The organism is Filifactor sp. (assembly GCF_057248345.1).
In genome coordinates, this window is record NZ_DBHIIC010000008.1 from 1 (window position 1) to 45656 (window position 45656).

Sequence of the window (45656 nt, forward strand, 5' to 3'; positions counted from 1 at the left end):
TAGGACTTTTAGATGATAATGAGGAATTAGTTCAATTTGATATTGCAATTTAAGAGAAAAAAATATTGTTATATTTTGAAAATATATTTAATTGATATTGATTATCGGTATCGGTTGTGGTATATTGAAAGAGGATCAACATTGAACGGTCTATAGAGAGTACTTTTATCTGTCTAATCTGTTCTGTGATGATTCCTCTATCACAATAAATCTGCTTTACAATAAGTTTTCTTATTATTTACAGATTTATTCTAACAAAAATTATAATACATTAGGAGGATTATTATGTTAAAAAAATTATTACTATTATGTGTAAGTTGTATATTAGCCGTTTCATTGACAGGTTGTCATAACAAGACTTCAGAAACACCAGGAGGAGACCATGCAGGAGAAAATACACCTACTCTACAAGTAGTAGCAACTTCTACCATGTTAAGAGATTTGGCTGAACAAATCGGAAAAGAAAAGGCAACAGTAACCGGAATTATGGCACCCGGTGTTGACCCTCACCTATACAAACCGACTGCCGGAGATATCGAAAAAATAGAAGGTGCACAAATGGTTGTATATAACGGTCTGCACTTTGAAGGTCAAATGGTAGATGTATTGGAAGGACTCAATGGAAAAGTAGTAGTCAACGCAAGCGCAGGACTTGCAAAAGAAGATGTGCTTCCTTTTGCGGATGATCCGATTGGTGATCCACATATTTGGAACAGTTCCAAAAACTGGGAGTCTGCTGCAGAACAAGTAGCAAAGGGCTATATTGAACTTGATCCGAAAAACAAAGAATTCTATGAACAAAACTTAGAATCCTATAAAAAAGAATTAGCGGAACTAAAAACATACATTGATGAACGAGTTGCAGAAATACCTGAAGAATCTCGTGTATTGGTAACTGCTCATGATGCATTCAGTTATTTTGCAAGAGATTACGGTTTTGAAGTGAAGGGAATTCAAGGAATTTCTACAGAATCGGAAGCATCTACAAAAGATATTTCCGACTTGGCAGAATTTATTGCTTCACACCATATCAAAGCCATATTCTCCGAGTCTTCCGTTCCACAAAAAAATATTAATGCTCTAAAAGAAGCAGTGGAATCAAAGGGACAATCAATTGTCATAGGAGGACAGTTATTCTCAGACTCTCTTGGTGATGAAGGAACTCCTGAGGGAACTTATATCGGTATGATGAAATACAATATTGACACTGTAGTAAATGCATTAAAGTAAAGAAGGTATTTTTATGTCTGATCAGATAGCAATTAAGGTAGAAGATTTAACAATTGCATATAATCACACACCTGTTCTGTGGGATATTGACTTGACGGTTCAAAGAGGAGTTTTGATGGCAATCGTCGGTCCCAACGGTGCAGGAAAATCTACATTGATTAAATCCATGTTGGGATTTTTGAAACCGGTGAGCGGCAATGTACTGTTTTTTGGAAAACCGTACTCTGCTGTCAGAAAAAGAATTGCCTATGTTCCACAAAAAGGAAGTGTGGATTGGGATTTCCCGACAGATGTCTTCGATGTTGTGATGATGGGACGGTATGGAGAACTCGGTATTTTGAAACGACCAAAAAAAGAGGACTTTGATAAAGTGGAACAAGCATTGGAAGAAGTCGGTATGCTTTCGTTTGCTCACAGACAAATCAGTCAGTTGTCAGGTGGACAACAACAGAGAGTGTTCTTGGCACGAGCATTGGTTCAAAATGCCGATATCTACATGATGGATGAACCGTTTCAAGGTGTAGATGCTAAAACAGAAAAATCCATTGTCAGTGTCCTTCAAAAACTGCGTGATTTAGGAAAAACGGTTATTGTCGTACACCATGACTTACAAACAGTCAAATCCTATTTCGATGAAGTGACTCTCTTAAATATTAAGGTAGTTGCATCCGGACCTGTTCAAGAAGTATTTACAGAAAAGAATATTCAACAGACTTACCGAATCATCTCTCAAAAGGAGGCAGAACTATGATTCAAACATTACTGGAAATGATTCAAAATGACTTTACCTTTCGTGTTGTTTCATTCGGTTCTCTAATACTCGGTATGATTAGTGGTGCTTTAGGCTGCTTCGCCGTTCTTCGAAAACAAAGCTTGATTGGCGATGCGATTTCTCACTGCACACTTCCGGGAATTGCGATTGCATTCCTCATTACAAATTCAAAAAATATAGAAGTGTTGCTTTTCGGTGCTCTGCTCTCCGGATTGCTCAGTATGTACCTTATCACGACCATCGCTTCACATTCCAAATTGAAGTTTGATGCGTCTCTTGCATTGGTACTGTCTGTGCTATTTGGAATCGGAATTGTTTTTTTGACCTATATCCAAAAAAATTCCGGTTCTCATCAAGCCGGACTGGAAAAGTTTATCTTCGGACAAGCGTCTTCTCTTCTGAAAAGAGATGTTCGCATTATGATGATAACAGGAATTGTGCTGTTTTTTATGATGATTGTATTTTGGAAAGAATTTAAGTTAGTGACATTTGACCCTGTGTTTGCACAAACAATCGGAATTCCAAGTACATTTTTCGGTGGATTTCTATCTCTGTTAATGGTACTTGGCATTGTAATCGGACTGCAAACAGTCGGCGTCATCTTGATGAGCGCTCTTTTGATTTCGCCTGCATCTGCAGCAAGACAATGGACAGATAAACTCTCCGTTATGGTCGTTCTCTCCTCGTTATTCGGAGGAATGTCAGGTGTGCTCGGCACGATGGTAAGTTCCTATATTCCCGGCATTCCAACCGGTCCCACTATTGTTGCCTTTATGAGCACCATTGTTTTGGGAAGTTTGCTCTTTGCTCCACGAGGAATCATTCGAAAATGGATGATGCAACGAAAAAATCATGCTGTACTCTATCAACAACTAGAGGCAAATTCCTATAAAAATTTGGAGGTGAAAGAATATGACATTATTTAGCCCACAGACACAGATTCTATTGATTGGGATTGTCGTATCTCTCTCCTGTACTCTCGTCGGATGTTTCTTACTCTTACGAAATATGTCCATGATGACTGATGCCATTAGCCATACCATTTTACTTGGAATTGTGATTGGCTTCTTTTTGACAAAAGATTTGTCTTCACCGGTGCTCATCATTAGCGCCGGACTGATTGGTGTACTGACTGTATATTTGGTTGAGGCAATGCATTCTACCAAGTTGGTATCGGAAGATTCTGCAATCGGAATTGTATTCCCATTGTTGTTTAGTATTGCAATTATCATTATTTCAAAATATGCACGCAACACTCACCTCGATGTCAGTTGTGTAATGCTTGGAGATATTACCTTTGCACCCTACAAAAAACTGATTATCGGAAACTTGGATTTGGGTGCAAGAGCAATCTATAGTTCAGGTGTAGTGCTCGTCATCAACCTTGCATTTTTGATACTGTTTTTCAAAGAATTAAAGGTCAGTACCTTTGATCCCGCACTTGCGTTTGTACTTGGAATGATGCCGTCTTTGATACACTATCTGTTGATGACACTCGTATCTGTAACAGTTGTTGCATCCTTTGAAGCAGTGGGTTCCATACTTGTTATCGCATTTATGATAGGTTCCCCGGCAACCGCATACCTTCTGACAGAGGATTTGAAAAAAATGATTGGATTCAGCTCCATCATCGGTATCCTAAATAGCTTTTTGGGATATGAAATCGCAGCTTACTTCGATGTATCCATTCCGGGAAGTATCGCTCTGATGACAGGAATCACTTTCTTATGTGTCTTTCTGTTTTCTCCAAAAAACGGTTTAGTCTTCCAACGGATAACGCTTAGGGACAACAAGCAAACTTTTACCAAAGATACTTTCCTCCTTCATGTATACAACCATCATGGTGTAACAGAAGAAGTTTCTGCTGAAACCATCGGAAACCATCTTTATTGGTCATCCGAACAAGTCAATACTGTCAGTTCCTCCCTTTTAGAGCATGGCTTTATTACAATGAAAGATGGTTGTTTTGTCATTACCTCAAAAGGCGAAGAGCGTCTTCGAAAAAACTATGCCTTTATTTTAGAAGGATAATTTCATTGCTTTGATTCGACAAGATACTCAAATCGGACTGTTACAAGTGTTCCTTGATTCATCGAACATCTCCTCCCTCGTTAACATTGTCCTATTTGAAACAGCTGAAATGGAGTATCGAACTGTGAAACCATGAACAGTAACTCCTATACTATGATATAGAGTAAGTGAATACGAAACTCCAGTTGAAAATATTAGATGTATAAATAAAAGATAGGAGCATAAAAAAAGCAGATTTTTATACTAAAACACATTCTAATGGTTTATCTGTTTTCCGGAAAATTAAGTATTTCAGATACTTGACAAAGTTATGGGCAGTCCCTGTAAAAGTGTAAATAAACTGATTCATGAAACAATTAAAAGTATCCCTTGCAGAGATTGGATTGATTCAATCGTTTCATCAGTTTTTAGAATTATGCTGATTATAATCAGCGATTCGTATCAGATAACAGTATCTCAAATGAATCTATAACAAATTAAAAAATAATCCCTGTTTACAGATGTAATAGTTCAAATATTCACTGTAAACAGGGGTTACTTTTTGCAATATTTGTTACTCTATATTCAAAACGATAAACTCTGCTATCATATTTTCCCAATTGTTCTATATAGTCCTTATTCCAATACTTTCTCCAAAAGTACCAGTCTTACTCTTGGAATTCCTTGAAAAACACAATCTATTTCTCCAACCTCCGAATATCCTAGGCTCTTGTAAAATTCTCGTGCCGACCAATTCTTCATCTGAGTATCCATCCGAAGTGCACTGCAACCCCGATTTCTTGCATATTCTTCATAAAAAGCAACCATCTGTTTCCCATATCCACTTCTTTTCTTCAAGGGATCGACTACCAAAGTATGCAGTACCATAATCTTTTCATCAGACGCCTCTTTTTTCCAAGAAACCTGTCTATATTCTTCTAATTGAATATGATTCAAAATGGATGTTGCAACCACCACACCATCCTCTACTCCCACAAACAAATCTCCTCGTTTCAAGGCTTGCTCCGCCGTTGCACGGACAGGATATACTCCTCTCTCCCATCCAATCACCACTCTGTTTTCCTCTTCTTCAAGGTGAATCCTATGATAAATTTGTTCAACTTCATCAATGTCTTGCTCCACTGCCTTTCGAATCTCCATCCGTTTCACACTCCTCAACAATAACTCCTTTATTTTAACATCTCTCTTATTTTAATATCTCTTTTGTTATAAAATCTTCCTATTTCAAAATAAAAAATCATACCTTGTAACCATCTGTTTTTCGGTATGATTTTCTATTTGTCATTATATTTTCCTTACAGAGGGTACTTCTCCTGTTAATGATATTTTTCCTTACATTTAGAAATAATCTTTTTCCAGTATCAAAAAATTATTTACGTTTTATATTTCTGACAATTTGTAGGCCGTCTCTTAACAATCCCTATATTCCGAATGCAAAGTATCTGGTTGCACAAACACCGCAAAAGAAAAGCAATGTTCCTACAAATGTCACATAATCTGTATGGTCTAACATTATCTCATTCATTCTGGTACGGCCTTCCCCACCACGATAACATCTTGCTTCCATTGCCATCGCAAGTTCATCTGCACGACGAAATGCGCTGATAAATAACGGTACCAACAAAGGTATCAAGCTCTTTGCTCTCTCCATCAATTTTTTACTCTCAAAATCTGCACCTCTTGCCATCTGTGCTTTCATAATCTTATCTGTTTCTTCTAATAAAGTTGGAATAAAACGAAGTGCAATCGTCATCATCATTGCAATTTCATGTGCAGGAAGTCCGATTTTTTTGAAAGGGTTCAGTAATTTTTCAATTCCGTCTGTCAACTCAATCGGCTTTGTTGTCAAAGTCAGTAGAGAAGTTCCGGCAACGAGCAAAGTCAACCGAATGACCATAAACAGTCCAAGCCACGTTCCTTCTCGTGTAATTTTCAAAAAACCGAAACGGTACCATATCTCTCCTTGACCCAACAATGCATTAATTAAAAAAGTAAGCAACAATAACGGCCACATCGGTTTGATTCCCTTTATGGTATATGCAAAAGGGATTTTAGACGCTTTGATAATCAAGCACAAAAATGCAAGGATAAACAGATATGGATAGAATTTATTGATAAAAAACAATGCAATCATAAACAAGAATGATAGTAAAATTTTTACACGAGGATCTAAACGATGTATGAAAGAATCGCCCGGATAATATTGTCCTAATGTGATGTCCTTTAACATTGTTTTTTCCTCCATTCTTTTAAAATTGCTTCCTTCATCTCTTCCAAAGTCAAAATATCTTCTGAAATCTTCCAACCTCGTTCTCTCAATTTGTTAGACAGTTCCACGACCTTAGGTACTCCCAAACCGATTGCTTCCATTTTCTGTTGATGTGCAAAGATTTGTCTTGGCGTCCCGTCAAAAGCAACCTCTCCTCGATTCATTACAATCAGACGATTTACCAACCTTGACACATCATCCATGGAATGAGATACCAATATGATTGTAGTACCATAAGTTTGTTGTACTACTCTAATCTGATTTAAGATTTCATCTCTTCCCTTAGGATCAAGTCCTGCTGTCGGTTCATCCAAAATCAAAATATCCGGTTTCATTGCCAGCACCCCCGCAATCGCAACACGACGCTTTTGACCACCGGACAATTCAAACGGCGACTTATCCTTCAGCGCTTCATAATTCAAACCTACCATTTTCATTGCATCTTTCACTCGTTTGGTAATTTCTTCTGCAGATAAGTTCAATTTGGAAGGGCCAAACGCAATATCCCTTTCAATCGTTTCTTCAAATAACTGATATTCAGGATATTGAAATACTAAACCCACTTTTTTACGAATGTCTGTCAAAGTGACGTCAGATGACGTCAAATCCATTCCATCAATATAAATCTTGCCGGAAGTTGCTTTCAACAATCCGTTCAAATGTTGAATCAAGGTGCTTTTTCCTGAACCTGTATGTCCAATCAAACCGATAAACTCTCCATTGCTCACCTCAAAATTGACATTTTTGAGTGCTACACTTTCAAACGGAGTGCCCGGACTATAGATATGTGACAATTGTTCTACTTTAATTGACATAACGCACCTACCATTTCTTCAATAGACAATGTATCTGTCGGAATGTTCATTCCTTCTTTATTCAATAAATATGCAAGCTCTGTCATGTGTGGAACATCTAATCCCAAAGATTTCATCTCCTCTACTCTCGGAAAGATCTCTCGTGGTGTTCCCTGCATCACAATTTTGCCATGATCCATCACATAGACTCTGTCAGCATGAATCGCCTCTTCCATAAAATGTGTGATGTGAACAATCGTAATATTCTCATCTTTGTTCAAATGATGAATCGTTTCCATTACTTCTTTTCTTCCATTTGGATCCAACATCGCAGTCGGTTCATCCAAAATAATACATTTTGGTTTCATTGCTATAATTCCACCGATTGCAATTCTTTGTTTCTGTCCACCTGAAAGATTGTGAGGAGCTCTTCTTCGAAACTCCGTCATTCCTACACGTTCTAAGGCATCATCCACTCTTCTTCTGATTTCTGTCTTTTCAATTCCCAAGTTTTCAGGCCCGAATGCCATATCTTCTTCTACGATACTCGCAACAATTTGGTTGTCCGGATTTTGAAAAACCATTCCTGCATTTTGTCGAATATCCCACAGATGATTCTCATCTTTGGTATTGTATCCCAAGACAACCACATCACCCTCTGTTGGCAACAATATTGCATTCATATGCTTGGATAATGTACTTTTTCCGGAACCGTTATGACCGATAATGACAATGAATTCTCCCGGATGAATTTCCAAACTTGCCTCATCCACTGCACGATTCACTTCATTTTCTAATGACCTATATTCAAACACCAAATCCCGTACTTGAATGATAGGATCGGTATCATGCTTTCTTTCTACTCTTGCTTCCAATAGACTCCTCTTTTCTATTTTTGTATTACCGTTTTTATTGTAAAAATAAATCAAAAAGTATTTTACAATCAAATATCATCATATCATACTCCATCGAACATGAACAGACAATTTCACTCCATCAAACCTATCTTTTTTCGTTTTAACTATTCTCGTCTTTCTATCTGTCGAACTGTCTTTATCCACAATATTGATTTGTAAGCTACGTTTTTCATTATACCACAAATCTCAACTATAATTCTCACATACTTTCATGAAAAATGTCGAATTTTTAAAAATGAATCATCGGAAAATTTCCACTCAATTCCCTTTAATAAAAATAAACAAATACTATCATACTGTCCATCTCTTTTTCGAATCGTATTCATTTTTTATTTCCTATTCTTCTTTTTCTTTTTTATCTGCTATAATAGGAGATAATTCAGTAAAAAGATAGGAGTATGAATATGAAAAAAGTATGTATGATATATACCGGTGGAACCATCGGAATGAAAAAAACGGAAAACGGGTATTATCCCGAACCAAATTTTTTAGAACGCTCACTGAAACAAATCCATGAGCTCTCTTATCACGAAGTTCCTGAATTTGATTTGATTGAATACTCTCCACTACTCGATTCCTCCAATGTTCAAATGGAACAGTGGACTAAGATTGCGAAAGATATTTTTGAACATTATGACGACTATTGTGGTTTTGTTATCTTGCATGGTACGGACACCATGGCTTATACTGCAGCAGCACTCTCTTTTATGTTACAAGGTTTGAGCAAACCGATTGTATTAACAGGTTCTCAAATCCCTCTTGAAGAAATTAGAAGTGATGCGCGAGATAATATCATTTCTTCACTGATGATTGCAGGAGAAGGACAAATCTCTGAAGTCTGTGTTTTTTTTGCCAACAAATTATTTCGTGGAAACCGTTGTGTCAAAATCAGCTCTGATGAGAAAGGCGCCTTTTCTTCTCCAAACTACCCTGTTCTGGCGGAATCAGGTATCACTATTCGCTATTTCAATCGTAACATCGACATTCCAAAGGGTGCAGAGCTGATCTACACTCCTATCAAAAAACAAAATATTCTCGTGCTAAAAGCAGTTCCGGGAATTTCCTACGACAGTTTTACAAACTTGATTACAGAATACTTAGATGCTCTTGTCATAGAAGCCTTCGGTTCCGGCAATATTCCTAATAGAAGTCATGAATTAACAAAACTGTTGCAGGCTGCGGAACAAAACAACACTGCTATTGTTATTTGTACTCAATGTTTGCGTGGTACAACCTCTATTGGCGAATACGAAACCAGTTCCCAACTCAAAGATGCCGATGCCATCTGTGCTTATGATATGACCGTTGAATCTACTGTAGCCAAACTGTATTATTTGCTAAGTAAAGGGTATAATCGAAAACAACTCAAAAAATGGATGGAGATCAATATTGCCGGAGAACTCTCTCGATAATATCGAAATCACACCTTCCTGTCACCAAAAGACACCACTACCGCAATTATTTCTATAGGCACAGTATCTCTCCAACCGAAAATAATTATCCTATTAGAATCATCAATCCCACGATTATCACTCTATCCTCACTCATCTGACCATACATTTTTTCTATCATAAGAGGAAGTATCAGCCGGCGCTTTTACTTCCTCTTTGCAAGTTATATTTTGTTTTATCAACTACCATTGATACAAAAAGAAACACAAATATACAGAAGGAAACAAAAAAAGATTCCCCTATCAAATATGGGAATCTTTTTTAATAAGTTTTATTCAATTCATTTTGCTTTTCTTTCAGTTGAGCAAATTTCGTTTCTCTTACAAAAAATATAGTCCATTCATACAAGTGATTTTACTACATGACAACTATCACGTTATCTCAAAAAGATTTCATTTCATCTTATCTCAGTCTTATGCAAAGAATTTTGCAATATAGCCTTGGACAAAAATATACAGTACAACCACAGGTAGGATATAGCTGACATAGACTCTTGACCAAAGAGGAAACTGAATTCCTTTTCCTGTATTGACTTCTTCGAGGAAGTTTTTCCATCCCCAACCATATCTGCTTGTGCAAAACGCCAAATAGATCAAAGAACCTAATGGTAAAATATTATTGCTTACAAGGAAATCTTCCAAATCCAAAATACTGCTACCCTCTCCAAGAGGCATGATATGGCTCCATACATTGAATCCCAAAATACATGGAACGGATAGTATCATAATAATAAATGCATTGATGAAAGCTGCTTTTTTTCTTGTTGTTCCAAACAATTCCAAGTTCGATGCGATAATGTTTTCAAATACGGCAAGTACTGTCGAAAATGCAGCAAAACTCATAAACAAGAAGAATAGTGAACCCCACAATCTTCCACCTGCCATCGCATTAAACACATTCGGTAAAGTAATAAAAATCAATGCAGGACCGGAATCTGCCGGAATTCCAAATGCAGAAGTAGATGGAAAAATAATCAATCCTGCCATCACTGCCACAAACGTATCTAACAAGGTAATACTCATCGCCTCGCCAATCAAACGATGATCCTTATCAATATAACTTCCAAAAATAGCAATTGCACCCATTCCGATACTCAATGTAAAAAATGCCTGTCCCATCGCAGCAAAAACAACTTCATTGATTCCAATTTGCACCATTTTATGAAAATTAGGATTTAAATAAAAATGTAGTCCTGCTGATGAATGTGGTAAGCTGATTGCCCTTGCCACCAAGATAAATAAGATGAACAACAGACTCAACATCATCACTTTCGTAATTTTTTCCACTCCGTTTTGTAATCCGAAAGAACAAATTAAAAATCCCAACGCAACTACGACAATCATCCAAAAAACCATAATTCCGGGTTGCTGAATTAAGGCACCGAACATTTCTCCCACTTGTTCCGGTGTTTTCCCTATAAAGTCACCTTTCATCATCTTGAAAAAGTAATACAGCATCCAACCGGATATTGTGGTGTAAAACATCATCAATAAGTAATTCCCAAGTGTTGCAATATAACCAAAGATATGCCATTTCGTTCCTTTTGGTTCCAACACATGAAAAGATGTAATCGCACTCTTTTGGCTTGCTCTTCCAACAGAAAGTTCCATCGCCATAATCGGTAATCCTAAAATCCCTAAAAACAACAGATAGATCAGTACAAACGCTCCTCCACCATATTTACCTACCACATATGGAAATCGCCAAACATTTCCTAATCCGATTGCACAACCTGCTGATAATAGAATGAATCCCAGTCTTGATGAAAACTTCTCTCTCTGTTCCATTAAAAAGCCCTCCTTTAATACGATTTACACCATTTGTAAAAAATAAGTGTATTTTGCTATTGTGCCACAAGAATATAAAAAAATCAATCATTCAATAAACAATTCTGAAAATTTTATTTTTCCTATCTTTTTCTATTCATTTTTTATTTATTTTCTTTGTTACGATGTTACAATAGAAATAAATCATCAATAGGAAAGGAAGCCCACTATGAAAACCAAAATTTCAATATTGCTAAAATTAGGACTTCTTCTTTTTGGAATTTCTTTTTTTACTATAGAAGGTGCTATCATTTTTTCAGGTTTTTCATCACCTCCAACCGAACAGATTGACTATGTCATTGTTTTGGGAGCAAGACTCTACGGAACAACTCCATCTCCTGCACTAAAGAATCGACTGAACTCGGCAATCACATACCTTGATACCAACCCAAACACCACAGTAATTGTAACAGGCGGTCAAGGTAGGGACGAGGACTGTACCGAAGCACAGGCAAGCTATGACTATCTTGTTGCTCATGGTATTTCCAAACAACAAATTTTGATGGAAACCTCCTCTACCACCACATTTGAAAACATCCAAAATGCAACTGAAATCATACAAAATCAAACAGATAATCCTTCTGTCAACGTTTTGATTTCTACTAATCGATTTCATTGTCTTCGTGCAAAAATACTTGCAAAACGATGTGGCCTCAAACCATACTCTCTTCCTTCCAAAACACCTCCCAGCATTGCCTTTCAATGCTACGTCAGAGAATATTTTGCTATCATCAAATCATTCTTTCTAGATGTTGTGACAACGTAATTCTTTTTATAAAAAATCCTCTTATCCGTAAATATGTAACGAATAAGAGGATTTATTTTGTCATTTGTTACTGTCGATATTCAAAAGAATACCCTTTCATTCTAACGATATTGTGGAGGAATGTTTGAACGATTCGGTCTCATCATCATACTTCCCTTCAATTCTTGGTATTTCAAAATACTATTGCTTTTGTCTTCATAGTAAACAGCGTACATTTCTCCAACCTTCATCGTAAGAGGTTGCCATGCATACAATTTTTTAGATACCTTACCTGCTTTGATAATTACCTTTGTTTTTCCAATTTTCAGCTTGTTCGTTGGTCTTACCACAGAAAGAACCTTTCCTTCAATATAAAACTTCTTTCTTTTATAAGATAAATAAGTCCGATACAACATATATCCCAACACACATGCAAGAATGGTCCAAATTGCTTTTGCCCAAATCGCCTTATATAAGAAAATAGCTACTACTGATAATACAAAAAGAGCAACAACTCCACCGATTCTCAAAAAGACTTTCGTTTGTTCTGTCATACTTTCACCACCTTAACTCAAATAATATATAGAATAGTACGATTATATCAAAAAAACAAAAACTTTGGTAGACTTTCCCTTTATTTTGTAAAATCTATCCAATGTTTTTGTTCTCGATTGTGTTTCTTAAAATTCTTGTACTATAAACCGGGAGTTCTACTTATCCAACTGCAAACTCTTTCGAATCTCTTTGCGCAGTTCAGGATAGCCCGGCCAATCGTACAAAAATTGTACCTTCTTATCTCGAATTGTATTTCCGGTCGGTTTTTTCTCCATCACAAATACGCGAAATGTTTCTGCAATATCCTCTGCAGGATTGGTTGCTGCATAATCCGATACAAACGCATCTTGATTTCTAACATAAAAAGAATACTTAGTCGGGAATTCTTCCAATACATAGTCTTTCCAAAATGTTTGATAAAATTGGTTCAGTAAAGAGTCTTTCTTCGTCACCATACCGATTTCACAATAATTTTTGATATCGTAGTCTTCTGTATAATCTACCTGTGTCTGATTCAATGTCAAATAGTGACAATATTCATGTATCAAAGTCCCGTAAAAATCATTATCCATGTCGTTGCTGTCAATCTGCATCAACCATCTTGTACCGCTTCCATCTCCGTCAGGACTCTCAATGACAGATGCCATTGTAGAGAACTCCCCATCCGTACACAACAAAAGATAATCGAATTTTTTTAAATCATTATTTCTAACTACCTTTGGAATGGTCGTCAAAATGACATTCTCTTTCTCCTTTGAAAGAGATTCTTCTTGTGTCGACTGAGTTTCCTTTTTGAAAATTTGAAACCAGTTTCTTTTTTGTGTTGTGTTTTCCCACAATAACGGTTCCTCTTGGATACTTTCACCTTGCACGCGATAAACTTTTTCTGTCTTTTGGTCCGGATACTCTACCAACAAAAGCAGTAACAAGTTTCCGTTCACATCTTTCAACTTCTCCAATCGTTCTTTGGCAAAGTCGTATGCTTCATCATCCCCTGCATCGTTATAGCGATCTATTTTTCGCTTAATCAACGCAACTTCATTCTCCTTCATTACAGTTTTCAAATAAGCATAAATTCTATCCTCATTATTTCCTTCTATCGGCTCGGAATCCGTTTCATCTTCATCCTCTATATCATAGTATTTTTCGGTCAGTCCCGTAATCCACTGATCAAACTCTTTTCGAAGATAAGCCTCCCTTGCATTGGGTTCAATGATGTTATCTTTCTCTCTTTCTTTCACATACTCCTGTATTTCTGCTACTGTAATAACCTGTTTTTCCTTTTCTGCATCAGAAATATGGTCATTCATCTGTCCCAAGTTATATTCAATTTTTTGTTTCGCCAACTTTAATTCTTCAGGAGAGTATTCTTTTACTCTATTGGTATCATGACACCCCGTCAGCAACATAACCCCTAAAAGTAGAGAAGCTACCACCCTATTCCATTTTTTCAAATTTACTCACTCCTATATTAAGCTTTTTTCTCTAAGGATACAACAAACGGACTTATACTGTGAACAGAAAATCAACACCAAAATAGATTCCTCTTTCCGAATGATTTGATTTATCTCATCGGCAAATGTTAAACTCTCTTTCTATCTTCAATCTGTTTATTGTTTCAAGTTGAATGATACCCCATTCCTGTTTCAAGAAACAAAATTTTATACCCTTTCCTTTTCTTGCTTATTGGAATATACATACTTGCATAACCTGTTGTTCACTTTTCGAATGAATGGTAGTGCCAATCGAAACATTCCTAATTTAAATGTTGACAACTCATCTGTGAAGTTGATACATGCCGTTTGTTTTAATTTCGGATTGAGTTTTACAATTTCGCTTCCGTCTACAATACCATATCGAAACTCCGCATTCATATATTTTACCGTATCGTGTTTTTTTCCCTTATTTAACAAGAAAGTATGAGAAAAATCAAACTGCGCCTCAAACTCTTCAAAGGAATCTGTCAAAATTTCCAAAAATTGTTTCACTTCCTCTTCCGAAAAATACATCAACACCCCTTCCGAGATAATTAAAATAGGTTCTTCACTCTTTGCTATCTCCGTTGTCCATGTGGAATCCAAAGCTGATTTCGGGATGTCCGTCACTCTGTCATTTGGTGGAAACAAGCTTTTTCGTGCTTCAATTACTTCCGGAAAATCTAAATTATACCATTTTATTTTTCCGTTATCAATGCGTTCAAATCTGGTATCCAATCCACAACCGACAGAAACCACAGTGCAATTCGGATGTTCCGTAATAAATTTTTTTGCTTCTCTGTCCATCACTCGAATTCGTGCTAAAGTACCAAAATAAGAGCCTTTTGAGCTGTCAAATTTATCAAAATCATAATCAATTTTCTTCATGATTTCAAGCGACAATTTATCATTCAAGATAGGTTTGTCACTCATGGCATCCTTCGCACGAATGTACAATGTTATAAAAAGTGTTTCTGCAACTCCATCTAATGTTACTTTCATTTGATTTCCTCCTGATATTGAACTGCTTCTTATGATTCAAATAACCTTATCATGACTGTATTTCTGATACTTTTCGTTCACAGTCACTCTTATTTTAAACCTTTTATTAAACAATATCAATAATTATTATCATAAAATAATTTGTATCATTATATTTCATATGCTTTCTTTGACCATCCTTCTTTTTTCAGGTAGTGTCGAGCTTTTGTTTGAATGGTTTTGAAAATCTTATAAAAATCTGAATCCCAATAAAAATTCAGAAGGTATCGTATGAAAAAATTTGGAGTTATAGTTGTATGGATGGAATTTAAACCTTGAAAAACGAGCATTGCTCTTATTCCCCATAATGAGTGTTACGTTGATTTTATAAAATCTGATAAATAAGAAGAAAGAGAAAATTATAGAAGTTTGTTAGAATTAGTGGTCAAAGATATGGACTATGTCTCATATCCATGACCACTCAACACTACAATATCCTGTGAATTCAATCGTAGTAACTATGCAGATGGCACAAACGAAAAACTTCAAAAGGTTGTTACCTTCATTAACAATAGACCAAGAAAAAATTAAGAGTCAAAACTCGATTAGAAATTTTTCCTAAGTTTTTTAAATCATTAAAAAACTGTCGCCTTTAACTTGACAATCTATCATTCATAAAGTTAATTTTTTTTATAGAATATAGGTACAGAATTAATCATGATTGAAGAGATTACGCATATTAGAAGAATTCTATTGACATGAGGCATAACATCAATGTCAGTACTCCAGCTGACAGTAGGAAGTTTTGTCGCATCATAATAGAAAGCACATACAGTAAGCGCTGTTAATGATAAACTGATAAAGCCTAATCTTTTGTTATATTTTTTCTGAAAGAAATATACATTATTAAATACTGCAAAAATGATAGCTGCGAACCCTAATACGATACCAAAAACTCCTCCCATAATCATCATCCTTTCACTAGTTTTTATTAAAATATTATAAAACCTATACTACCTTTATAATAGTATCAAATTTATTCAATCTCAAGTTTACTTTTCATTTTTTAATAAATTTATATAACTCTTTTTTGGTGTCTAAGAGTTATATAAACTATTTTAAATATCCTATCATAGAGAAGTTACGTCATAAAGATTACTATGTAATTCAAACAAAGCAACGAGCAACCTAATAAAGCAAACAATTCCATCTCTTTTTTCAATAAATTTAAGATTTTTTTCATTAGGTAATAGAGTTGTTTTTCGTTTTTCCTTCAATTTCATCTACCTCTGTAATCATCCGTATGTGGTCTTAAATCTGTTATGGCCCTTTGAACGAAACTTTCTATTACAGTTATCGAAAATAGATAAAAGTTCTATGTTATCAGTTGAACAATATTGTCTTTTTTCGACAGATAACATAGAACCTGCTCACAGCACTAAAAAATTGGCATAAGTGAATCTCACCCATACCAATTTTTGACAGTTTATTTTACTGATTAAACAACAAACTAATCTCGTTTGTAATCACATTTTTCATGGAATCTTTCTTCATAAGCTTTCGCCAACTCTTCACGGAAGTCAGGATGTGCAATGTTGATTAAAGCTCTTGCTCTTTCATTCAAAGATTTCGCACCTAATTTTGCAATTCCATACTCTGTAATGATATAGTCAACATCGTTGATAGAAGTTGTAACAGAAGATGCTTCTGTAATCACAGGAACAATTTTTGACATTTTTCCTTTTACTGTAGAAGGCATAGCAATAATGTTTCTTCCACCTTTACTCCAAGCTGCCCCTCTTACGAAGTCAACTTGTCCACCAACTCCACTGAACTGTTTCGGTCCGATAGATCCGGAAACAACTTGTCCTGTAAGGTCTACTTGGATACAAGAGTTGATACATACCATATTGTCATTTTGGCTGATGACACGAGGATCGTTTACATAATCAACCGGATACATTTCAAAGAATGGATTGTCATCTACATAATCATACAAATCTTTTGTTCCCATCAAGAAAGTAACAACAGTTCTTCTGTTGTGGAAGTTCTTTTTCTTGTTTGTGATAACGCCTGCTTTCATCAAATCCATTACCCCGTCAGAAATCATTTCAGAGTGAATTCCCAAATCTTTTTTATCTTTCATAAATTGAAGTGCAGCATCAGGAATCGCACCAATTCCAAGTTGTAAACAGTCTCCATCGTTTACTAAAGACGCGATATATTCTCCGATTTTTGATTCTACTTCTCCAATTTGAGGTTTTGGCAACTCAACCAATGGCGCATCATGTTCTACTAAGAAGTCCACATCGGAAATATGAATAAAACTGTCTCCAAGTGTTCTTGGCATATATTTATTTACTTGTCCAATTACAATTTTAGCATTTTCTGCAATTGTTTTTGTGAAGTCTACGGAGATACCGAAACTACAGAATCCATGTTTATCAGGTGCTGACAATGTTACCATTGCAACATCTACAGGCAACTCTTCACGATAAGCACGAGGCACTTCATAGAAGAAACGAGGAATAAACTCTCCATCTCCTCTTTCAACCGCTTTTCTTGTAGATGCTCCCAAGAACATTGCATATGTTCTAAAGTGCTCTGCTAATCCTTCTGCAGCATAAGGAGCTTTTCCTGGAACCAAACCGGAAACCTTTACATTCTTATAATTATCTTTCAAACGAACCATTTCTTCCAATAGATAAGTCGGTTCAGCCAAAGCGTGTCCCAATGCAACATGGTCTCCACTTTTTACATGAGAAAGAGCTTCTTCTGCGCTTACCAATTTCTCTTGGTAAATTTTTTTCCAATCCATCTTTGATAACCTCCAAATTTTTTTATTTTTCTATATAAAATACGGAACTATTATATCATATTCTATTCTTTGTATCTACTGCATAATTCCTCTTGATTATGCTATTACCCTTTTTTATGAAAAATAATCTCAATTCATACCATAGTTCTATCTCTTTTACAGTTAGTAGGTTTTATAAAAAAACACTTTTCGTCAGACTGTTCCTTCCAACCGAAAAGTGTTTTTATGATAGTTTTAATGATTGTTTATATTATACTGCTCATTACATTCTTCCTTGATTTATAGTGAAATACTTGGATGTTCCGCTGTGACAAAGAATGTCTCTGCAGTTGCAGACAGATATTTTTCAGCATACTCTGCAATCATTGCAACAGCTTGTTTCAAATCATCTTCTCGACCATCTTCAATGTTTTCCATAATGAGAAAGGCATTGGTCGTGTTATCGGTAATCATGGTACGCTCTCCATCTCTCCAATTGAAGCAACGACACACTGCACCTTTTTCATCACGATAACATAACTCTCCTTCTAATGTAGGGGAAGATTCTGTCTCTCCGATTAAATAAAACTCATCTCCTCCCGTTGTAATTCCAAGCAACAAATCTCCAACAAAAGTATCCAAATCTTCTGCTCCACAAGGAAATCCGAACTGTAATGATGCCGAATTATAAATATCTACCAACGGATTGATAGAACCTACCGGATTTTCTTTTTCTACTCTCTTCAATAGAGCCTCAATACTACAACGAGCTCCTTTTTTTGTTTTAAACTTCTGATATGCACTTCTCCAATTTGCAACGATTGGATTTTCATTAAATTTAGCTTTCACCAAAAATTTTTCAGCTTCACGATTGCTTCTTGACAAAAGTGCCTTCAATTCTTGTGGAACTTCTCCCTGATTATTGATTCCTTTCAAAAGTACTACCCCTAATGTTGCATTTGGAAATAAATTCCAAAAAGATTCTTCGGCAATAAACTGACTCATCTTTCTTTCCTCCTTGTATCACAATAGCATAAATACACACCCTAAATTCCTACTTCTATTATTATATCATAATAATGACTTTCTTTTTTAGTTTCTTTATTTTACTTTATTTTGTTGATTTGTCGTTGTCACATAATATAACCATACTATTTTTTTCCTATATCTTGTGTTTTATATTTTTTTGCAAATAAATGTACTTCTACGAATTCTTTGTAATCACTCACTTTCTTTTTTCAAAAAAAACCGTCTTTTTTGCAAAAAAACTCTGTAACTCTCTATTTCTAAAGCATAGACACTGTTTTCTATATATAGTGTGTAATATTGCAATATTTTTGTTTTTATAAGTATATATTGTATTGTATTTGTTTCATTACTGTAGTATACTATACTACAGTAATGAAACAAGCACTATTATAGAATGGTGTTTTTATATAACATTTAGAATTTTAGATAATATGAGTACAAAAATAGGAAAATAAAGAATGAATGAGGTCTAAATATGGTATTACACGTAATCAAACGGGATGGAGCCAAGGTTCCTTTCGACAAAGAAAAAATCATCATTGCTATCAACAAAGCAATGCATAGCAGTACAGGTATCTATGAAGAAGGACTTGCAGAAATAATTGCAACGGAGATTGAGGAGTTTGCTCGCTCTTTGAAAAGGGACTTGACTATTTACGGGATTGAAGATCAGGTCTACTACAAGCTAATTCAATATGATAATCCTGCGACTGCAAGAGCTTACGAAAATTATAAGGCTGTCCAAGCCTTCAAAAGAAAAGTAAATACCATAGACGAAGATGTTGTCGGAATCCTAAACCGTAGTAATATCAATGTTTTAGACGAAAATTCCAACAAAGATGCAAAAATTGTATCTACACAGAGAGATTTGATTGCCGGCGAAGTATCCAAAGACATCGCCCGTCGTTTAATCATTCCGACCGACATCGTTCAGGCACACGACAGCGGTGCCATTCATTTTCATGATATGGACTACATCATTCAACCGATGTTTAACTGTTGTTTAATCAACTTGGAAGATATGTTGATGAACGGAACCGTTATTAACGGCAAAAAAATCGACTCTCCAAAGTCTTTCCGAGTGGCGTGTACTGTTACTACCCAAATTATTGCTCAAGTGGCAAGCGGACAATATGGAGGTCAAAGTATCAACGGAATCGATCGCATTTTAGCTCCCTTTGTTAGAAAGTCTTACCTCAAATATTATGATAGCGTTGTCGAAGAACAAAAAGAAATCTACGGAATTGAACCTGATTTGCAAAAGGCTGAGGAAATTGCTTGGAAACGCACTCGAAGAGAAATCAAAGACGGTATCCAAACCATTCAGTATCAAATTAACACTTTGATGACAACAAACGGACAAGCTCCTTTTGTGACACTGTTTATGTACTTCCAAGAAGGATATGAATTTGAAAAAGAGGCTGCCTATATTCAGGAAGAAATTTTGTTACAACGGTATGAAGGAATCAAAAATGAACAGGATGTCTATGTGACACCTGCTTTCCCTAAACTGATTTACGTACTGGATGAACACAATGTGCATTCTGACAGCAAGTATTACTATTTAACGAAACTTGCTGCAAAATGTACTGCAAAGAGAATGTATCCGGACTATATTTCTGCAAAAAAAATGCGTGAAAACTATGAAGGCAATGTATTCAGTCCTATGGGATGTCGCTCTTTCTTAGCTCCTTGGAAAAATGAGAAGGGAGAGTATGTATTTGACGGTCGTTTCAATATGGGAGTTGTTTCATTGAACCTTCCTCAAATTGGAATTTTGGCGAACGGTTCAGAAGAAAAATTCTTCGATATTCTAGAAAAACGACTTGAGTTGGCAAAAAAAGCACTTCTTCTTCGTTTCGATCTTTTGAAGAATGTTACAAGCGACTGTTCTCCAATTCACTGGCAATACGGTGCCATTGCAAGATTAAAACCACACGAAAAAATAGATAAATTTATGGATAATGGCTATGCGACCTTGTCTTTGGGATATATCGGTGTTTATGAAGCAACCAAACTGATCAAAGGTGTTTCTCATACCGATCCTGTCGGTACGGCATTTGCACTCAAACTGATGGACATCTTGAAAGATTCCGTTGCAGAATGGAAAGCAGAAACCGGTATCGGGTTTGCACTGTATGGAACTCCTGCCGAAAATTTGACCAATCGTTTCTGTTCGATTGATCGTGCAAGGTTTGGAGAAATCAAAGACATTACCGACAAAGGCTACTACACAAACAGTTATCATGTCGATGTAAGAGAATGTATTTCCATATTCGATAAATTCAGTTTTGAGTCTGAATTCCAAAAACGCTCCACCGGAGGATGTATCTCCTATGCGGAAATTCCAAATCTAAATCACAATTTGGAAGCTGTTGAAATGATGATTCAATATATCTACGACCATATCACTTATGCAGAGTTTAATACCAAGTCAGATTATTGCCATGTTTGCGGATACGATGGCGAAATGAAAGTAGATGATAACAATCAATGGTTCTGTCCTCAATGTGGTAATACAGAACGTACCAAACTAACTGTTATTCGTAGAACTTGCGGATATTTGGGCGAAAATTTCTGGAATGAAGGACGAACCAAAGAAATCAAGGATCGTGTGTTGCATATCTAATGAACTATGCACAAATTAGGCAGTTTGATGTTGCCAACGGAGAAGGTATCCGCACCAGCTTTTTTGTGACAGGGTGCACACACTGTTGCGAAGGATGTTTCAATGAAGTATACCAAGATTTCAAGTATGGACAGCCATGGACAGAGAATGAGACGGAACTTATTCTTTCTCATCTCTCTCATCCAATGGTAAAGGGTCTTACTATTTTGGGAGGAGAGCCGTTTCAAAATGTAGAAGGATTGCTTCCTGTCTTGCAAAAAATAAAACAAGAGTCTCCCAAGACCATATGGATTTATTCCGGATATACCTTTGAACAGCTTTGTTCCGATGTAGACAAAAAAGAGCTGCTCAGCTTATGTGATGTTCTTGTAGACGGTCCGTTTATCTTAGAAAAAAGAGATTTGACTTTGCGTTTTCGTGGTTCTTCCAATCAACGAATTCTCGATATCCAAAAATCTCTTATATCAAATCAACCTGTTGAATATGTACTCGCAGAATGAAACAATTTTCATTCTGCTTTTTTTATGTCGGAAATGGAACATTCATGACATCATACATATCAAAATAAAGATGGAAACAATCTAATATAGTTTTGTATTCATTTTTATGGTAAAATGATATACAAGATAGTCAAAGATGTTAATAGATAAAAGAGTAATAAGATATCATAACAGAACGTAAGATTCGACAAAATAATATCATCATCTCTCATCACCTACTAACAATATCCAATGAAAATAGAACGAAATAACTTGTCAAAATCAAAAGGAGGAAGGTTTCATTGATTGATATCCAAACAGGAAACATTATTTTTCCCAAGCTAAATAAAACCATATCACCTCTCTTACACAATACTGATTTTATTGCTGATTTTCCAAAGAACCATATTCTACAAATCAGAGATATGGAAAACGGATATATCTGGTACGATATGAGAGAAGTGATTTATGATAAAAAAATTCCCATCTATCTATGTTTTAATCCGCAAAAAGTTCTTGAATTTGTGAATCTTTATCCACAGAGTTTTGATGTAAATGCCATCCGTCACTGGGAAGAATGGTCTCCTGAAGAAGTAGAGAAAGACAAAAAGTATTGTGATAAGTGGCTTATGAAATATTGTAATCTACAAAACGAAGAAAACTTTTTTTCATGGGGTACTATTTCGTCCTATTTTGATCCACGCTCATGCAGTAGTGGTATTTCGATTCACTATACAACAAAATAGAACGAATCTATCCCTTATCATTTGACTGAGAAAGTAGTAACCACTCTAAAAAAAGTAAACATCCTTAAAAATAAAAGACTCTAAAAATAAAACGCTCTGTAGAGAAAGTCGAACTATCCCAAGTCCCTTTTCATCCACAGAGCGTTAATCTTATCTTGATAACAATATCTATCTTTGTGACTATACCTATCTTTGTGACTATACCTATCTTTGTGACTATACCTATCTTCACTGCACCAACATTCCATTTCCTGTTTTTTGATACGGATTTTCTTGTACTCATGCTCAAAATCCGTCAGCAATCCGATATAGATGAAAATCAAAGGAAATGTGCATGGTGCAAAAAACGATAAGATTCCTGCAATAAACACACTGCTTATCAAAACTTGTTGCCCAATCATTTTCTGTTACACTTTTCTCAATATTTCATTTTTTATAGTAGTTTTCGTTACCATTTCTCTTTTGTTTATTTTTTCCTATCCACTTTTTATTATCCATTTTATTATCCATTAGAAACAAAAAGAATAAAACCAAAACACGAAATACCGAAATATAGTTTGATGATCTTTCTACCAAACTCAATATCTATTTTAACTTTAATTTTGTTATGTACTCATTATAAAAATATCTGACAGAAAAGATAATAGAATATGATTTCCAAAAACTTAAATATCATTAGTATTCAAAAACTTACTGAATCAATAATCTTCTATCAATAAACCTTTATTATGCAACACTGAATTTAGAAATCCTTTTCTTCTCCATCTCTTTGTGAATAACAACCTTCTTTTATTGAATCGCACCATTTTGCTATTATAAAACAAACTGTCAAAAAAATTCCTTTTCTTTCATTCACTCTTCTTCTATTTCAAAACAGTTCTATGATTTCTGTTTTAACAATATCTACACAAAACCCACACTTTCTCTATGAAAACAAACTTAATTTTGATACAATGAGATTGGTTATGTGGATACTAATTTCTTATTATCCATTCCCAATTTAGCAAACATATTTTAACCATAGTAGATTCCATCTGCTTTTTAAAGATAAGAAACCTGTCAAGCTATATATAAAGTGAGAATAAAAAAAAGAACAACTCTCTTAATATCATTGCTTTGTCACCATTCAGAACAGTTGGATTCTCATTCCTATCAGGAGGCTTTTATGAAAAAAATTGCTCTATTTGGTAGTACCGGCTCAATCGGTACTCAAACGACTTCCGTTGTAGATGAATTTTCTGACCGACTGGAACTTTGTACTTTATCAGCACATTCCAATACAACGTTATTACTTGAGCAAATCAAAAAATATCACCCACAATTCGTTTTTGTTACAAATCAACAAAGTTTTGAATGGATACAAAAAGAATGTGAACATATCTCTGTTGAGGTATTATACGGTTGGGACAGTCTTTCCGATGTTCTATCGTCTTGCAGAATTGATGTTGCTATCGGAGCAATCAGTGGATTTGCAGGGATTTTGCCAACTCTAATCTGTATTGAACATGACCTTACCATCGGACTTGCCAACAAAGAAACTCTAGTTGCAGGTGGCGACTTAGTCAAAAAAGCATTGCAACAACATCCAACCGCTCGAATCATTCCGGTTGACAGCGAACATTCAGCAATATTCCAATGTTTAGAAGAAAATCAAATCATAGATAAAATACTGTTAACTGCATCTGGTGGGCCGTTTCATACCTTTACCGAAGACCAGTTAAAACATATCAAACCGAAAGATGCTCTCAAACATCCAAATTGGTCCATGGGACAAAAAATAACAATTGACTCTGCCACTTTGATGAACAAGGGACTTGAAGTGATTGAGGCACAAAGATTATTCCAAGTGGATTATGATGATATCCAAGTTTTGGTACATCCACAAAGTATCGTACATTCCATGGTACAGTATCAAGATGGCAGCATTTTAGCGCAGTTGGGACAAGCTGATATGAGAGTGCCGATTCAATACTCTATCTTCTATCCGCAACGAATGAACAACTCCTTCACACGGTTTGATTTTGGAGACTTTTTGACTTTGACCTTCCAAAAACCGAATACCGAACTGTTTCCTGCGCTTCCTCTTGCATTTGAAGCCGGAAAAATCGGAAAATCCATGCCATGCGTACTGAATGCGGCAAACGAAATTGCAGTCCATGCATTTTTAAAAGAACAAATTGAATTTTTGGATATCGTTGCAATCGTAAAAGAAATGATGAATCAATTCCCAATTAGCGAAATTACTTCATTGGAAGAATTGTTCGAATTAGATCACAAAGTTCGTTCTCATACCACAAACTACATCAAAACAAGGTAGTGCTATGCGAAAAAGACCATTTCAAAAAGCAACTTGTTTTCTTATCATCATCGTAATCATAATAGGATTGTTCATTTATCGAACTTCACATTATGAAACAACCTACAGTGTATGGATAGGACTTCATCCAAATGACATGGATTCTTTAGAGCCTTATCATACCGTTGTAATCGATGCAAGCTACTTCTCCAAAGAACAGATTGAAATCCTACACAAACAAGGAAAAACGGTATACAGTTATCTGAATATCGGTTCTTTGAAAAATTTCCGTCCCTATTATAAGGAGTTTCAAACCATCACACTTGGACCTTATGAAAATTGGCAGGAAGAATCTTGGATTGATGTTTCCAATCAAGAATGGCAAGAATATCTCACTCAAGTGCTTGCTAAGAATCTTGTAGAAAAGGGTATTGACGGTTTCTTTTTGGATAATACGGATGTATGGTACTTCTATCCCAAAGAAAACATCTATACCGGACTGATCTTCATCTTGCAACAACTGAAACAGGAATATCAACTTCCTATCATAATCAACGGTGGAAATACATTTGTATCGGCTCTTATCGATTCGAACAAAACCAATCTCATCAATGGTGTCAACCAAGAAACTGTCTTTACTTCCATTGATTTTCAGAATCAAAGTTTTGGAAGACAAGAAAAAGAACAGACAGAATATTTGTGGGGCTATTTGATGAAATGCAAAAAAGCAGGATTGTCTGTATCCCTTTTGGAGTACGGAGAAGATGAGTTACTTGAACAAGAAATAAAAAAGAAATGTAAACAGGCGGGATTTGAATATTATATTTCTCCGTCATTGGAATTAAAATAAAATTCTACAAAAAATTCACCTTGTATCGAATAGAATCAATCGCAATTTCTCAAAAAATATCTGAATCTGCTTAATAGAAACGTGCTACTCACAAATACTCTAACAGAAAATCACATTAAATAAATGCGTCAACTGTTTCATACTCAGAGCCTGCTATTACAACATTTGTTCAGATAGAGGTTGAATCACATGATAAGATAATAAATTTGGTACAAACTACTGTTTCTACGGGTATATCATATTAGAGGATCCCTAATAAAAACAAAATTAGAATGTAGAATTAGAATGAATAAACTAACAACCTCCAATTCATAAACTGAGGAGGATTATTACAAAACACCATACGTTTTGTAGTAGGTATCGTAACTATTTGCAATCAAAATTCGTAGACAACCTTTCTTCTATCCTTGCTAAAGAAGGTTTCCTGTCTACCAAAGGAGTATCTATATGTTACTGGAAAAAATACAATCGCCGGAGGATATTAAGTCACTTAGCACTGATGAATTAAAAGAATTGGCATACGAAATTCGTGCACGTTTGATTCAAGTCACTTCCAAAACAGGAGGCCATGTTGCTCCCAACCTTGGAACTGTCGAGTTGACACTTGCACTACACTATGTATTCCAATCTCCGGAAGATAAACTGGTATGGGATGTCGGACATCAGGCGTATGTCCACAAATTGTTAACCGGTCGAAACAAAGACTTTGATTCTTTAAGACAGTTTCATGGTGTTTCAGGATTTCCAAAGCGCTCAGAAAGTGAACATGACTGTTTCGGCGTCGGACATGCAAGCACTTCCATTTCTGCTGCAACAGGGTTTGCCATCTCTCGCGACCAAAAAAAGGAAGATAATGAAGTTATTGCGATTATCGGAGACGGCTCATTGACAGGTGGAATGGCATACGAAGCGCTTGACCATGCGGGACATCTCGGTCTCAATATGACCGTTATCCTGAATGACAACGACATGAGTATTGATAAAAATGTAGGGAGTATGTCAGAATACTTGACTCGTGTACGTTCCGGCTCTAACTACAAAAAAACAAAAAGTGAATTGGAAGTTTTTTTGAAAAAAATTCCTGTACTAGGTTCTAAGATGTTTGCTGTTGCCGACTTCTTCAAAGACTCTTTACGAAACATTGTGGTACCCGGTTCATTCTTTGAAGAATTGGGTTTCAAATATTTCGGTCCAATCAACGGACACAACCTCCCACAATTGATTTCTGTACTGGAAAACAGCAAAAACTTCAAATGTCCGGTATTGATTCACTGTATTACAACCAAGGGAAAAGGGTTCCTCCCTGCTGAAGAAAGACCTGATAAATTCCATGGTACAGGTTCTTATGATCCAAAAACCGGTCAATCCGTTTCTTCAACATCTGCACCGACCTACACTGATATTTTTGCAAAAACGATGATAGCACTTGGCAAACAAGATGAACGCATTTCCGGAATTACTGCAGCTATGCCGTCCGGAACAGGAATCGGTGCTTTTGCAAAAGAGTTTCCCAATCGTTCCTACGATGTTGGAATCGCAGAAGAGCATGCCGTTACCATGGCAAGCGCGATGGCACTTGACGGGCAAATACCGGTTGTTGCCATCTATTCTACATTTCTACAACGTGGTTTCGACCAAATCATTCACGATGTAGCGCTCCAAAATGCGCCTGTTATTTTTGCACTGGATCGTGGAGGTATCGTTGGAGAAGACGGTCCGACCCATCACGGAGTATTTGATTTATCTTACCTTCGTATGATTCCAAACATGGTTGTTGTGGCACCGAAAGACGAAAATGAACTTCAAAATATGCTCTATTCTGCAACAAAATACAATGCTCCAACTGCAATTCGTTACCCTCGTGGAAAAGGATTGGGTGTTGCACTCGATGAAACTTTCCAATATCTAGAAGTTGGTAAATCTGAAGTGTTGAAAGAAGGAACTGATATCCTTATGATTGCTGTCGGAACAATGGTACATCCTGCAACTAATGTTGCAAGTACATTGGAACAAAAAGGATATTCTGTCGGTATAATCAACGCAAGATTCATCAAACCGCTTGACGAAACCACACTGCTTTCACAAATCATCAAAGCAAAGCATATCGTAACTTTGGAAGAAAATGTCCTTGCAGGAGGATTCGGAAGTGCTGTTAGTGAATTGCTCAAAACAAACGGTCATACAGACTGCTCCATGCTGTCTATCGGAATTCCGGATGAATTTGTACCACATGGAAACACTGATATTCTAAAAAAAGAGTTACAATTGGATGAAGACGGTATCTTACAACAGATTTCTTCTTTTCTTGGAGAATAAGTAAGCTAAAAATAAATACATTCAATGAATATCCTATCACGAAATCATTGGAGATTTCGTTAAGACAATTTCTCCAAACATCTATAGAGCTTCAAAAGATAGTTTATTCACAACAACAATTCAAGAACATGAATGGAGGGAAACTATGAAATTTCATGACATGCCGTATCAAAGACCTGATATGGACAAAACCATCGCTTTTTTCAAAAAAGTGAAACAACAACTTGAACACGCTTCTTCCGGAGCGGAACAAATTAACATCATCTATGACTATATTGCATATAAAAAGAAATTGGACACTACCATCAGTTTGGCAAGTGTTCGCCATACCATCGATACAACAGATCAATTCTATGAACAAGAGAATACTTTTATGGACGAAAATACCCCGATTATCACCAATTTGGCAGTAGAGGTATCACGCTGTATCTATCACTCGCCTTTTCGAAAGGAATTGGAAGAAGAATTCGGTACTCACTATTTCAAATTATTGGAGTGTAATTTGGTACTGAACGAAAAAGCAATTCCGTTTATGCAAAAAGAAAACGAATTGGTATCCAAGTATAGTAAAATCATTGCTACTTCTCAAATTGAATTTGAGGGAAAAATCTATACCTTGACACAAATGACACCTTTGTTGCAAGATACTGACCGTAACCGTCGATTCCTTGCTTACAAGGCAAGAAACAAATTTTTGGAAGAACATCAGGACGAATTTGATGCCATCTATGACGAATTGGTCAAAGTGCGTACGGAAATGGCTGTTGCCTTAGGATACAAAAACTATGTAGACCTTCAGTACAAATTACTGAACAGAACAGACTACAATCATGAAGATGTTTCAATCTATCGTGAAAAAATCTTAAAAACCTTCACTCCATTTTCAGTAGAACTTCGAAAAGAACAGGCAAAACGATTGGGAATTGATGATTTCAAATTCTACGATATTGCTTGTGAATTCCAAGATGGAAATCCAAACCCAATCGGAGATGAAACTTTTATTATTGAAAAAGCAAAGGAAATGTATGAGGATTTAAGTCCGGAAACAGGAACATTTTTCAATTTTATGATTGAAAACGAACTGATGGACTTGCTGGCAAAACCGGGAAAAAGAGCAGGTGGATACTGTACAAGTTTTGATGAATACAAGTCTCCATTCATCTTCTCCAATTTCAACGGAACCAAAGGAGATATTGATGTTATCACTCACGAAGCGGGACACGCATTCCAAAACTTTATGTCACAGGACATGAAACTTCCGGAATACATTTGGCCGACCTATGAAGCTTGTGAAATCCACTCCATGAGCATGGAATTTTTGACATGGCCTTATATGGAACTGTTCTTTGGAAACAATGTCAATAAATTCAAATATACCGCATTGAAAAGTGCAATCTCGTTCCTTCCTTATGGTGCAACGATTGACCATTTTCAACATTTTGTATACGAAAATCCGACTGCCACTCCTGAGGAACGAAGAAATAAATACCACGAAATTGAATTGATGTATCGTCCTGACTTAGACTATGCAGATGAATTCTTAGACGGAGGAACTTACTGGTTCCTACAAGCTCACGTATTTAGCACACCGTTCTACTATATTGACTACACCTTGGCTCAGGTGTGTGCATTCCAATATTTGATTAAGTACCTTGAACACCCGAAACAGACACTGCAAGAGTATATTACGCTATGTAAAACAGGAGGCTCTCAATCTTTCTTCGATTTGATTGAAACAGGAAAACTGAAAAATCCAATGACCACTTCTGTTATGGAAGATATTGTTCCAATCTTGGATCAGATTATTCACTCTATCGAAATCTAACAATATTATCGAAATCAAGTAATATCAATGTAGAAAAGGAGAGGATTGAAATGAACAAACCTTTGAAAAAAGCAATTCTGATTACTTTGATGAGCACCATCACACTATCTTGTTTTTCAGCTTGTTTTCCGACACCTGGAAAATCTCGAAATAATGAGGTAAACGGAATCCAATTACAAGCTGAGGTCAGTAAAGATGAACGAATTCCAATTATACGAACTATGACATTGGAAGACTACCAGTCAAAAGATGAAGCAGAAAAAGAAAAACTGCATGATTCTCTTTTTGGAAGAGTTGAAGGAGATATTCCTTGTGTCGATCTGCTCTACGATAATACCATTCGATTTCAAGTGATGAAAGATAAAACGGCAATTGCTACAGAAGAGCCTATCAAAGTAGAGATTATACCTCAACTTACCTATGAGGATGAAGATAAGACACCGATTGTCATTACCAAAACAATGCAAGCAGATACAAACAATACCTACACCCTACCGTTGAAACGCTATCGTACACAGTACGAAACCTATTTTGTGGATATGTATCTCTACAAATTGTACTACTCTGTGGACGGTGTAGACTATATTTCTCTCTTGGCAAGTTCGATGAGCAATCTTCCGGATGACAAGACACCGTTTGATAGTGAGCCTCTTGAAGTACCGATAGCGCCTGAGACAGAGTAGTGCCACAATATTTTTGAAAACGATTCAGATAGAATGAATGCGTCCTTTCAAGGTTGCAACAATTTCGATAGTATCAAAAAATATGATGTTGAGAACATAAAAACAATCTTAATCAAAAAAACCTTCTGTTACATGGAGTATGCCTCATCAATAGTATTCCTTGTAATATGGAGGTTTTTTCTTTTTATCAACCAAGGTGATCTCATCCTCTACTTCCTAAACTATCGTTGTTTTAACAAAAGTAGAACATAATAAAACTCTCTTCAATCAGATAAGAGAGTTTTATTATGTAGCTTAATGTGAATTTTTAGTGTGTTTCATCTTATGTTATTTTTCCTATTGCTCTATTCTTGCTATTTCTATATTCTTACTATCGTTATATTTTTCTTTTCCTCACCCTTACTTTCGCAATGTGAATGGAAAGTATAAGCATTGAATCAATCAGTCAAATATCTAACATTCCACAATAAGATTTTTTGATATACCGATAAGAATCAATATCTGATTACCCTCTTCAATAAGATATTCGTTTTAGGAAACAGTTTGCTATCTTATGACTGAATGGCGAATGTAATTTCCGCCTCACAGACTACTTTTTCTCCTACCTTTGCAATTGCCGTTCCCACTCCGATTGCTCCACGTTCTTTGGTAAGCTCGCAGAAAAGCTCCAATACATCTCCCGGTTTTACCATTCCTCTAAACTTCGCTTGTTTAATTCCTCCAAAAAAAGCAATCTTTCCTCTGTTTTCTTCTCTGGAAAGAAGTGCGACAGCACCTACTTGTGCCAATGCTTCAACAATCAAAACTCCCGGCATCACATGTTCTACCGGAAAATGTCCACAAAAAAACAGTTCATTGACACTGACGCATTTGATTCCTTTCGCCCATTTTCCTTCTTCGCCGTCTACTATTTTGTCGACTAACAAAAAAGGATAACGGTGTGGCAAAATTTCCTGTATTTCATTTGAATTGTACTTCATTTCTATGTCTTCCTTTCCTATTGTATGATACAAAAGGAGATGGTTCTTATCTCCCTCTCCCTTATGATAACCTGATATTATTCTGCATATTTTTTGAACAATAAAGTTGCGTTATGTCCTCCAAATCCCAAAGAATTGCTCAACGCATACTGTATCTCTTTTTCTCGTCCGACATTTGGAACAATATCCAAGTCACACTCCGAATCTTTTTCTTTGTAATGGATGGTCGGTGTAACATATCCTTCCTGTAAGCTCTTGGCAGTAACAATTGCTTCTACTCCTCCACTTGCTCCCAAAAGGTGTCCTACCATCGATTTGGTTGAGCTGACCATCAAATCATACGCCCTCTCTTGAAACACTTGTTTAATTGCCTTTGTTTCTCCGGCATCGTTTAACGGAGTTGATGTTCCATGTGCGTTGATATAGTCGACTTGTTCAAACGAAACATTTCCATCTTCCAATGCAAGTTTCATACATCTTGCCGCTCCTTCTCCATCTTCGCTCGGTGCTGTGATGTGAAATGCATCACAAGTTGTTCCGTATCCTACAATTTCAGCATAAATTTTTGCATTCCTTTGTTTTGCATGTTCATATTCTTCTAATAAAAGAATTCCGGCACCTTCTCCCATAACGAATCCGTTTCGTTCACGGTCAAACGGAATCGACGCTCTTGTGATATCATCTGCAAAACTCAATGCTTTCATAGCAGAGAATCCTCCGATTCCAAGTTCGGTAATACTGGCTTCCGAACCACCTGCCAACATCACTTCCTGATATCCGTCACGAATTCTTCGAAATGCCATTCCAATAGAATCTGTCGCCGAAGCACACGCTGTTACAATACAGTGGCAAGAACCTTGAAATCCTGTTTCAATTGCAATACTTCCGGCTGTAATATTGGTGATTGCCATTGGAATAAAAAATGGTGAAATGCGATGAAATCCTTTTGTCATGCCGGTAGTATGCTCTTTTTCTATCGTTTCCAATCCTCCGATACCGGAAGATACAATCACTCCACAACGAGTTTTATCCAATGATTCCAACTGTAAATTACTGTCCTGTATCGCTTCTCTTGCTGCAACAATCCCAAACTTTGTTACTCTGTCCATTCTTCGACAAACTTTTTTATCAAAATAATCTTCTTCCTGAAAATGTACAGCCTCTCCGGCAAATTTTGCCTTCTGTCCATCATACTGAAATCGTGTGATCTCAGAAATTCCGCATTGTCCTCTTTTCACTCCCGCCCATAGGGATGTAACATCGTTCCCCAAAGGAGAAACTGCTCCCATTCCGGTGATTACAACTCTTCTTTTCACAAATACCTCCTACATACTCATTCCACCGTCAACACTGATGACTTGCCCTGTAATATATCTGTTCTCTTCTACGGATAAAAATTCTACTGCTCTTGCAATGTCGTCCGGAGTTGCCATACATCCTACCACAATTTGGTTCAAAATGGATTCTTTCACTTTGTCGGAAAGTTTATCTGTCATCTCGGTATCTACAAATCCCGGTGCAACAGCATTAACTAATACACCTTTTTTTCCAAGTTCTTTTGCAAGAGATTTTGTCAATCCAATCATGCCCGCCTTAGAAGCGGAATAATTCGCCTGTCCTGCATTTCCTGTAATTCCTACAATACTTGTAATATTGACAATTCTTCCATATCTCTTCTTCAACATAATCTGCGCCGCATACTTACTCATAAAAAATGCACCTTTTAAGTTGGTATCAATTACTTGATTGAAGTCCTCCTCTTTCATTCGAATAAACATACCGTCCTTTGTAACTCCTGCATTGTTGATCAATACATCAACTGTTCCAAATTCTTTGATGACTTCTTCGACCACTTCTTTACAAGTTTCTTCTGAAGAAATATCTCCTTGTATCAAGTGTACTTTTGCACCGAATTCTTCACAAATTTTTTGTGTTTCTTCCGCTTTGGCACGATTACTGTTGTAATGAATGGCAATATCCATATTTGATTTTGCCAATTGCATTGCGATTGCTCTACCGATTCCTCCACCGGCACCTGTTACCAATGCTACTCTTTTTTCCATTCTGTTATCCTTTCTTTACGTACTCTATCGTCTTCTGTAAACTATCATAATCAAAACAAGGAAGTACAACACAGTCTTTTGAAATTTTTCGAATAAATCCTTGCAACACATTTCTAAATCCGACTTCAATAAAGGTATCTACTCCCTCTTCTATCATTGTTTGGATGGATTGGTAAAAATGGACACTCTGTTGCACCTGCTGAACCATTATTTGTTTGATATCATCATTTTTTTGTGAAACTTTTCCGTTTACATTCCATACTATCGGTAGATTCGGTACATCAAACTCCATCTTCTCAAACAATTGTTGCAACACCTCTCCTGCCGGTTTCATATATGAGGTATGGAATGCTCCACTCACATTTAGTGGAATCGCTTTGCCTGATTTATTTTCTTTGACTTCTTCCATCAATTTCAACATTTGTTCTTTGTCTCCACCGATAACGATTTGACCGACTGTGTTAAAGTTTGTAATTTCTATCGGTCTATCGCTTGTAGAATATTTTTTGCAATAGGACAAAATTTCCTCTTCATTCATTTTTAACATGGCACACATCATGGTATCCTTGCCGATCAAAGCTTCTTCCATCGCTTTGCCACGCACTTGAGAAATCTCCATCACATCTTGTTTGGAAAGAACCTTCGCACAGTACAGCGAACCATACTCTCCGATACTGAGTCCCGCCGTCATATCAGGAACAATTCCTTCTTGTTGCAAAATATCTGTCACAACGACATCGAATGCTACCATACAAGGTTGTGTATGTTGTGTCTTTGACAGTGTTTCTAAATCGGAATGAAAGGAAAGCTCTCTGATGTTAGGATATTCGTCATAACATACTTTTGCCTGCTCAAAACGGTCATAGAAGCTCTTGCCCATTTCTATCTGTTGACTTCCTTGTCCTCCATACAAAATTGCAAGTTTCATATCGTTTCCTCCCACTGCAGTTTCATTTCTTCAATCAAGTCATGAACATGATACATTTTATTGATTCTGTCTACATTTTCTCCCGTAAAAAACAATCCCTGTTCGATATTTCCTTTTGCTGCCTGAATCAACGCTTCGGATATACAGTAAGGTGTTACGGCAGGATCACATGGTTTTAAACAATTGATACATCGTTTCGGAGGAATACGCCCGTCAAGCTCTAACTGCTCTAACAATTTTGTTTTGAGAGCTCGTCCCGGAAGTCCGACCGGACTTTGGGTGATAATGACATCTTCTTTTTTTGCCTGACAAATCAATTTGGAAAATTCTTCAGATGCGTCGCACTCATAGGTTGCAATAAACCGTGTTCCAATCTGTGCCCCAAAGGCTCCTCGTTTCACATAATATACCATTTCATATCCGTCAAATACAGAGCCTGCCACAAATACCGGAATGGCACTTCCTTTTTTATCTTCAAAGGTTTTAACTACCTCCAATACTTCTTGGAGTAAGTTTTCCAATTTCATGTCGGGAGATTCAATCTCATCTCGATGAAATCCCAAATGACCTCCCGCACCTCTACCTTCCAACACTACAAAATCAGCAAACCGATTTTCTTTTCTAAGCCAACTGTTCATGACAACCTTCGCTGCTTTTCCACTTGACACAATCGGTGCAAGCGCCACATCATAGCCCTGAGCAACCTTTGGCAATGCCATCGGTAATCCTGCTCCGGATATAATCGCATCTACTCCGCTATCCAATGCACACTTCAGCATATCCTCATACTGATTTCCGGCAACCATAATGTTAACTCCTACCATGCCTCTTCCATTGGAAATTGCTTTTGCTTTTTGTATTTCCTCTCTGAGTGCCTCTTGATTACATCTCAAATTATCACGATAAAAATCTTCTTTTCGATAACCTATTTGCACAGCAGAAATGATTCCCATACAGCCTTCTCTTGCTACATGACCTGCCAAATTTCCAAGCGACACACCAACTCCCATACCTCCTTGAATCAAAGGAAAATCGAGAGTTTTATTTCTGATTTGATATGATTTCATTGACATAACCCCTTCAACACAGTTTCATATTCACGAAACAGCGTTTCTATTCGTTCAGATAGTGAGCATTCATCATGTATCATTGCTGCAGTTTGACCTGCCATAATGGAACCTGTTTCAATATCTCCCTCTTTTACTGCTCGTCTTAGAGAACCCAAGGTATAGTGTTCCAACTCCATCAAGGTAGCTCCTTCTTTTTCTCTTGCAATATATTCACGCACCATTGTATTTTTAATGACACGAACCGGTGTGCCTGCAATTCTTCCCATTACTGTAATATGGGTGTCTCTTGCATTTCTTACCGCTTGTTTGTAATTCTCATGAATCGGACATTCCGTCGTTGATAACAGACAAGTTCCAACCTGTACTCCACAAGCACCCAATATTTCTACTGCTAGCATCTGACGACCTGATGCAATTCCACCTGCTGCAATAACCGGAATATTTACGGCATCTGCTACCTGAGGTACCAATACCATTGTTGTCGTTTCTCCGACATGACCTCCACTTTCACATCCTTCTGCAATTACACCATCTGCTCCCAATCGTTCCATACGTCTTGCCAATCCTACAGATGCAACAACCGGAAAGACTTTGATTCCGGCATCTTTCCACTGTTTCATGTATTTTCCCGGATTTCCTGCTCCTGTCGTTACCACCGGCACTTGTTCTTCTATCACAATCTCTGCCATCTTGTCCGTATCCGGATTCATCAACATCAGATTCACACCAAACGGCATGTTTGTATGTTGCTTACAAATCTGAATCTGTTCTCTTAACATATCTGCCGTCATTCCACCGGCACCAATCATTCCAAGTGCTCCTGTATTCGATACGCATGCTGCAAATTCTCCTGTTGCAATATTTGCCATACCACCTTGTATCAATGGATATTTAATTCCCAAAATTTCATGTAATTTCATAGTTCTCCCTCTATCGGTTCTTTTTTTGTAACACTGTTACTCCATGAATGTTATCCTATTATTTCGCTACCATTCTATCAGTGTTCCACCCCAAGTAAGTCCACCTCCAAATCCTACCAACAACACCTTCATTCCTCGTTGCAACAAATTTTTCTCTACCATCTCATCTAATGCGATAGGAATACTTGCTGAAGAAGTGTTGCCATATTCCCCAATGTTGACGTAAAATTTCTCAGCTGGAATATTTGATTTTTTTTGTGCATAATCAATAATTCTTTTGTTTGCCTGATGGCAGACCACATAGTCTATCTCTTCTTTTTGAACCTTATTCTTTTTAAGTACATCTTCGATGCATTGAACAATGGATATCGTTGCGAATCGAAATACATCTTTTCCATTCATATATACTTGGCTCTTACTTCCTTTTCCATCTACACCAATACATCCAAGCTCTTTGCTCGTTCCTCTGCTTCCTACAGAAAAATGACCTAATGCTCCCTCTCTTTTTTTCAGGATAGCTGAAGCGGCACCGTCTCCAAACAAAATACAAGTTCCTCTATCCTCAAAGTTCAGCACTTTGGAAATTACTTCTGTTCCAATCAAAAGAATATATTCTTCTTCCGAAAAGGACATCAACAGAGAATCACAAATCATCATGCCATAAATAAATCCACTGCAAGCTCCATTGATATCTAAAGCAAGTATGTCTTCCGGCAACTGTAGTTGCTGTTGAATCAAACAGGCAACAGAAGGTGTCAAATAGTCCGGAGTAAAGGTTGCAACAATCACTGCCTTAATTCTTTCTTTTGGAATGTTTCCTTTTTCAATTGCTTTCTGTGCCGACAATACTCCCAAGTCTGTCGTCGTTTGATTCTCTACATAGTGACGACGCTCAATTCCAGTCCGTGAAACAATCCACTCATTTGTTGTGTCTATTTTTTTCACAAAGTCTTCATTAGTCACTATTCTTTCCGGTACATATCGACCGGTTGATACTATTTCAAAACTCATACTATTCCCTTCCTGATTGCCCTATCTTTCGATATTTTCCATATCTATCTATAATTCGTTGTTGTGAAGATTTGTTCATCTCTTGTTCCAAGTATCTTTTCAACACCTTTTTTAAGTCAGGAACCACTCGTTCAAAGTCTTGTTTTTGAAAACAAATTCCCTCTCGAATTACCTCATCTATCAAACCTTCATGGTATAAATCATCAGCTGTCATCTTCATTTTTTCTGCTGCATCTCTCGCTCTTTTTCCGTCTTTCCAAAGAATGGAGGCAAATCCTTCAGGAGAAAGGATAGAAAAAGTTGCATTTTCCAACATAATAATTTTATCTGCCAATGCCAACGCCAATGCCCCACCACTTCCGCCTTCTCCTGTCATCAATGCGATAATCGGCACTTTTAAGTCACTCATATAGAACAGGTTTCGTGCAATCGCCTCTCCCTGCCCTCTTTCTTCTGCACCCATTCCCGCATAGGCACCGGGTGTATCTACTATCGTAACAATCGGTCTTCCAAATTTTTCTGCCTGTTTCATCAGACGAAGTGATTTTCGATACCCTTCAGGATGACTCATTCCAAAATTGTATCTAATATTCTCCTCCAAATCCTCACCTTTATTTGTTCCGATTACAGTAACGGGAATTCCGTCAAAGTATGCCAATGCTCCCAACATCGTTGCATCTTCTCCATACAACCTGTCTCCATGAAGATAAAAGACATCATCAAACAATGCATCTACCCAATCTTTTACTTTGAATCGCTGAGGATGTCTGGAAAGATACACTTTATCCCAAGCCGTCATCTTGTCATAGTAGTTGTCCAGCAACTTCTGTTTTTGTTCCTGTATAGATTCAATCATCTTTTTGGTCGGAAGCAGTTGAGAGTCCTCTTCCTGTATTCTCTCAATCTCATGCTGCAAGCACTCTATCTTTTTTTCCAACTCTTGTATCAAATCAATTCCTCCTTACGATGAAGTTTCAGTAGAAAAGAAAGTGTCTGTTTCATATCTTTTCTCTCAACAATATGATCCACAAATCCTTTTTTTAGCAAAAATTCTGCTTTTTGAAATTCATCGGGAAGTTTTTTGCCCATTGTTTGTGCAATGACTCTCGGTCCTGCAAAACCAATCAATGCCTTCGGTTCAGATAAGATAATATCTCCCAAGCTGGCAAAACTTGCTGTCACTCCACCTGTTGTCGGATGTGTCAAACATGAGATAAACAACTGTCCACTGTCGCTATGCCTTTTTACCGCTGCTGAAGTCTTTGCCATCTGCATCAAAGAATACATTCCTTCCTGCATTCTTGCTCCTCCACTTGCACAAAACACAATGACAGGACACTTTTCTTCTGTTGCCATCTCAAATGCAGAAGTAATTCTCTCTCCTACTTCCGAACCCATGCTTCCCATGAAGAATCTGCCATCCATCACACACAAAATGGTAGGACTTTTTCCTATCTTCCCACGAAAACAAAGGACTCCTTCATCCAAAGCAGTCTTCTGTCTCATCGCCTCTTGCTTTTCCTCATAGCCGTCAAATGACAAAGGGTTTCTTGTTTTATCTTCGAATACAATTTTTTCGTATCCGGATTCCAAAAGACTCTTTGCCCTCTGTTCTGCCGGCATCGGAAAATAACCTCCACAATATGGACAAATATACAGATTGTCCTCTTTATCCTTTAGAGGAAAGGTGCGATTACATCCACTACATTGAGAAAATAACCGACTTGGGATTTCTTTTTGCATATAGGTTTCCTTCTTCTGTAACCTCAATGCTTTTAAAAGATCAAATTTCGATTTTCTGTCTTTCAAAAAATTTCCCATACCTACCTCATTTCTAAATCTGTTCCATCAAGTTTTGAATTCTCTCCAAATTACCTTCCAAAAAATCAGTTGTATAAGTACCTTTCAAAAAGTCTCGTTCATACATCATAAAATACAGTAGTCCGATATTGGTGGAAATTCCTTCGATTACAAATTCCTCCAACGCTCTTCTCATCTTTCTTACTGCTTCCTGCCTTGTCTTTCCATGCACAATTAACTTTCCAAGCATAGAATCGTAATAGGGACTCATGACACTTTCCTGAAACAAAGAAGAATCTATCCGAACGCCGTTTCCTCCCGGAATATGAACTGCATTCACACGTCCACAGGACGGCATAAAACCGTTTTTCGGATCTTCTGCATTGATTCTGCATTCAATCGCATGCCCTTGTATCTTAATATCCTCTTGTCGAACAGAAAGTGGCAAACCGAATGCTGTGCGAATCTGCTCTTTGATAATATCTATTCCCGTAATCATCTCTGTCACGGGATGCTCCACCTGGACTCTCGTGTTCATCTCCATAAAGAAAAATTCATTTTCTTTTGTCAATAAAAATTCAATAGTCCCTGCAGAAGTGTAATTCACTGCTTTTGCAGCATTGACGGCAGCTTGTCCCATCTCTTTTCTCATCTCCTGAGTCAAGACTCTACAAGGTGCCTCTTCTATCATCTTTTGATTCTTTCTTTGTAAAGAACAGTCCCTTTCACCCAAGTGAATCACATTCCCGAAAGAATCTGCCAATACCTGTACTTCTACATGCTTTGCACCTTCAATCAATCTTTCCATATAGATTGCATCGTTTCCAAAGGCAGAAAGCGCCTCTTGTTTTGCACTCAAAAATTCCTTTTTCATCTCTTCACTGCGATATACCTTGCGCATTCCTTTTCCTCCACCACCGGCAGAGGCTTTGATAATAACAGGATATCCAATCTGATCAGCTAAAGCTACTGCTTCATCCACATCTTTGATACAATCTTCAGAACCCGGAATAACGGGAACATTATGCATCTTCATTGTATCTCTTGCTGTCTGCTTATCACCCATTTTGGCAATAATTTCATAAGAAGGTCCGATAAAAACAAGTCCGCAATCTTCTACCATTTTTGCAAATTCACTGTTTTCAGCTAAAAATCCATATCCCGGATGAATTGCCTCACAGCCTTTGAGCAATGCTGAACTCAAAATATTCGGGATATTGAGATAACTGTCCTTCGCTCTTGCACTGCCGATACAGACAGCTTCCGTCGCCATCTGAACATGTAAGGCATTCTTATCTTCCGTTGAATAAACTGCAACTGTTTCAATATTCATCTCTCGACAAGCTCGAATGATTCTTACCGCAATCTCTCCACGATTGGCAATCAAAATTCTGTGAAACATAGATTACACCTCAATTTCCATCAACTTGTCATCATATCCTACAAATGCCTCGTTCTCAACAAAGATTTTCTTTATCACCCCATCCTCAGGAGCAACAATCTCATTCAATAGTTTCATCGCTTCGACGATACAAATAGTTTGACCTTTCTTCACTTTTTGACCTACTGTCACAAAAGGTGGTTCTGTCGGAGAAGGACTCGCATAGAAAGTTCCTACTATCGGGGATTTCACAAAAGTCCCTTCTGATTCTTCCTTCACAACATCTTCAAAAACGGGTTTTACCTCCTGTTGTTTTTCTACCTTCGGTGTAATTTCTCCTCTTATAGGATTTGAGAACGGATTTCCTCTTTCTCCCTCTTTCCCAAACGAAACGGAAAATTTATCTTCGCTCCAATGAAAGTCGGTCAAATTAGAGCGAGAAAACCATTCAGCCAATTCCAATATCTCATTCTTCTTCATCATATTACTTGTGACTGTCAATATAATCTACAATGTCTTGTACTGTTTTCATCGTCTCAAATTCTTCATCAGGAATAGAGATATCAAATACATCCTCCAATGCCATAGCCAAATCTGCACCGTCTAAAGAATCCATTTCCAAATCTTCCATCAATCTTGCTTCCGGTACTACTTTTTCTTCGTTACAGTTCAAACTTTCCAAAATTGTTTCTTTTACTTTTTCAAATGTCATGATAATTCTTCCTTTCTTTTCCTAAGTTATATTCAAAATAAGCTCTGTTTTTCATCATTGATAACACAGACAAACTTTCTATTAAGTCCTCATAATACTTATTCTGAATAAACATCTTAATAATTTATTCTATAAAACTTATATAATATATTCATATTTAATAAATTGCTTTATATAAATATATTGAAGAACATTTTATTGGGATTTCCTACTTTTGTCAATTTCATATACAGATTCTCTCTATTTTTTTACATTTATTCCGTAATTTATAAGTCACTCTCAGATATCAGACTACACTTGTTTCTTACTTTCTCTCATTACAAACGGTGTTGACTAAAAATAGGCATGATACTGATACTGTTTCCTTATCAAAGTAAAAAATAAAAACATACATAAAAAAACCGACTTTTAAGACTTTCTCTTAAAAATCGGTTTTATTTCTATCTTTTTCCATTTTATTCTATTTGAAAGACGATTTTTTCATTGCTATTCTTGATCGCAACCGTCACCTAACATACACCCTGCCGCAGTGAATAGCGCCAGTTTATACACTTCTTCTTCATTACATCCACGAGATAAATCACATACAGGCTTGTTCAATCCTTGAAGAATCGGTCCTACTGCATCATATCCTCCAAATCGTTGAATCAATTTATATCCGATATTCCCTGCCTCCAAGCTTGGGAAAATAAATACATTTGCATTTCCTGCAATTGGAGAGTTCGGTGCTTTTCTTGCTGCAATCTCAGGAACAAAAGCAGCATCAAACTGAATTTCTCCGTCAATCAATAAATCAGGCATCTGTTGTCTTACTAATTCCGTTGCTTTCGCCACTTTTTCCGTTTCTTCCGAATGTGCAGAGCCTTTTGTTGAAAAGCTCAACATGGCAACTCTAGGTTCTAAGTCAATCGCTTTTGCTGTATTTATAGTAGTGATTGCAATTTCAGCTAAATCTTCTGCAGTCGGTGCAATATTGATTGCACAGTCCGCAACAACATAAATTTGATCTTCTTTGATTAAGATAAATACTCCTGATATTCTTGAATAACATGGTTTTACTTTTATAATTTGTAAAGCAGGGCGAACTGTATCTGCAGTTGTATGCACTGCTCCTGAAACCATTCCTGCTGCCTTCTCTGTATAAACAAGCATTGTTCCAAAGTAATTGACATCAGACAAAAGTTTTTCTCTTGCTTCTTCAGGTGTAATCTTTCCTTTTCTTCTCTCAACAAACTTCTCAACCAAAAAATCCAATTCCTCATAATGTTGAGGATCTATTAAAATCAAATCGCTAATATCTACTCCTCTTTCGGCCGCAAATGCCCTCACTTGATCTTCATTCCCCAAAAGAATCGGTTGCATAATTCCATCTTTCTTTAATCGGGATGTCGCTTTTAAGATACGGTCACTCATTCCTTCCGGAAATACAATTAACGGATTTTTTTCGGATACCAATTTTTTCATTGAATCAAATATGTTCATTTGTGTTCTCCTCTTTTCAACTCTTTCGTTACAGTAACTTAGATTGCTCTTTTTTACAACAGAAAAAGAGAGATTTCCTCCTCTTTTCCAAAATAGGTACTTCTGTATTCCGGTACTTCATTTTTTTGAACTCTCTAAAATTTTGGCGGAACAGTAGCAGTATGTCTTTTGTGCTCTGAATTTCGATGTAATCTTTCTATCACTTCTCTGTCTTTATCCGGAATTTCCTGTCCATCTAAGAAAGCATCAATACAACGATATGTTGTTCCCATCTCAATCTCATCTGTCTGTCCTTCCCACAAATCGGCAGACGGCGCTTTATCCAAGATGCTTTGCGGAACGCCCAAATACTCTGCCCACTCATATACTTCAGATTTTTTCAAATGTGCAATCGGTAGAACATCTACTCCACCATCTCCATATTTTGTAAAATATCCCGTATAAATTTCAGCAGCATTGTCGGTTCCAACAACCAAATATCCCAAATTGTTTGCAATAGTATACAGTCCTGTCATACGAAGTCTTGCACGAGTATTTGCATCTGCAATTCTTGCAAAATCTTCTCTCCATGTATCTTGCATCGTTTCTTTTACTGTACTGAGCATCAAACTGTGTGCCTGTGTCAAATCCAATGTTATATGTGTTAGGTTCGCTTTTTCTACAAGCTCTTTTGCATGTTCCATATCCTTTTGAGAACTTCTGATTGGCATAATCACCCCCAAGGAATTGTCCGGAAATGCCATTTTAATCAAAAATCCTACAACGGCAGAATCAATTCCACCTGAAATTCCCAGTATCAATCCCCTTGTATGAGACTTCTCCACTTGTTCACGCAACCATTCTACTGTTTTTTGAATTTTTTGTTCCAATATTTCGTTTTTCATTATAATCTCCTTTTTTACATACCCGTTTTATTTTAAATTATTGTGTTTTTGAACATTTTGTTGTTTTTTCACGACTCATAGTCTACAAGTTGCTCAATATACTCTCTTTGTCCCAATTGAATCTCGATTCTACCTTCACATAAATCAATAAAATATGCCGATAGAGATTCTATACTTTCTTCTTTCACATAAAGCTGTAATTCTACCATATCTGAAAACAAGGTATCTTTCAATAGAAATTCTCTCTTTTCCACCTCATTTTTGACTTTTCCATACAACGTATAATCCATTTTCAGACTCATTACCTGATGAACTTCTTTTGAAACAATTCCCGTCTGTTTTACTCCTTGAGCGACGGCTTGACTATAAGCACGTACCAAACCTCCTTTGCCCAGTTTGATTCCTCCAAAATATCTTGTTACAACAACACATACATTGTAAAGATTCAGTTGACGAAGAACACTTAGCATAGGTAAACCGGAAGTGCCGGAGGGTTCCCCGTCATCCGATGATTTTTCCACTAAAGGCTCTATCATCAAACGATATGCTGAAACATTATGGGTTGCATCATAGTATTTTTTTTTCATCTCATGAACAAAACTTTCTGCCTCTTCCACCGTTTCTACATATCTACAATGCGCAATAAATCGTGATTTTTCAATCACAATCTCATTTTCACCCGATTGTTGTATCGTACGATATGATTTCAACACAATTCCTCCATCACTCTTCTATTATGTTCTCTCGATACTTATGATAATCTGCTTCATCAACTGATAAAACTATCTTTGTACCCTGCTCCTCATACACTTCTTCTTCAATCCGATACTTCTTATGCAAATTATTCAACAAACTGCCATTCACATAAGGAATCAACATCGTTACCCTCTTGTTTTTACAAATGATGGACTGAATTTTTTCCAATAATTCCTGTTTATGATATCCTGTTTTTGCGGAAATGGAAATCTTATCACTCTCTTTGGAAATAACAAACTGTTCTTCCAACAAATCAACTTTATTAAATACTGTCACAATCGGAATGTCCTTTACACCAATCTCCTTTAGGACGTGTTGCGTTGTATTCATCTGCAAATCATATTTTTCATTGGAAACATCAACCACATGTAAAATCAAATCCGCATACTTGATTTCCTCCAAAGTGGAATGAAAAGCATTGACCAAATCATGTGGCAAATTGGACACAAATCCTACCGTATCCGTCAACAAATACTCCATTCCGTTCGGTAACTGTGATTTTCGAAGTGTTGTATCTAAAGTCGCAAACAGCATATTCTTTACAAAAACTTCTTTTTCTTCTGTATAGTCCTTGTGTTCTTTCAAAAGCTCATTGAATAAGGTGGATTTTCCGGCATTTGTATATCCTGCCAATGCTATAATCGGAAGTTCCGATTTCAATCTGCCCTTTCTTTGGACTTCACGATTGTGCTTTACCTCTTTCAACTCACGCTCAATTTCAAATATCTTTCTTTGAATTCTTCGCTTATCCGTCTCCAGTTTTTTCTCTCCGGGTCCTCTTGCACCGATTCCTGCACCCGTTCTGGAAAGGTTGGTACTGCTGTTAATCAGTCTTGGAAGCTTATACTTCAACTGCGCAAGCTCCACCTGTAACTTTCCTTCTCCCGTTCTTGCACGCTTTGCAAAAATATCCAAAATCAACATGGTACGGTCAATCACAGTCACTCCTATTCCCTCTTCCAAATTACGAAGT

Annotated in this window: 42 protein-coding genes; 14 read left to right on the forward strand and 28 right to left on the reverse strand. The window is 36.8% G+C overall.

Going from position 1 to position 45656, the window contains the following annotated elements:
- The first annotated feature begins 285 nt into the window (after positions 1-285).
- From ACO5GE_RS02990 to ACO5GE_RS03005, 4 genes are read left to right on the forward strand one after another with little or no spacing between them, the layout of a single operon-like run.
- Positions 286-1230, forward strand: a complete 945-nt coding sequence (locus ACO5GE_RS02990) for a metal ABC transporter solute-binding protein, Zn/Mn family (RefSeq protein ID WP_484829447.1) — start codon at positions 286-288, stop codon at positions 1228-1230.
- Positions 1231-1243: 13 nt separating this feature from the next.
- Complete coding sequence (locus tag ACO5GE_RS02995) at positions 1244-1981, forward strand: metal ABC transporter ATP-binding protein (protein WP_484829448.1); 738 nt, start codon at positions 1244-1246, stop codon at positions 1979-1981.
- Positions 1978-2928: a metal ABC transporter permease gene (locus tag ACO5GE_RS03000; protein WP_484829449.1), complete on the forward strand. Its 951-nt coding sequence runs from the start codon at positions 1978-1980 to the stop codon at positions 2926-2928. The genes ACO5GE_RS02995 and ACO5GE_RS03000 overlap by 4 nt, the downstream gene beginning before the upstream one ends.
- Positions 2915-4033: a metal ABC transporter permease gene (locus ACO5GE_RS03005; RefSeq protein ID WP_484829450.1), complete on the forward strand. Its 1119-nt coding sequence runs from the start codon at positions 2915-2917 to the stop codon at positions 4031-4033. Before ACO5GE_RS03000 ends, ACO5GE_RS03005 begins: the two co-directional genes overlap by 14 nt.
- Positions 4034-4648: 615 nt before the next feature.
- Here the strand turns inward: ACO5GE_RS03005 and ACO5GE_RS03010 are convergent.
- The 4 genes from ACO5GE_RS03010 to ACO5GE_RS03025 form a co-directional block, all read right to left on the reverse strand.
- The gene (locus ACO5GE_RS03010; RefSeq protein WP_484829451.1) at positions 4649-5173 is read right to left on the reverse strand and encodes a GNAT family N-acetyltransferase; all 525 of its coding nucleotides are present in this window, start codon (positions 5171-5173) and stop codon (positions 4649-4651) included.
- A 280-nt stretch (positions 5174-5453) separates the two neighbouring features.
- Positions 5454-6263 carry an energy-coupling factor transporter transmembrane component T family protein gene (locus tag ACO5GE_RS03015; RefSeq protein ID WP_484829452.1) on the reverse strand — a complete coding sequence of 270 codons (810 nt, stop codon included), beginning with the start codon at positions 6261-6263 and terminating at the stop codon, positions 5454-5456.
- Positions 6257-7117, reverse strand: a complete 861-nt coding sequence (locus tag ACO5GE_RS03020; RefSeq protein WP_484829453.1) for an energy-coupling factor transporter ATPase — start codon at positions 7115-7117, stop codon at positions 6257-6259. The genes ACO5GE_RS03015 and ACO5GE_RS03020 overlap by 7 nt, the downstream gene beginning before the upstream one ends.
- Complete coding sequence (locus ACO5GE_RS03025) at positions 7102-7971, reverse strand: energy-coupling factor transporter ATPase (RefSeq protein ID WP_484829454.1); 870 nt, start codon at positions 7969-7971, stop codon at positions 7102-7104. The genes ACO5GE_RS03020 and ACO5GE_RS03025 overlap by 16 nt, the downstream gene beginning before the upstream one ends.
- Before the next feature lie 446 nt (positions 7972-8417).
- Here ACO5GE_RS03025 and ansA point away from each other — a divergent pair, with 446 nt between their 5' ends.
- Complete coding sequence (gene ansA / locus ACO5GE_RS03030) at positions 8418-9425, forward strand: asparaginase (RefSeq protein ID WP_484829455.1); 1008 nt, start codon at positions 8418-8420, stop codon at positions 9423-9425.
- A 452-nt stretch (positions 9426-9877) separates the two neighbouring features.
- Here ansA and ACO5GE_RS03035 read toward each other — a convergent pair whose 3' ends face one another.
- Complete coding sequence (locus tag ACO5GE_RS03035) at positions 9878-11251, reverse strand: sodium-dependent transporter (RefSeq protein WP_484829456.1); 1374 nt, start codon at positions 11249-11251, stop codon at positions 9878-9880.
- Between the two features lie 208 nt (positions 11252-11459).
- On the opposite strand from ACO5GE_RS03035, the gene ACO5GE_RS03040 reads away from it, so the two are divergent.
- Positions 11460-12056 carry a YdcF family protein gene (locus ACO5GE_RS03040; RefSeq protein WP_484829457.1) on the forward strand — a complete coding sequence of 199 codons (597 nt, stop codon included), beginning with the start codon at positions 11460-11462 and terminating at the stop codon, positions 12054-12056.
- A gap of 101 nt (positions 12057-12157) precedes the next feature.
- On the opposite strand, the gene ACO5GE_RS03045 is transcribed toward ACO5GE_RS03040, so the two are convergent.
- From ACO5GE_RS03045 to ACO5GE_RS03070, 6 genes are all read right to left on the reverse strand, one after another.
- The gene (locus tag ACO5GE_RS03045; RefSeq protein ID WP_484829458.1) at positions 12158-12589 is read right to left on the reverse strand and encodes a hypothetical protein; all 432 of its coding nucleotides are present in this window, start codon (positions 12587-12589) and stop codon (positions 12158-12160) included.
- Between the two features lie 156 nt (positions 12590-12745).
- Positions 12746-14044, reverse strand: a complete 1299-nt coding sequence (locus ACO5GE_RS03050) for a hypothetical protein (RefSeq protein WP_484829459.1) — start codon at positions 14042-14044, stop codon at positions 12746-12748.
- A 207-nt stretch (positions 14045-14251) separates the two neighbouring features.
- Positions 14252-15067: a class I SAM-dependent methyltransferase gene (locus ACO5GE_RS03055; protein ID WP_484829460.1), complete on the reverse strand. Its 816-nt coding sequence runs from the start codon at positions 15065-15067 to the stop codon at positions 14252-14254.
- A 659-nt stretch (positions 15068-15726) separates the two neighbouring features.
- The gene (locus tag ACO5GE_RS03060) at positions 15727-16011 is read right to left on the reverse strand and encodes a hypothetical protein (protein WP_484829461.1); all 285 of its coding nucleotides are present in this window, start codon (positions 16009-16011) and stop codon (positions 15727-15729) included.
- 545 nt (positions 16012-16556) lie between these two features.
- The gene (locus ACO5GE_RS03065) at positions 16557-17864 is read right to left on the reverse strand and encodes an acetyl-CoA hydrolase/transferase family protein (RefSeq protein ID WP_484829462.1); all 1308 of its coding nucleotides are present in this window, start codon (positions 17862-17864) and stop codon (positions 16557-16559) included.
- A 279-nt stretch (positions 17865-18143) separates the two neighbouring features.
- Positions 18144-18848, reverse strand: coding sequence for a B3/B4 domain-containing protein (locus ACO5GE_RS03070; RefSeq protein WP_484829463.1), 705 nt, complete (start codon positions 18846-18848; stop codon positions 18144-18146).
- A 499-nt stretch (positions 18849-19347) separates the two neighbouring features.
- Between ACO5GE_RS03070 and nrdD the strand changes: the two genes are divergently transcribed.
- The 3 genes from nrdD to ACO5GE_RS03085 all read left to right on the forward strand — a co-directional run bounded on the left by nrdD (position 19348) and on the right by ACO5GE_RS03085 (position 22726).
- The gene (gene nrdD / locus ACO5GE_RS03075) at positions 19348-21501 is read left to right on the forward strand and encodes an anaerobic ribonucleoside-triphosphate reductase (RefSeq protein ID WP_484829464.1); all 2154 of its coding nucleotides are present in this window, start codon (positions 19348-19350) and stop codon (positions 21499-21501) included.
- The gene (gene nrdG / locus ACO5GE_RS03080; protein WP_484829465.1) at positions 21501-22001 is read left to right on the forward strand and encodes an anaerobic ribonucleoside-triphosphate reductase activating protein; all 501 of its coding nucleotides are present in this window, start codon (positions 21501-21503) and stop codon (positions 21999-22001) included. The genes nrdD and nrdG overlap by 1 nt, the downstream gene beginning before the upstream one ends.
- Before the next feature lie 281 nt (positions 22002-22282).
- Positions 22283-22726 (forward strand): hypothetical protein, encoded by a 444-nt coding sequence (locus ACO5GE_RS03085; protein ID WP_484829466.1) that lies wholly within the window; start codon positions 22283-22285, stop codon positions 22724-22726.
- Positions 22727-22839: 113 nt separating this feature from the next.
- Here ACO5GE_RS03085 and ACO5GE_RS03090 read toward each other — a convergent pair whose 3' ends face one another.
- Positions 22840-23127, reverse strand: a complete 288-nt coding sequence (locus ACO5GE_RS03090; RefSeq protein ID WP_484829467.1) for a hypothetical protein — start codon at positions 23125-23127, stop codon at positions 22840-22842.
- Between the two features lie 764 nt (positions 23128-23891).
- Here ACO5GE_RS03090 and ACO5GE_RS03095 point away from each other — a divergent pair.
- The 5 genes from ACO5GE_RS03095 to ACO5GE_RS03115 all read left to right on the forward strand — a co-directional run bounded on the left by ACO5GE_RS03095 (position 23892) and on the right by ACO5GE_RS03115 (position 30696).
- The gene (locus ACO5GE_RS03095; protein WP_484829468.1) at positions 23892-25043 is read left to right on the forward strand and encodes a 1-deoxy-D-xylulose-5-phosphate reductoisomerase; all 1152 of its coding nucleotides are present in this window, start codon (positions 23892-23894) and stop codon (positions 25041-25043) included.
- 4 nt (positions 25044-25047) lie between these two features.
- Entirely contained in the window at positions 25048-25872 is an 825-nt protein-coding gene (locus ACO5GE_RS03100; RefSeq protein ID WP_484829469.1) for a glycoside hydrolase family 191 protein, read from the forward strand.
- A gap of 447 nt (positions 25873-26319) precedes the next feature.
- Complete coding sequence (gene dxs / locus ACO5GE_RS03105; RefSeq protein ID WP_484829470.1) at positions 26320-28188, forward strand: 1-deoxy-D-xylulose-5-phosphate synthase; 1869 nt, start codon at positions 26320-26322, stop codon at positions 28186-28188.
- 145 nt (positions 28189-28333) lie between these two features.
- Entirely contained in the window at positions 28334-30013 is a 1680-nt protein-coding gene (locus ACO5GE_RS03110) for a M3 family oligoendopeptidase (RefSeq protein WP_484829471.1), read from the forward strand.
- 50 nt (positions 30014-30063) lie between these two features.
- Positions 30064-30696 carry a hypothetical protein gene (locus ACO5GE_RS03115; protein ID WP_484829472.1) on the forward strand — a complete coding sequence of 211 codons (633 nt, stop codon included), beginning with the start codon at positions 30064-30066 and terminating at the stop codon, positions 30694-30696.
- Positions 30697-31247: 551 nt separating this feature from the next.
- Here ACO5GE_RS03115 and fabZ read toward each other — a convergent pair.
- The 16 genes from fabZ to hflX form a co-directional block, all read right to left on the reverse strand.
- On the reverse strand, positions 31248-31676 hold the full coding sequence (gene fabZ, locus ACO5GE_RS03120) for a 3-hydroxyacyl-ACP dehydratase FabZ (protein WP_484829473.1): 429 nt from the start codon (positions 31674-31676) through the stop codon (positions 31248-31250).
- A gap of 77 nt (positions 31677-31753) precedes the next feature.
- Positions 31754-32992: a beta-ketoacyl-ACP synthase II gene (gene fabF / locus ACO5GE_RS03125; RefSeq protein WP_484829474.1), complete on the reverse strand. Its 1239-nt coding sequence runs from the start codon at positions 32990-32992 to the stop codon at positions 31754-31756.
- 9 nt (positions 32993-33001) lie between these two features.
- Positions 33002-33739, reverse strand: a complete 738-nt coding sequence (gene fabG / locus ACO5GE_RS03130; protein ID WP_484829475.1) for a 3-oxoacyl-[acyl-carrier-protein] reductase — start codon at positions 33737-33739, stop codon at positions 33002-33004.
- A 4-nt stretch (positions 33740-33743) separates the two neighbouring features.
- Positions 33744-34667 (reverse strand): ACP S-malonyltransferase, encoded by a 924-nt coding sequence (locus ACO5GE_RS03135; protein ID WP_484829476.1) that lies wholly within the window; start codon positions 34665-34667, stop codon positions 33744-33746.
- A complete protein-coding gene (locus ACO5GE_RS03140) occupies positions 34664-35734 on the reverse strand; it encodes an NAD(P)H-dependent flavin oxidoreductase (RefSeq protein ID WP_484829477.1) in 1071 nt (356 codons plus the stop codon). Before ACO5GE_RS03140 ends, ACO5GE_RS03135 begins: the two co-directional genes overlap by 4 nt.
- Complete coding sequence (locus ACO5GE_RS03145) at positions 35731-36657, reverse strand: nitronate monooxygenase (protein WP_484829478.1); 927 nt, start codon at positions 36655-36657, stop codon at positions 35731-35733. The genes ACO5GE_RS03140 and ACO5GE_RS03145 overlap by 4 nt, the downstream gene beginning before the upstream one ends.
- 66 nt (positions 36658-36723) lie before the next feature.
- Entirely contained in the window at positions 36724-37668 is a 945-nt protein-coding gene (locus ACO5GE_RS03150; RefSeq protein WP_484829479.1) for a beta-ketoacyl-ACP synthase III, read from the reverse strand.
- Between the two features lies 1 nt (position 37669).
- A complete protein-coding gene (locus ACO5GE_RS03155) occupies positions 37670-38617 on the reverse strand; it encodes an acetyl-CoA carboxylase carboxyltransferase subunit alpha (RefSeq protein ID WP_484829480.1) in 948 nt (315 codons plus the stop codon).
- Entirely contained in the window at positions 38614-39489 is an 876-nt protein-coding gene (gene accD, locus ACO5GE_RS03160) for an acetyl-CoA carboxylase, carboxyltransferase subunit beta (protein WP_484829481.1), read from the reverse strand. The genes ACO5GE_RS03155 and accD overlap by 4 nt, the downstream gene beginning before the upstream one ends.
- Before the next feature lie 13 nt (positions 39490-39502).
- Entirely contained in the window at positions 39503-40870 is a 1368-nt protein-coding gene (gene accC / locus ACO5GE_RS03165; protein ID WP_484829482.1) for an acetyl-CoA carboxylase biotin carboxylase subunit, read from the reverse strand.
- Between the two features lie 3 nt (positions 40871-40873).
- Positions 40874-41305, reverse strand: coding sequence for an acetyl-CoA carboxylase biotin carboxyl carrier protein (accB, locus tag ACO5GE_RS03170; RefSeq protein WP_484829483.1), 432 nt, complete (start codon positions 41303-41305; stop codon positions 40874-40876).
- A gap of 28 nt (positions 41306-41333) precedes the next feature.
- The gene (gene acpP / locus ACO5GE_RS03175; RefSeq protein ID WP_484829484.1) at positions 41334-41561 is read right to left on the reverse strand and encodes an acyl carrier protein; all 228 of its coding nucleotides are present in this window, start codon (positions 41559-41561) and stop codon (positions 41334-41336) included.
- 486 nt (positions 41562-42047) lie between these two features.
- Positions 42048-43043: a phosphate acetyltransferase gene (gene pta, locus ACO5GE_RS03180; RefSeq protein ID WP_484829485.1), complete on the reverse strand. Its 996-nt coding sequence runs from the start codon at positions 43041-43043 to the stop codon at positions 42048-42050.
- A 134-nt stretch (positions 43044-43177) separates the two neighbouring features.
- Positions 43178-43927 carry an NAD(+) synthase gene (nadE, locus tag ACO5GE_RS03185; protein WP_484829486.1) on the reverse strand — a complete coding sequence of 250 codons (750 nt, stop codon included), beginning with the start codon at positions 43925-43927 and terminating at the stop codon, positions 43178-43180.
- A gap of 68 nt (positions 43928-43995) precedes the next feature.
- Positions 43996-44637 (reverse strand): YigZ family protein, encoded by a 642-nt coding sequence (locus ACO5GE_RS03190; RefSeq protein WP_484829487.1) that lies wholly within the window; start codon positions 44635-44637, stop codon positions 43996-43998.
- Between the two features lie 13 nt (positions 44638-44650).
- On the reverse strand, positions 44651-45656 hold a 1006-nt coding region (hflX, locus tag ACO5GE_RS03195), incomplete at its 5' end, for a GTPase HflX (RefSeq protein ID WP_484829488.1).

Coding starts and splice junctions, on each gene's coding strand:
- ACO5GE_RS03110 (WP_484829471.1), top strand. CDS start 28,334: ATGAAATTTCATGACATGCCGTATCAAAGACCTGATATGGACAAAACC.
- ACO5GE_RS03000 (WP_484829449.1), top strand. CDS start 1,978: ATGATTCAAACATTACTGGAAATGATTCAAAATGACTTTACCTTTCGT.
- nrdG (WP_484829465.1), top strand. CDS start 21,501: ATGAACTATGCACAAATTAGGCAGTTTGATGTTGCCAACGGAGAAGGT.
- accD (WP_484829481.1), bottom strand. CDS start 39,489: ATGGGAAATTTTTTGAAAGACAGAAAATCGAAATTTGATCTTTTAAAA.
- ACO5GE_RS03010 (WP_484829451.1), bottom strand. CDS start 5,173: ATGGAGATTCGAAAGGCAGTGGAGCAAGACATTGATGAAGTTGAACAA.
- ACO5GE_RS03040 (WP_484829457.1), top strand. CDS start 11,460: ATGAAAACCAAAATTTCAATATTGCTAAAATTAGGACTTCTTCTTTTT.
- ACO5GE_RS03090 (WP_484829467.1), bottom strand. CDS start 23,127: ATGATTGGGCAACAAGTTTTGATAAGCAGTGTGTTTATTGCAGGAATC.
- dxs (WP_484829470.1), top strand. CDS start 26,320: ATGTTACTGGAAAAAATACAATCGCCGGAGGATATTAAGTCACTTAGC.
- ACO5GE_RS03055 (WP_484829460.1), bottom strand. CDS start 15,067: ATGAAAGTAACATTAGATGGAGTTGCAGAAACACTTTTTATAACATTG.
- ACO5GE_RS03145 (WP_484829478.1), bottom strand. CDS start 36,657: ATGAAATTACATGAAATTTTGGGAATTAAATATCCATTGATACAAGGT.
- acpP (WP_484829484.1), bottom strand. CDS start 41,561: ATGACATTTGAAAAAGTAAAAGAAACAATTTTGGAAAGTTTGAACTGT.
- ACO5GE_RS03035 (WP_484829456.1), bottom strand. CDS start 11,251: ATGGAACAGAGAGAGAAGTTTTCATCAAGACTGGGATTCATTCTATTA.
- pta (WP_484829485.1), bottom strand. CDS start 43,043: ATGAACATATTTGATTCAATGAAAAAATTGGTATCCGAAAAAAATCCG.
- ACO5GE_RS03115 (WP_484829472.1), top strand. CDS start 30,064: ATGAACAAACCTTTGAAAAAAGCAATTCTGATTACTTTGATGAGCACC.
- ACO5GE_RS02990 (WP_484829447.1), top strand. CDS start 286: ATGTTAAAAAAATTATTACTATTATGTGTAAGTTGTATATTAGCCGTT.
- ACO5GE_RS03045 (WP_484829458.1), bottom strand. CDS start 12,589: ATGACAGAACAAACGAAAGTCTTTTTGAGAATCGGTGGAGTTGTTGCT.
- ACO5GE_RS03065 (WP_484829462.1), bottom strand. CDS start 17,864: ATGGATTGGAAAAAAATTTACCAAGAGAAATTGGTAAGCGCAGAAGAA.
- ACO5GE_RS03060 (WP_484829461.1), bottom strand. CDS start 16,011: ATGGGAGGAGTTTTTGGTATCGTATTAGGGTTCGCAGCTATCATTTTT.
- ACO5GE_RS03005 (WP_484829450.1), top strand. CDS start 2,915: ATGACATTATTTAGCCCACAGACACAGATTCTATTGATTGGGATTGTC.
- ACO5GE_RS03015 (WP_484829452.1), bottom strand. CDS start 6,263: ATGTTAAAGGACATCACATTAGGACAATATTATCCGGGCGATTCTTTC.
- ACO5GE_RS03135 (WP_484829476.1), bottom strand. CDS start 34,667: ATGAAACTTGCAATTTTGTATGGAGGACAAGGAAGTCAACAGATAGAA.
- accC (WP_484829482.1), bottom strand. CDS start 40,870: ATGTTTCACAGAATTTTGATTGCCAATCGTGGAGAGATTGCGGTAAGA.
- ACO5GE_RS03150 (WP_484829479.1), bottom strand. CDS start 37,668: ATGAGTTTTGAAATAGTATCAACCGGTCGATATGTACCGGAAAGAATA.
- ACO5GE_RS03140 (WP_484829477.1), bottom strand. CDS start 35,734: ATGAAATCATATCAAATCAGAAATAAAACTCTCGATTTTCCTTTGATT.
- ACO5GE_RS02995 (WP_484829448.1), top strand. CDS start 1,244: ATGTCTGATCAGATAGCAATTAAGGTAGAAGATTTAACAATTGCATAT.
- ACO5GE_RS03095 (WP_484829468.1), top strand. CDS start 23,892: ATGAAAAAAATTGCTCTATTTGGTAGTACCGGCTCAATCGGTACTCAA.
- ACO5GE_RS03100 (WP_484829469.1), top strand. CDS start 25,048: ATGCGAAAAAGACCATTTCAAAAAGCAACTTGTTTTCTTATCATCATC.
- nadE (WP_484829486.1), bottom strand. CDS start 43,927: ATGAAAAACGAAATATTGGAACAAAAAATTCAAAAAACAGTAGAATGG.
- ACO5GE_RS03020 (WP_484829453.1), bottom strand. CDS start 7,117: ATGTCAATTAAAGTAGAACAATTGTCACATATCTATAGTCCGGGCACT.
- ansA (WP_484829455.1), top strand. CDS start 8,418: ATGAAAAAAGTATGTATGATATATACCGGTGGAACCATCGGAATGAAA.
- fabZ (WP_484829473.1), bottom strand. CDS start 31,676: ATGAAGTACAATTCAAATGAAATACAGGAAATTTTGCCACACCGTTAT.
- fabG (WP_484829475.1), bottom strand. CDS start 33,739: ATGGAAAAAAGAGTAGCATTGGTAACAGGTGCCGGTGGAGGAATCGGT.
- ACO5GE_RS03070 (WP_484829463.1), bottom strand. CDS start 18,848: ATGAGTCAGTTTATTGCCGAAGAATCTTTTTGGAATTTATTTCCAAAT.
- nrdD (WP_484829464.1), top strand. CDS start 19,348: ATGGTATTACACGTAATCAAACGGGATGGAGCCAAGGTTCCTTTCGAC.